Origin of the sequence: Kitasatospora sp. NPDC056181, assembly GCF_042266225.1 — a bacterium.
GTDB lineage: Bacteria > Actinomycetota > Actinomycetes > Streptomycetales > Streptomycetaceae > Kitasatospora.
This window is the reverse complement of the sequence record NZ_JBHJUK010000055.1, coordinates 1-52,426: the sequence shown is the minus strand read 5'-3', so window position 1 is coordinate 52,426 and position 52,426 is coordinate 1. Positions and strand designations below refer to the sequence as shown.

44 protein-coding genes and 1 pseudogene are annotated in these 52,426 nt (G+C 73.8%); 26 read left to right on the top strand and 19 right to left on the bottom strand.

Going from position 1 to position 52,426, the window contains the following annotated elements; genetic code table 11:
- The 5 genes and pseudogenes from ACFC1F_RS21520 to ACFC1F_RS21500 all read right to left on the bottom strand — a co-directional run.
- Nucleotides 1–138 (bottom strand): annotated as a pseudogene (locus tag ACFC1F_RS21520) (MarR family transcriptional regulator); the annotation flags it as partial.
- Between the two features lie 169 nt (nt 139–307).
- Complete coding sequence (locus tag ACFC1F_RS21515; protein WP_376160377.1) at nt 308–961, bottom strand: DUF4389 domain-containing protein; 654 nt, start codon at nt 959–961, stop codon at nt 308–310.
- Between the two features lie 248 nt (nt 962–1,209).
- Nucleotides 1,210–2,121: a universal stress protein gene (locus ACFC1F_RS21510; RefSeq protein WP_376160375.1), complete on the bottom strand. Its 912-nt coding sequence runs from the start codon at nt 2,119–2,121 to the stop codon at nt 1,210–1,212.
- A gap of 147 nt (nt 2,122–2,268) precedes the next feature.
- Complete coding sequence (locus tag ACFC1F_RS21505; protein ID WP_209410776.1) at nt 2,269–2,550, bottom strand: dsRBD fold-containing protein; 282 nt, start codon at nt 2,548–2,550, stop codon at nt 2,269–2,271.
- A 165-nt stretch (nt 2,551–2,715) separates the two neighbouring features.
- Nucleotides 2,716–4,140: an MBL fold metallo-hydrolase RNA specificity domain-containing protein gene (locus ACFC1F_RS21500; protein WP_376160373.1), complete on the bottom strand. Its 1,425-nt coding sequence runs from the start codon at nt 4,138–4,140 to the stop codon at nt 2,716–2,718.
- A gap of 197 nt (nt 4,141–4,337) precedes the next feature.
- Between ACFC1F_RS21500 and ACFC1F_RS21495 the strand changes: the two genes are divergently transcribed.
- Complete coding sequence (locus ACFC1F_RS21495; RefSeq protein ID WP_376160371.1) at nt 4,338–5,033, top strand: CBS domain-containing protein; 696 nt, start codon at nt 4,338–4,340, stop codon at nt 5,031–5,033.
- Between the two features lie 9 nt (nt 5,034–5,042).
- Nucleotides 5,043–5,645: a CBS domain-containing protein gene (locus tag ACFC1F_RS21490; RefSeq protein ID WP_376160369.1), complete on the top strand. Its 603-nt coding sequence runs from the start codon at nt 5,043–5,045 to the stop codon at nt 5,643–5,645.
- A gap of 192 nt (nt 5,646–5,837) precedes the next feature.
- Here ACFC1F_RS21490 and ACFC1F_RS21485 read toward each other — a convergent pair whose 3' ends face one another.
- Nucleotides 5,838–6,533, bottom strand: coding sequence for a hypothetical protein (locus tag ACFC1F_RS21485; protein ID WP_376160367.1), 696 nt, complete (start codon nt 6,531–6,533; stop codon nt 5,838–5,840).
- Nucleotides 6,534–6,564: 31 nt separating this feature from the next.
- Complete coding sequence (locus tag ACFC1F_RS21480; protein WP_376160366.1) at nt 6,565–7,242, bottom strand: hypothetical protein; 678 nt, start codon at nt 7,240–7,242, stop codon at nt 6,565–6,567.
- 113 nt (nt 7,243–7,355) lie between these two features.
- On the opposite strand from ACFC1F_RS21480, the gene ACFC1F_RS21475 reads away from it, so the two are divergent.
- Nucleotides 7,356–7,619, top strand: a complete 264-nt coding sequence (locus tag ACFC1F_RS21475) for a hypothetical protein (RefSeq protein ID WP_376160364.1) — start codon at nt 7,356–7,358, stop codon at nt 7,617–7,619.
- Here the strand turns inward: ACFC1F_RS21475 and ACFC1F_RS21470 are convergent.
- Genes ACFC1F_RS21470 through ACFC1F_RS21460 form a run of 3 tightly spaced genes read right to left on the bottom strand, consistent with a single transcriptional unit; the run spans nt 7,610 to nt 10,421 of the window.
- Nucleotides 7,610–8,479 carry an FAD:protein FMN transferase gene (locus ACFC1F_RS21470; RefSeq protein WP_376160362.1) on the bottom strand — a complete coding sequence of 290 codons (870 nt, stop codon included), beginning with the start codon at nt 8,477–8,479 and terminating at the stop codon, nt 7,610–7,612. The two genes, ACFC1F_RS21475 and ACFC1F_RS21470, sit on opposite strands and share 10 nt — an antisense overlap.
- 30 nt (nt 8,480–8,509) lie before the next feature.
- Nucleotides 8,510–9,046 carry an FMN-binding protein gene (locus ACFC1F_RS21465; protein ID WP_376160360.1) on the bottom strand — a complete coding sequence of 179 codons (537 nt, stop codon included), beginning with the start codon at nt 9,044–9,046 and terminating at the stop codon, nt 8,510–8,512.
- Nucleotides 9,047–9,065: 19 nt separating this feature from the next.
- Nucleotides 9,066–10,421 carry a ferric reductase-like transmembrane domain-containing protein gene (locus ACFC1F_RS21460; RefSeq protein ID WP_376160358.1) on the bottom strand — a complete coding sequence of 452 codons (1,356 nt, stop codon included), beginning with the start codon at nt 10,419–10,421 and terminating at the stop codon, nt 9,066–9,068.
- Between the two features lie 226 nt (nt 10,422–10,647).
- Here ACFC1F_RS21460 and ACFC1F_RS21455 point away from each other — a divergent pair, with 226 nt between their 5' ends.
- The 3 genes from ACFC1F_RS21455 to ACFC1F_RS21445 all read left to right on the top strand — a co-directional run bounded on the left by ACFC1F_RS21455 (nt 10,648) and on the right by ACFC1F_RS21445 (nt 14,062).
- Nucleotides 10,648–11,364 carry a response regulator transcription factor gene (locus ACFC1F_RS21455; protein ID WP_376160381.1) on the top strand — a complete coding sequence of 239 codons (717 nt, stop codon included), beginning with the start codon at nt 10,648–10,650 and terminating at the stop codon, nt 11,362–11,364.
- A 32-nt stretch (nt 11,365–11,396) separates the two neighbouring features.
- On the top strand, nt 11,397–12,827 hold the full coding sequence (locus tag ACFC1F_RS21450; protein WP_376160357.1) for a sensor histidine kinase: 1,431 nt from the start codon (nt 11,397–11,399) through the stop codon (nt 12,825–12,827).
- Nucleotides 12,828–13,438: 611 nt separating this feature from the next.
- The gene (locus ACFC1F_RS21445; RefSeq protein WP_376160355.1) at nt 13,439–14,062 is read left to right on the top strand and encodes a PhoU domain-containing protein; all 624 of its coding nucleotides are present in this window, start codon (nt 13,439–13,441) and stop codon (nt 14,060–14,062) included.
- Between the two features lie 10 nt (nt 14,063–14,072).
- Here the strand turns inward: ACFC1F_RS21445 and ACFC1F_RS21440 are convergent, their stop codons facing one another.
- Nucleotides 14,073–15,083, bottom strand: a complete 1,011-nt coding sequence (locus ACFC1F_RS21440) for a hypothetical protein (protein ID WP_376160353.1) — start codon at nt 15,081–15,083, stop codon at nt 14,073–14,075.
- Between the two features lie 122 nt (nt 15,084–15,205).
- Between ACFC1F_RS21440 and ACFC1F_RS21435 the strand changes: the two genes are divergently transcribed.
- On the top strand, nt 15,206–18,799 hold the full coding sequence (locus ACFC1F_RS21435) for a hydantoinase B/oxoprolinase family protein (protein ID WP_376160351.1): 3,594 nt from the start codon (nt 15,206–15,208) through the stop codon (nt 18,797–18,799).
- Between the two features lie 18 nt (nt 18,800–18,817).
- Here ACFC1F_RS21435 and ACFC1F_RS21430 read toward each other — a convergent pair whose 3' ends face one another.
- Both ACFC1F_RS21430 and ACFC1F_RS21425 read right to left on the bottom strand, forming a co-directional pair.
- Complete coding sequence (locus tag ACFC1F_RS21430) at nt 18,818–19,705, bottom strand: universal stress protein (RefSeq protein ID WP_376160349.1); 888 nt, start codon at nt 19,703–19,705, stop codon at nt 18,818–18,820.
- Between the two features lie 312 nt (nt 19,706–20,017).
- Nucleotides 20,018–20,260, bottom strand: coding sequence for a DUF1918 domain-containing protein (locus ACFC1F_RS21425; protein ID WP_376160347.1), 243 nt, complete (start codon nt 20,258–20,260; stop codon nt 20,018–20,020).
- A 385-nt stretch (nt 20,261–20,645) separates the two neighbouring features.
- Between ACFC1F_RS21425 and ACFC1F_RS21420 the strand changes: the two genes are divergently transcribed.
- Together ACFC1F_RS21420 and ACFC1F_RS21415 are read left to right on the top strand one after the other, a co-directional pair.
- Nucleotides 20,646–21,299: a hypothetical protein gene (locus ACFC1F_RS21420; protein WP_376160345.1), complete on the top strand. Its 654-nt coding sequence runs from the start codon at nt 20,646–20,648 to the stop codon at nt 21,297–21,299.
- The gene (locus ACFC1F_RS21415; RefSeq protein ID WP_376160343.1) at nt 21,296–22,279 is read left to right on the top strand and encodes an Acg family FMN-binding oxidoreductase; all 984 of its coding nucleotides are present in this window, start codon (nt 21,296–21,298) and stop codon (nt 22,277–22,279) included. Before ACFC1F_RS21420 ends, ACFC1F_RS21415 begins: the two co-directional genes overlap by 4 nt.
- Here the strand turns inward: ACFC1F_RS21415 and ACFC1F_RS21410 are convergent.
- A complete protein-coding gene (locus ACFC1F_RS21410; RefSeq protein ID WP_376160341.1) occupies nt 22,276–22,821 on the bottom strand; it encodes a hydrogenase maturation protease in 546 nt (181 codons plus the stop codon). The two genes, ACFC1F_RS21415 and ACFC1F_RS21410, sit on opposite strands and share 4 nt — an antisense overlap.
- 176 nt (nt 22,822–22,997) lie before the next feature.
- Here ACFC1F_RS21410 and ACFC1F_RS21405 point away from each other — a divergent pair, with 176 nt between their 5' ends.
- The 6 genes from ACFC1F_RS21405 to ACFC1F_RS21380 all read left to right on the top strand — a co-directional run bounded on the left by ACFC1F_RS21405 (nt 22,998) and on the right by ACFC1F_RS21380 (nt 29,887).
- A complete protein-coding gene (locus tag ACFC1F_RS21405; RefSeq protein WP_376160339.1) occupies nt 22,998–24,140 on the top strand; it encodes a 4Fe-4S dicluster domain-containing protein in 1,143 nt (380 codons plus the stop codon).
- Nucleotides 24,137–24,598, top strand: coding sequence for a cyclic nucleotide-binding domain-containing protein (locus tag ACFC1F_RS21400; protein WP_376160337.1), 462 nt, complete (start codon nt 24,137–24,139; stop codon nt 24,596–24,598). Before ACFC1F_RS21405 ends, ACFC1F_RS21400 begins: the two co-directional genes overlap by 4 nt.
- Nucleotides 24,595–25,398: an FAD/NAD(P)-binding protein gene (locus ACFC1F_RS21395; protein ID WP_376160335.1), complete on the top strand. Its 804-nt coding sequence runs from the start codon at nt 24,595–24,597 to the stop codon at nt 25,396–25,398. Before ACFC1F_RS21400 ends, ACFC1F_RS21395 begins: the two co-directional genes overlap by 4 nt.
- Nucleotide 25,399: 1 nt before the next feature.
- Nucleotides 25,400–26,188, top strand: coding sequence for an oxidoreductase (locus ACFC1F_RS21390; RefSeq protein WP_376160333.1), 789 nt, complete (start codon nt 25,400–25,402; stop codon nt 26,186–26,188).
- Nucleotides 26,185–27,564 carry a Ni/Fe hydrogenase subunit alpha gene (locus ACFC1F_RS21385; RefSeq protein ID WP_376160331.1) on the top strand — a complete coding sequence of 460 codons (1,380 nt, stop codon included), beginning with the start codon at nt 26,185–26,187 and terminating at the stop codon, nt 27,562–27,564. The genes ACFC1F_RS21390 and ACFC1F_RS21385 overlap by 4 nt, the downstream gene beginning before the upstream one ends.
- Before the next feature lie 262 nt (nt 27,565–27,826).
- Nucleotides 27,827–29,887, top strand: coding sequence for a cation-translocating P-type ATPase (locus ACFC1F_RS21380; protein WP_376160329.1), 2,061 nt, complete (start codon nt 27,827–27,829; stop codon nt 29,885–29,887).
- A gap of 44 nt (nt 29,888–29,931) precedes the next feature.
- Here the strand turns inward: ACFC1F_RS21380 and ACFC1F_RS21375 are convergent, their stop codons facing one another.
- The 4 genes from ACFC1F_RS21375 to ACFC1F_RS21360 form a co-directional block, all read right to left on the bottom strand.
- Complete coding sequence (locus tag ACFC1F_RS21375; protein ID WP_376160327.1) at nt 29,932–32,850, bottom strand: cation-translocating P-type ATPase; 2,919 nt, start codon at nt 32,848–32,850, stop codon at nt 29,932–29,934.
- A gap of 398 nt (nt 32,851–33,248) precedes the next feature.
- Nucleotides 33,249–33,602, bottom strand: coding sequence for a putative PEP-binding protein (locus ACFC1F_RS21370; RefSeq protein ID WP_376160325.1), 354 nt, complete (start codon nt 33,600–33,602; stop codon nt 33,249–33,251).
- Between the two features lie 88 nt (nt 33,603–33,690).
- Nucleotides 33,691–33,849 carry a DUF1918 domain-containing protein gene (locus tag ACFC1F_RS21365; RefSeq protein WP_376160379.1) on the bottom strand — a complete coding sequence of 53 codons (159 nt, stop codon included), beginning with the start codon at nt 33,847–33,849 and terminating at the stop codon, nt 33,691–33,693.
- Between the two features lie 311 nt (nt 33,850–34,160).
- Nucleotides 34,161–36,545 carry a phosphoketolase gene (locus ACFC1F_RS21360; protein ID WP_376160323.1) on the bottom strand — a complete coding sequence of 795 codons (2,385 nt, stop codon included), beginning with the start codon at nt 36,543–36,545 and terminating at the stop codon, nt 34,161–34,163.
- 348 nt (nt 36,546–36,893) lie between these two features.
- Between ACFC1F_RS21360 and ACFC1F_RS21355 the strand changes: the two genes are divergently transcribed.
- The 3 genes from ACFC1F_RS21355 (at nt 36,894) to ACFC1F_RS21345 (ending at nt 40,450) form a co-directional block, all read left to right on the top strand.
- On the top strand, nt 36,894–37,766 hold the full coding sequence (locus tag ACFC1F_RS21355) for a universal stress protein (RefSeq protein ID WP_376160321.1): 873 nt from the start codon (nt 36,894–36,896) through the stop codon (nt 37,764–37,766).
- A gap of 948 nt (nt 37,767–38,714) precedes the next feature.
- Nucleotides 38,715–39,536 (top strand): universal stress protein, encoded by an 822-nt coding sequence (locus ACFC1F_RS21350; protein WP_376160319.1) that lies wholly within the window; start codon nt 38,715–38,717, stop codon nt 39,534–39,536.
- A 239-nt stretch (nt 39,537–39,775) separates the two neighbouring features.
- The gene (locus ACFC1F_RS21345; RefSeq protein ID WP_376160317.1) at nt 39,776–40,450 is read left to right on the top strand and encodes a pyridoxamine 5'-phosphate oxidase family protein; all 675 of its coding nucleotides are present in this window, start codon (nt 39,776–39,778) and stop codon (nt 40,448–40,450) included.
- Nucleotides 40,451–40,495: 45 nt separating this feature from the next.
- Here ACFC1F_RS21345 and ACFC1F_RS21340 read toward each other — a convergent pair whose 3' ends face one another.
- Nucleotides 40,496–40,744 carry an Hsp20 family protein gene (locus ACFC1F_RS21340; RefSeq protein WP_376160315.1) on the bottom strand — a complete coding sequence of 83 codons (249 nt, stop codon included), beginning with the start codon at nt 40,742–40,744 and terminating at the stop codon, nt 40,496–40,498.
- A gap of 316 nt (nt 40,745–41,060) precedes the next feature.
- Here ACFC1F_RS21340 and ACFC1F_RS21335 point away from each other — a divergent pair, with 316 nt between their 5' ends.
- The 8 genes from ACFC1F_RS21335 (at nt 41,061) to ACFC1F_RS21300 (ending at nt 52,325) form a co-directional block, all read left to right on the top strand.
- Nucleotides 41,061–41,777 (top strand): ABC transporter ATP-binding protein, encoded by a 717-nt coding sequence (locus ACFC1F_RS21335; protein WP_376160313.1) that lies wholly within the window; start codon nt 41,061–41,063, stop codon nt 41,775–41,777.
- Between the two features lie 3 nt (nt 41,778–41,780).
- Nucleotides 41,781–44,720 (top strand): ABC transporter permease, encoded by a 2,940-nt coding sequence (locus ACFC1F_RS21330; RefSeq protein WP_376160311.1) that lies wholly within the window; start codon nt 41,781–41,783, stop codon nt 44,718–44,720.
- 234 nt (nt 44,721–44,954) lie between these two features.
- A complete protein-coding gene (locus ACFC1F_RS21325; RefSeq protein ID WP_376160309.1) occupies nt 44,955–46,094 on the top strand; it encodes an aminotransferase class V-fold PLP-dependent enzyme in 1,140 nt (379 codons plus the stop codon).
- A gap of 326 nt (nt 46,095–46,420) precedes the next feature.
- Complete coding sequence (locus tag ACFC1F_RS21320; protein ID WP_209410770.1) at nt 46,421–47,764, top strand: sugar ABC transporter substrate-binding protein; 1,344 nt, start codon at nt 46,421–46,423, stop codon at nt 47,762–47,764.
- The gene (locus ACFC1F_RS21315) at nt 47,761–48,702 is read left to right on the top strand and encodes a carbohydrate ABC transporter permease (protein ID WP_376160307.1); all 942 of its coding nucleotides are present in this window, start codon (nt 47,761–47,763) and stop codon (nt 48,700–48,702) included. Before ACFC1F_RS21320 ends, ACFC1F_RS21315 begins: the two co-directional genes overlap by 4 nt.
- Nucleotides 48,699–49,535, top strand: a complete 837-nt coding sequence (locus ACFC1F_RS21310) for a carbohydrate ABC transporter permease (RefSeq protein WP_376160304.1) — start codon at nt 48,699–48,701, stop codon at nt 49,533–49,535. The genes ACFC1F_RS21315 and ACFC1F_RS21310 overlap by 4 nt, the downstream gene beginning before the upstream one ends.
- 2 nt (nt 49,536–49,537) lie before the next feature.
- Nucleotides 49,538–51,253: a glycoside hydrolase family 36 protein gene (locus ACFC1F_RS21305; protein ID WP_376160302.1), complete on the top strand. Its 1,716-nt coding sequence runs from the start codon at nt 49,538–49,540 to the stop codon at nt 51,251–51,253.
- A 43-nt stretch (nt 51,254–51,296) separates the two neighbouring features.
- Complete coding sequence (locus tag ACFC1F_RS21300) at nt 51,297–52,325, top strand: LacI family DNA-binding transcriptional regulator (RefSeq protein ID WP_376160300.1); 1,029 nt, start codon at nt 51,297–51,299, stop codon at nt 52,323–52,325.
- The last annotated feature ends 101 nt before the right edge of the window (nt 52,326–52,426 follow it).

The window sequence follows — 52,426 nt, the reverse complement described above, 5'->3', positions numbered from 1 at the left end:
GTACAGCGAGGCGACCACCGAGTACTGCGCGTGGGTGAGGCCCAGCGGGGCCACCGCGCGATCGACCGCGACCCGCCACTTGTTGGCGAGCCGCCACACCAGGAAGCCGGGCGTTGCGCCCGTGGAACCCTTGCTCATGGCAAATAGCGTACATGGCTACTATGTCCATGGCTACTGTTTTCGGGCTCTCGCCTCCGTGTCCCGGCTGCTGCCGGGCCGGTCGTCGGGGACGATCCTCCGGGACTTCACCAGCCTGTCCGGTGGGGGCTCGTGCGGGCACCGGGCAGGCGGAGACCCGGGCCGGCGTTCACCGCACGTCGCCGCCCGGCTCGGAGCCGCCCATGTCGAGCCGGAAGGGCGGGTACTCGTCGGTCATCAGGGCCGCGTAGGCGGCGACCCTGATAGCCCAACGGTTGAGGCCGACGATCAGGTCGAACAGGTCGCGGTGATACGTGCCCGTGAACGCCAGGCCGACGGCGGAGATCAGCACCAGCAGGCCGATCAGCCCGGAACCGTACCAGCCCTCGTGCCAGCCGCCGCTGAAGACGCCGACCACCAGGTACTGCGGAATGGCGAGCAGCCACCACTTGACCAGCACCAGCCCCCGGGACAGCCGCTCGGGGTACGCGACGTCGAGCCGCGCCGGGTAGTCCGGCTCGGCACGCAGGCTGAACGGCGGGTAGCGGTCGGTGCCCAGCGCGCCGTACGCGTAGTAGGAGACCCGCCAGCTCCAGCGCAGGACGCCGAGGTTGAAGTCGAACAGGGGGCGCGGGTAGCGCTCGGTGAAGAGGATCGCGAAGAAGGCGACCACCGTCACCAGGACGAAGGCGATCCAGAGGAAGGCCAGCACCACGAGGTGGGGGATCACCAGGATCCACTTCACGAGCCACAGCCAGCGCGAGAGCGGGGTGTCCAGCGCTGCCGTCAGCCGGACCGGCCGGTAGGTGGTGGGGGTGGCCATGGCGCGGCCTCCTGACCCTTGCGGACGTGCGTGCCTTGCGGACGTGGCCTTGCGGACGTGCGTGCCTTGCGGACATGCGTGCAACACGTGCCTACCCGGGCGGCCGGTCGGCCGGGCGAACCCGTCCCGGCCGTCCTGCAGTGCGCATCCCTGCAGGGCGCGGAGAAGCTCCTTCCTCCAGCCTGCTCCGGGAACACGGGCGACGCCAACGGCGGGCGCACTCGCACCGGACCGGTGGCGCAACGGCTTCATTCGTACGGAACGACCGCGACCGGGCACTGCACGTGGTGGATGGCGGCGTGCGCCACCGGCCCGAGGTGCGCACCGATCGGCGCCCGACGGACACGGCGGCCGACCACCAGGAGGTCCGCGCCGGCGGCGGCCTCGACGACGGTGGCCGCGGCGTGGCCGCGCACGAGTTCCGCGTTCACGGTCACCTGCGGCCGGCGCGACCGCCAGGGTGACAGCGTGTCCGCGAACTCGTGCTGCTCGGCGGCCGACAACTCCGCGTCCATGCTGCCGATCGCGGCGAAGGCCATGTACTCGCTGCCGGTGGGCGGCATCCAGGCGTGGACCGCCCGGAGCGGCGCCGAGCGCAGCCGGGCGGCCTCGAAGGCGAAGGCGATGACGTCGTCGCAGGCGTGCCGGAGATCGAGGCCGAGCACGACATCGCCCTGCGCCGAGGCATCCGGCGTGGGACCGCCCGTCGCCGAGGCGTCCGTCGTGGGACCGCCCGTCGTGGGACCGCTCTCCTCTGCCCGGACCAGCACCACCGGGCAGGCTGCCCGCCGCAGTACCTCCTGGCTGACGGATCCGACGAGGTAGCCGCGGAGTGTGCCGAGCCCCCGTGAGCCGAGAACCAGCATGGCGGCGTTCCGGCCGGCCGCCTCCAGGGCCTCGGCCGGCTCCTCGGGGACGTGGGCCGAGGTGACCTGGGCGCCCGAGGCGAGCACGGCCCGGAGCTCCTCCTCCTTGGCCGCCAGCCTCTGCCGACTCCAGGCGATCGCGTCGTCGGTGCCGAGGACATCGTTCCTGCGCCACGGCCAGGCCTCGACGAGTTCGAGCGGCAGCCCGCGGAGGACCGCCTCACGGGCGGCCCAGCCGGTCGCTGCCACGCTCTCGGGCGAGCCGTCGAAGCCCACCACGATCGGTCCGTTCATGCCGACCTCCGGTGTCGGGAAGGGGACTCCCGGTGCGGTGAGCGATCGCCCCGGCAGGGCGGGCCCCGGCGCCCGTCGGCCAGCCGGCCGGTCCGGAGGCCGAGAGCGTGCACCACGATCCCCTGATGTCAGGCGGGTTCCTCGGTGTCAGGCGGAGCCGGACCGGTCGTTCGCGGTCGCGTCCGTCATCCCCGCCCGGAGCAGCATGTGCCCGAGCTCGACCAGGGCGCGCCCGGCCGCGTACTCGTCGCCGATCTCCGGTACGGGCGGGTCGTGCGGGTTGCGGTGGGCCTCGGTGCGGCTCTCCAGCGTGTTGTCGCCGGTGTCCAGCACGGCGTGGACCTTGGTGACGTCACCCTCCTCGAAGAGGTCCAGTCGCAGTTCCCAGCGCCTGGTACGGACGGGGCCTGAAGCGGCGCTCGCGTTCATGGGCGGTTCTCCTCACGGACGGAGGCGGCTTCGGCCGACCGGTTGGTCGGCCTGCCGGCCGCCTCCCGCACTTCCATGGTGGGCCGAGTGGAGTGCACCGGCACGGGGAGGCCCGCGATCGACGTCAGCGGCGGACATCCGCCTCCGTGCTCCGGCCGGCGGAGGTCAGCGGATCAGCACCCGCTCGCCGGAGCGGGGCACCACGGCCGTCCAGCCGAGCTCGCGGTCGATCCGGTCGCGCAGGGCCTCGGAGCCCTCGGGCTCGCCGTGGACGAGGTACACCGCGCTCGGCGGCGCGGCCGGGCGCAGCCAGTCGATGATCTCGGCGGCGTCGGCGTGCGCGGAGAAGGCGGGGACGTTGACGATCTTGGCGCGCACCGGCACGTACGTCCCGTACATCTTCAGTGTGCGGGCGCCGTTCACGAGGTCCCGGGCGCGGGTGCCCTCGGCGGCGTAGCCGACCACGACGACGGTGTTGCGGACGTCGGGCAGCAGGTGGCGCAGGTGGTGGACGACCCGGCCGCCGGTGGCCATGCCGGAGGCGGACACGATGACCGCAGGAGCGTGGGCGCGGTCCAGGGCGAGCGAGTCCTGGAGCGAGTGGATCAGGGTGAACGGCGCCGGGTCCAGGGCGGCGGGGCCCCGGGCCAGGACGTCCGGCCGCAGCTGGTCCGAGCCCGAGGCGAAGGCCTCGCGGTAGATCTGAAGGGTCGCGAGCGCCATCGGGCTGTCCACGTACACGGGGACGCCGGCCGGCAGCCGGCCCGTGCGGCGCAGTTCGGCGAGCTGGTGCAGCACCACCTCGGTGCGGTCGACCGCGAACGAGGGGATGACGACGGTCCCGCCGCGTGCCAGGGTCCGTTCCAGCGCCTGGGCGAACCACTCGCGGGCCGCCGTCTCCTCGTGGTGCCGGTGGCCGTACGTCGACTCCATCAGCAGCACGTCGGCGCCGGTGAAGGGTTCGGGCGGGCGCAGCAGCGGGTGGACGGGGCGGCCGAGGTCGCCGCTGGCGGCCAGGGTGCGGCCGTCCTCCAGGGTGAGGTGGGCCCAGGCGGACCCGAGGATGTGCCCGGCGCGGTGCAGCCGGAGCACGATCCCGGCGGTGATCTCGACGTCGGTGTCCAGCGGGACGGGGTCGAACATCCTCAGCGCGTTCTCGACGTCCTCGTCGTCGTAGAGCGGTTCGGCGGGCCGGTGTTTGGACCACCCGTGCGTGTTGGCGTGCTCCGCCTCCTCGCGGAGCAGGTGGGCGCTGTCGCGCAGGATCAGCTCTGCGATCCGGGCGGTGTCGGGGGTGGTGAGCACCGGCCCGCGGAAGCCGTCGCGGACGAGGCGGGGCAGGTAGCCGCAGTGGTCCAGGTGGGCGTGGGTGAGGACGACGGCCCGGACGTCGGCCGGGTCCAGCGGCAGCGGGCGCCGGTTGCGGCGGCGCAGTTCGGCCAGGCCCTGGAACAGGCCGCAGTCGACCATCAGGCGGGCGTGGTCGGTCTCGACCAGGAACTTGCTGCCGGTGACGGTGCCCACGCCGCCGAGGAAGGTCAGCAGGCCCGGCCTGGGCTGCGGCCGGGGCCCGCCGCTGTCCGTGGTCATGACGCCTCCGTCGAGGTCGGGTTCTCCCATCCTCACCCTCACCGGCCGCGTTGTCCTGGGCCGAAGCGGCCCGGTCGACCTGGTCCGGTCGGCCCTGTGCGCAGGCGTGCGACAGGCGGAGAGTGAAGGCGGGACCCTCCCTACGGGCCCGTTCGAGGAGGAGCTTCGAGGAGGAGCTTCGAGGAGGAGTGAGGACGATGCAGCACCGCAGCGTCAACGACGTGATGACCCGTGAGGTCGTCACCGCCCGGCCCGACACGCCGTTCAAGGAGATCGCGGCGCTGTTCCACCGCAACGACATCACCGCGATCCCGGTGCTCGACGACCAGGACCGCCCGCTCGGGATGGTGTCCGAGGCCGACCTGATCCGCAAGGAGGCCGTCCTGCCTGACCCGGAGGGCCGCTACCCCGGTCGCTGGCTGGACGCGAAGGACCGCGCCCGTGCCGAGGCGGAGACCGCCGGCGGGCTGATGACCAGCCCCGCCGTCACCGCCCGCCCCGGTTGGTCGGTGCCCGAAGCGGCCCGGGCCATGGACAAGCACAGGGTCAAGCGCCTGCCCGTGATCGACGAGGCCGGCCGCCTGGTCGGCATCGTCAGCCGCAGGGACCTGCTCCAGGTCTTCCTACGCCACGACGCCGCCATCCGCGAGGAGATCGCGCACGACGTGCTGGGCCAGACCCTCTGGCTGGCGCCCGGCGACGTCCGGGTGACGGTGCACGACGGCGTGGCCACCCTGGAGGGGCGGCTTCCCCGCCGCAGCCTCATCCCGATCGCCGAACAGCTCTGCCGCGCCGTCGACGGCGTGGTCGCCGTCCACGCCACGCTCGACTGGACGGAGGACGACACCGGCCCCCGGCTCGAACACCCCCGCGCCTACCACGCCGCTTCGTAGGAGACCACCGTGACCAGCACACCGAGTACCGTCGCCGACGTCATGACCCACGCGGTGGTCGCCGTCGGCCGCGACGCGGACTTCCGCGAGATCGCCGAGACCCTCCGGCGCTGGCAGGTCAGCGCGGTCCCCGTCCTGACCGGCGACGGCCGGGTGATCGGCGTGGTTTCCGAGGCCGACCTGCTCACCACCCGCGACCGGGACGGCGAGCGTGCCGACGCCCTGACCGCCGGGCGGATGATGTCCGTCCCCGCCGTCACGGTCCACCCCGGCAGCCCGTTCGGCGAGGCGGCCCGGGCGATGGCCCGTGGCCACCTCAAGCGGCTTCCGGTGGTCGACGAGGAGGACTACCTGGTCGGCATCGTCAGCCGGGGCGACCTGCTGAAGGTCTACCTCGGCGACGACCGCGAACTCGCCGACCGGGTGCGTTTCGAACTGGTCGCCACGCTCGGCCCGGCCGCCCCGGTCGACACCGACGTCCGGTGCGAGGACGGCCGGATCACCCTGTCCGGTGACCTGCCCGACGCCGTCTCCGCACCGGTCCTGGAGCGTTTGGTGCGGTCCGTGCCCGGCGTGGTCGGTGTCGAACTGCGACTCGCCGCACCGGCCTGACCGCGGAGGCAGCCGTACGGGCGGCTGGCTCTCGTGCTCGCGCAGCGCCGCCATCTTGATGTCGAAGGTCGCGCGGTGGTGTCCACGATCACGTCGGCGCGCACCGGTTCGTCGAAGGTGAGCGAGTTGTAGCGCGGCGCTGTCGACCTTCTCTGGTGTGGCATGTGTGGCAGGGGCCAGTCGGATCGATGCTCAACGGCAAGGACGATGTCTGTGTTCCCCGCTCGGGCTTGTGTGGTGCTCGCGGAGCACCTTGGCGTCGGGCCGGGCGCGCTGTTCTGCGGCCTTCCTGACGGCGTGGAGCGTGCCACGCAGGACGACGCCGACGCCGGGGGAGACGAGCGCCCAATAGCGGCCGAAGCGGTCGTCGGCCGCGGGGTCGGTGCAGGCGGTTCGGGCCTCGTAGGTGAGCAGCGACCGGTGGGTGCCGTAGGAGTGGACGACGAGAGCGGCTGCCATCTTCGCCCAGCCCGACTCGTCGAACGGCGTGAAGTCCTGCGATCCGACCCGGCGCCATTCGATCGAGGCCTGCCACGGCTTTCCGACCGCCCCGAAGACGAGCTCGCGTCCCGGATTCTCGCCGAGAGCCACCCAGGGCTGATCGCCCCAGGCTTCCCCGGGGGTATCGAAGAGGTCGGCCACCCGCAGAGTCGGCGGGGTCGGTTCGGGTCGGCCGCGGAGCCGGTCCGGAAGTCCGCGTGCCCACATGGCCGCGTTGAGGAGCGGTGAGTGGACGGTGAGCAGGTCCAGTGTTCGGGCGGCTTCGTAAGTGACGGGCGGTGCGGCGGCGATGGCCACACTTTCGAGGCGGGAGTACCCGAACTCGGGCAGCACGCCGTCCAGGAGCAACTGCGTACCAGTGGGATCGGCAGTCGAGTCGGCGTACATCGCGGCCTCCGGGGGACGGGCGGTCCTGCGGTCACGAGGCGCGGCCGAGCCGCGTGCGCAGGTTGTGGAACTGGCGGGTCTGCATGATGAAGTGCGCGGGTTCGCCGAACAGCAGGTCGAACGGCCAGGTGAACCGTCGTGGTCTGCTCAAGCCGCGCGTACGGACCACCAGACGGGTCCCGCCACCGGGTACGGGCCGGAGGTGGAAGCCCCAGACACCGTCCATGTAGGCGCGGGGCAGAGGAGTGGAGCGGGCGTCGAAGGAGTGTCCGGACGGCAGCTCCAGGTTCGACTGCAGCACCAACGTCTGCTCGGGCTCCAGGAGCGCCACGGTGAACCAGGACTGGCCGTCCGGTGCCGCGATCAGACGCTGCCCCTCCTCCAGGCTCTGCCACGCGGGCACGATCACGTCGGCGCTCGGTTCACCCATGTGGTCCAACCTGTCCCAGCTGTACCAGCCTGCGCGGTCGCCTCCCATCTGCACCAGCCAGGGCCAGACCTGTTCCGGTGGCGCGGGGAGGGTCGTGGCCATGGTCGAGGAACTGTCGGCCTCGGGGACGAGATCATCGCCGGGGTAGCCGCGCGCCGCCTCGTCGGGGGTCGCGCCCCAGGTCAGCATCCTCGGCCGCAGGATCACGCCGTGCAGGGCCAGGGCTACCACGGCGGTGGCGACGGCGGCCGGCCCGAGGGCAAGTCGGTGTCCGCTCATACTCCGAGCGTTGCTCTCCCCACTCGGTGACGCCACCGGGCAGCGGAAGGTCCGTCCCGGGCGCGGGCCGACGCGCTGGGCACCAGCACCGCCGTGGGGGCGCCCCTCCGCCGATGGACGAGGCCGGCACTGCGGACATCCTCGGCGGTGTGGAATTCCACCCTGTGTCCCTCAGATCAGCGCTGGCCAGGGGCTCCGACGACCAGCGAAAGCTCTACTCGGCAGCCGAGCTCATTGCCCGCGCCGCCGACCTTCTCAGTGAGTCGGCCGAACTCGTACACGACAACGAGCGCCGATGGCGTATCTTCGGCGCTCGGATTGCCGACCTCGGCGACTCGCCCCCGGCGTGCCCTCCGGGCCCGGCACATCAGGGCTGAACCGTACCCCCGGAGGGCGGCAGGACTTCCGTCGGCAAGTCGGTGGAGCTGCTCGGCCGGTACGCGCCGGGGCTTCCACTCCGGGGCAGCTCTGAAGTGTTGCCACCGTGCGCGGGGTTCGGGTACCAGTCGGCCGGGCCGCTCGGCGTGAGGTGGCGGGGCAGGCCGTCGGTCCAGCGCTTGGTGCCGTCGGGCAGGACGGCGAGGGCCTCGACGCCGGGCCGGCGGGAGGCCCAGGCGAGGGCGCGGTCCGGGCCCATGGCGAAGGCGGCGGTGGTCCAGGCGTCGGTGCGGGCGATTCCGGTGCCCGGGCCGGTGATCAGGGTCAGTGAGGCCAGGCCGGTCACGGGGCACCCGGTGTGCGGGTCCAGGATGTGCGGTCCGCGCTCGGCGGTGCCGGATGTGGCCACCGCGAGGCCGCTGCCGCCCAGGACGGCGGCGAGCCGGCCCTGCCGCAGCGGGTGGGCGATGCCGATCCGCCACGGGCCGCCCGCGGTCTGGACGTCGCCGCCGCCGCTGACGCAGAACTGCCGGGATCCGGCGGCGTGGAGCATCCGGGCTGCCTCCTCGACCGCCCAGCCCTTGACCCAGCCGCTGGGGTCGAGTCGGCCGCCGGGCCGGTCGGTGAAGTAGCCGTCGGTCTCCTCGGCGACTTCGCGGCAGGCCGTGTGCACCTGGCGGACCTCCGGGGCGCAGCTGTCGAGGTCGAGTTCGCCGCGGTCGAGGCGGCTGATGTCGCTGTCCGTCCGGTAGGTGGAGAAGACCGCGTCGATTCGCTGCAGCCGGTCGGTGATGTCCCGGAACACCGCCGGGGTGTCCGGGCCGGGGTCGCGGACGACGATCGAGAAGACGGTGCCCATGACCGGTTCGGTGTGGCGGAGCACGGCAGCTCAGCGCCCAGCCCGGTCGAGGGCGCTCTGCAGGGAACGAATGTAGCCCTGGCTGGTGAAGGTGGCGCCGCTGACCACGTCGATCCCGGCGCTCTGGGCGGCTATCGCCTCCTGGTTGAGCAGCGGCAGGGCAGAGCTGTTGATCTCCCGGTCCCGACGGTCCTCCGTCGGGTACTTGATGACGTCGACGGTGGTGATCCGGCTGCCGGAGAGGGTGACCTCGACCTGCACCAGCCCGTACCGGGTGTTCGCCGCGTTGCCGATGACCTTCCGTGTCCCGCCCGCGACGGTTGCCGCCGATGACGGCCCCGTCCCGCCCGGGCCGGTCGCCCCCGATGACGGCCCCCTCCCGCCGGTCGATCCTGTGGCGCCCGCGGACGGCGAGGCAGCGTCCGACGGCCCGGCGGCGGCGCCGGGCGCGTCGCTCCCGTCCGAGCTGATGACCGCCGTCGGGCCGGCGGCCTGGTGCGGCTTCAGGGACAGCAGCAGGACGATTCCGGCCGCGGTGGCGGCGGTGCTGACGACGGCTCGGCGCATGGGAGGTGCTCCTCGGGGATCAGAAGGTGAAGGACTCGCGGTGGATACGGCCGCGCCGTACCCCGGCGGCCCGCAGTGAACGCACGGCCTCCTCGGCCATGGCCTCCGGTCCGCACAGGTAGACCTCGTGGTCGGCGAGGCCGGGGAGCAGCCGGGCGAGGGCCGTCCCCAGGTCGCCGACCTGTGCCCTTGACCCGACCAGCTCGTACACCCGTCCACCGCGTCGGTGGGCGACCTCCGACAGCTCCTCCCGAAAGAGGAGGTCCTCCCGGCGCCGGGCCCGCTGCACCAGGATCACCTCGCCCGGCATCGTCTCGAACAGGGCCCGCAGCGGGGTGACTCCCACGCCCGCTCCGATCAGCAGGACGCGGCGCCGTCGCTGCACCCGTGCCGTGAAGGCCCCGTACGGGCCCTCGGCGCGGACGCGGGTGCCCGGGCGCAGCGAGGCCACCGCCGCACTGTGCCCGCCGAGGTCCTTGACGGTGAATCGCAGGAAGTCCTGGTGCGGCGGCGCGGACAGCGAATACGGGTTGGCGGCCCAGCGCAGGCCGGGCGCGTCGAACTGCAGCCGGAAGAACTGCCCGGGCTCGGCCCGCAACTCGTCCAGTCGCTGCCCTCGCAGGAAGACGGACACCACGTCGGGGCCCTCGGGGCGGACTTCGGCCACCGTGAGCCGATGGCGGCGGTCGCGCAGCCACGGTCGCATCAGCCGGTACCAGCCCAGCAGGCCCGCGGTGACGAGGTAGAGAGCGCACCAGGCGGCCCGGCCCGGGCCGCCGCCGAGGTCGGCACCGGTGGCCAGCTGGTGCCCGAAGGCCAGGGCCACCGCCAGGTAGGTCGCCAGGTGGAGGTAGTACCAGGTCTCGTAGGAGAGCCGGCGGCGCGCAGCCCGGGCGGACACCGCGCCGGTGCCCAGCATCAGGAGCGTGGCCAAGGTGGCCTTGAGCATCTCGGGGAAGTGGAACGCGATCTCCACGCCCTCGCCGAGCACTCCGCGGCCGTCCGTCAGGGCGTATCCCCAGACGATCGTGAGCACGTGCGCGGTCACCGTGGCCACCAGCCAGCGGCCGCCGAAGGCGTGCCAGCGGGCCAGGCGGTCGGCGCCGACCTCGCGTTCCAGCGGTGGCAGCCGGGCCATGAGCAGGAGCAGCACGGCTGCCGCGTACCCGGCGAGCAGGCCGGTGATCCGGCCCGCACCGGTCAGCCAGCCGGCCGCACCGGTGACCGCGGTGGTGTCCGTCCACCACAGCGCGACGACACCGAGCGCGCCCGCGGCGATCAGCCCGAGGGCGGCGGCCGGCGCAGTGGCGGCCGGACGCCGCGGTGCCGCCAGATGCATCGGGCTCACGGAGCGCGGCGGAGCGACGCTGGCCATCGGGATTCTCCTTCCTGCCGGCGGCGGTGGCCGCCGGGGTGATCACGATGGCACCGCAAGCTCTCAGTTGCCTCTGAACCCGCGCCGGCGCCCCCGCCGGTCCGAGCGGTATCGGCGCAGCTCAGAGCCTGTCCCGCCGGATCACCCGGCAGATCCGATCTCATGGCTTTCTCATCGTCGCGTGACCAGAATGAACGCCGACGACAGCGCATGCCGAGGGAGCACCATGGACGACACCGCCGACACGCGCGCCTGGCGAGTGCTCGTGGTGGACGACGAACCCGACCTGGTCGAGGTGGTCTGCGGCGCGGTCCGCTACGAGGGCTGGCAGGCCCTGGGCGAGACCACCGGCCTGGCCGCCGTCCGGACCGCGGCGTCCTGGCGGCCGCACGCCATCGTGCTCGACATGATGCTCCCGGACCTCGACGGCATGGAGGTGCTGCGCCGCGTCCACGAGGAGCAGCCGGAAGTGCGGGTGCTCTTCCTCACCGCCCGGGACGCGGTCGAAGACCGCATCGCGGGCATCGCCGCAGGCGGCGACGACTACGTGACCAAACCGTTCAGCCTGGCCGAGGTCGTTGTCCGGCTGCGCGGACTGCTCCGCCGCACCGCACCGCCCGGGGCGGCGCATCCCCCGCCCGCGCACGCGCTGGTACTCGGGGACCTCGTCCTCGACGAGCAGGCGCGCGAGGTCACCCGGAGCGGCGACACCATCGACCTGAGCCCCACCGAGTACGCGCTCCTCGCCTACCTGATGCACCACCCGCGGCAGGTACTGAGCAAGGCGCAGATCCTGGATGCCGTCTGGTCCTACGACTTCGGCGGCCAGGCGCACGTGGTCGAGCTGTACATCAGCTACCTGCGCAAGAAGGTGGACGCCGGCCGGGCACCTATGATCCACACCGTGCGCGGGGCCGGCTACCTGATCAAGGCGGCCACGTGACCGGCGGCCTGCGCGGCCGAGCGGGCCGGCTGATGCCGAGGACACTGCGCGCCCGGCTGATCGCCGGGCTGCTGGTGCTCCTGGTGGTGACCTGCACCGCCGTCGGGCTCGCCACCACTGCGGCGCTACGCCACTTCCTGGTGGACCGGCTCGACCAACAGCTCGCCGATTCCGGCGGGCGGTACGCGGCCAGCCTGGAGCACGCCGGACAGGGCGGCGACACCCGGGCCCAGGCGCCGGGCACCTTCGGTGCCCGGCTCCTGAACGGCCGGGTGACCGCGACCGGGGTGGTCGACGGCGACGCCGACGATGCGGACGATCCCAACGACGACGACCGGGTGGCGCTGTCGCCGGCCGGCCAGCGTGCTCTCGCCGCCCTCCCGGTCGGCGGGCCGGCCCGCACCGTCGACCTGGGCGGTGCAACCGGCCCCTACCGGGTGCGCGCCGTCGCCGGCCGGGACGGAGACGTCCTGGTCGGCGGACTGCCCCTGCGGCAGGTCGAGGACACGGTCGACCGGCTGGCCACCCTGGAGCTCATGGTGTTCGCCCTGGCCGCCGCCGGGGCGGGAGTCGCGGGTGCGCTCTGGGTCCGTTGGTCGCTGCGCCCGCTGGACCGGGTGGCGAGGACGGCCGAGCAGGTCAGCGCACTGCCGCTCGCCAGCGGCGCCGTCACCCTCGCCGAACGAGTTCCGGACGACGATCCGCGCACGGAGGTCGGCCGGGTCGGCACGGCCCTCAACCGGATGCTCGATCACGTGGGGGCCGCACTGGCCCGCCGGCACGCCGTGGAGGAACGCCTGCGGGCGTTCGCCGCCGACGCCAGCCACGAACTGCGCACCCCCGTGGCCGCGGTCCGCGGGCATGCCGAACTCGCGTTGCGTCATCCCGGTGAAGTGCCCGAGCCGGTGCGTCACTCATTGGAACGGATCAACGCCGAAGCGGGCCGGATGGGGATGATCGTCGAGGACCTGCTGCTGCTCGCCCGGCTGGACGCCGGCCGCCCGCTGGCTGACGAGGAGGTCGACCTGACCCGGATCGCGCTGGACGCGTTGGCGGACGCCCGAGCCGCCGGACCGGAGCACCGCTGGCGTCTGGCCCTGCCCGAGGAACCCCTTCTCGTGCGTGGGGACACCCACCGGCTGAACCAGGTGGTGGCCAATCTGCTGGCGAACGCCCACACCCACACACCACCCGGTACCGAGGTCGAACTCAGTCTGGCGCGGTTCGGGGAGCAGGTCCGGATGGCTGTCACCGACAACGGCCCCGGAATCCCGCCCGAGCTGGCCGGCCGGGTGTTCGAACGCTTCGTCCGGGGCGACCGGGCCCGCTCGCGCACGACCGGGTCGACCGGGCTCGGTCTGTCGATCGTGCAGGCGGTGGTCCAAGCACACGGTGGCGCGCTGGAGCTGGCGAGCCGCCCTGGCCGCACCGTGTTGAACGTTCGTCTCCGGGCCGCGCCCTGACCTGACCGCTCGCAGACGTGCCGAGCGCAGTGCGGCGGCTTCGATGACGAAGGTGAGAGCGTCGGCGGCGGCCGGACGTCGAGGCCGGGCCGATCAGGACGTCCTGTGCCTGGGTGTCGGCCGTGGGGGCCTCCCCGGCCGCCCAGTCGGTGGCGTCGGGACTCTCCGGCGAGCCGTCGAATCCGACGACGATGGGACAGTTCACGGTGTTGTCCGGTTCGTGGGCGGTGCCGGGGCCCGGGTCAGTCGCGGAGAGCGAGTCCGGGGCGGCGCCGAGACGGTTGGGTGGCCTCGGCCGCTCCGTCGTCCGTTCCGGCCGCCGCGGCCAGGGGCTCGGCCCCGGGCATCGCGGTCAGTGTCGAACGGCTTCACGGCCCGCGCCTGGGTGAGACCGCCCGGAGCGCCGCGCGGGAGCCGCAGCCGGTCACGGACCGCTCGGCGCTGAACGGTGCACGGGCCGCTGACCCGACGCGCCGCCCGGCCCCGGGCGGTGCAGGCTGGAACCACAGCACGCCGGAGGATGCCCGAGCGGCGGCGTCCATGTGTCCGGCAGGCGGCGCCAGTACGAGTGGTGCGAAACCGGTCGCCGGGCTCGGAACGGGAGACGGAGGATGGCCCATACCCACGCGCGCACCTGCGAGCGGCTGGCCGACCAGGCGGACCTGGTCACGGAGGCGCTGCGGCGGGTGACGGAGGCGGTGCTCGGCTCGCCGGCCGTCGAGGTCGGCCGGGAACTGGAGGCGGCCGAGCGAGCGGTGCGGCCGCTGTTCGAAGACCTGGAGGACGACCTCACGGTCGTTCTCGCGGTCGAGGGCACAAGGCCGCAGGGCCTCCGAGACGTCGTGGCCGAGATCCACATCGGCGGAGACCTGCGGCACCTGGCCGACCAGGCCCGGCAGATCGGGGAGATCGCCTCGGCGCGGCGCGTCAGGGGCCCGTTCCCCGAGGAGCTCCGCACCCCGTTGGGAGGGCTCGCCGACCTGGTGCTCGGCATGGTGACGCTGGCCGCGGCGGCGCTGCGGGAGCCGTCCGCGGCGACCGTCGCCGACCTGCATGACGGGCCCAATGCGGCCGCCCAGCGCCAACGGCTGCTGTACGAGCGGATCATCCGCGAAGGGGCGACCGACCCGACGGACGTGCTGGACGCTGTGCTGCTGGCGGCGTCCTTCGCGCGCTGTGCGCACCATGCGCTGTCGGCGGCCCGGTTCGCGGCGCTGTTCGCCGAGTCGCCGTAGCCGCCCGCGCCTACGGCAGGCCCGCCACGGCGGTCGTCGCCGTGAGGCTGCGCAGGACGCCGGCATGGCGGACGCTGCCGTCATGGGCGATGACCAGCTCGGCCAGAGCCGGTTCGGTCAGGTCGACGACCGGTCGTCCGTCGTGGACGAGGCGGGCCAGCAGTGCGGTGACGGAGCGGGAGAAGGCGGCGGAGGCGGCCGCCGGGACATGGGCGGCGAGGTCGCCGGCGCCGATCACGGTGACGCCGTCGGCGAGCACCTGCTCGACGCCGGGCTCGGCTCCGGCGACGGTGCGCCCGTAGGGTCCGCAGGCCAGGTCCACCACCACTGACCCCGGTCGGAGCCTGCGGAGGGCGTCGTCGTCGAGCAGCAGCGGCGCCGGGATGTTGCCAGAGGGCTCGACCGTGCTGATCACGATGTCGAAGGACGGCAGGACCGCCGCCGCTGCTCGCTCACCCGTTCGGCGGACCTGCACCTCCGCGCCGAGCAACCGCGCCGTCTCGACCGCCCGCCGAGCGTCAGGGCCACCCCCGAGAACCAGGACGCCGGCCGGTTCCCGGCCGAGCCGGTCGGCGGCCAGGCGGACGGCCTCGGACCCGGCGAACTCCGCCTGGCCCGCCGCCGCGTCCAAGGGGCTCGGGGGGCCGGCCGTGGCCGACAGCTGGTCCAGACTGATCAGGGTCGCCCCCTCGTCGGCCCACCGGCGGACCACGAAGGGGGCGTGCATCGGTCGCAGCAGGCCGATGAGGATCTGCCCGCGGCGCATTGGCCCGAGTGTGTCGACCGTGGGCCGCCGGACCGTGACCACGATGTCCGCCGAGGTCACCTCGGCGCTGGAGACGACGCGCGCCCCGGCTGCCCGGTACACAGCGCCGGTGAAGCCCGCGACGGCTCCTGCGCCGCCCTCGACCAGGACGCTCAGCCCGAGGGCGCCGACGTCACGCACGCCTTCCGGGACGAGCGCCACCCGTGTCTCTCCCTGATGTCGCTCGCGGAGCACGCTCAACGTCACGGCCGCCATCGCCGACCTCGCTGTCCGTCGTGGAAAGCTCTGCGCCCTCCCAGTATCAGCCTTTGCGAGGCTCCCCGATCACCCCGGATACTCGAACGGGAGCCGTTGCCCGACTCCGCGCGGAGGTGGCCGTGGCCCGTCATGGTTGGCAGTTCTGGGTTGACCGAGGGGGGACGTTCACCGATGTCGTCGGCCTGCGCCCGGACGGTCGTCTGGTCACCCACAAGCTGCTCTCGGTGGACCGCCGTCGCTACCGGGACGCCGCCGTCGCCGGTATCCGGCACCTCATGGGGCTCGCCCCGGGAGAGCCCCTCACCGATGTCGGCATCGAGGCCGTCCGGATGGGTACCACCGTTGCCACCAACGCCCTGCTGGAGCGCACCGGCGAGCGGACCGCACTGGTCGTCACCCGCGGTTTCGGTGACGTCCTGCGGATCGGCTACCAGGACCGCCCGCACATCTTCGCCCGCCGGATCGTCCTCCCCGAGCCGCTGTACGACGAGGTGATCGAGGCGGACGAGCGGATCGCCGCCGACGGCACGGTGCTGCGCCCGCCCGAGCTCGACGCGCTCGGCGCCCGGTTGCGGACGGCGTACGACCGCGGGATCCGCTCGGTCGCGGTGACGCTTCTGCACAGCCACCTCCACCCGGCGCACGAGCGCCTGATCGGTGAACTCGCCCACCGCATCGGCTTCCCGCAGGTGTCGCTGTCCAGCGAGGTCAGCCCGCTGATGCGGGTGGTGCCGCGGGGTGACACCACGGTCGTGGACGCCTACCTGACACCGGTGCTGCGCCGCTACGTCGACGAGGTGGCGGATGAACTGCGCGGGGTACGGCTGATGTTCATGCAGTCCAACGGGGGACTGGCCGAGGCCGGTCACTTCCGGGGAAAGGACGCGATCCTCTCCGGCCCGGCCGGCGGTATCGTCGGAATGGCCCGGATGTCCGAACTGGCAGGCCACGGCCGCGTGATCGGCTTCGACATGGGCGGCACCTCGACGGACGTCTCGCACTACGCGGGTGCCTACGAGCGAGTGGTCAGCACCCAGGTGGCCGGGGTGCGGTTGAGGGCGCCGATGCTGGCGATCCACACGGTCGCCGCGGGTGGTGGATCGGTGCTGCACTTCGACGGCGCCCGCTACCGGGTCGGCCCGGACTCGGCCGGCGCCGACCCCGGCCCGCTGTCCTACCGGGCCGGCGGACCGCTGACGGTGACGGACGCCAACCTCGTCCTCGGCCGGATCCAACCCGGCTGCTTTCCCACGGTCTTCGGGTCCGGTGGCGACCTGCCGCTGGACCGGGAGGCGGTTCGGGAGGCGTTTCGCGCCCTCGCCGTCGACATCTCCGCCCGGACGGGCGACGACCGGACACCCGAACAGGTCGCCGAGGGCTTCCTGCGGATCGCCGTGGACAACATCGCCAACGCCGTGAAGCGGATCTCGGTCCAGCGGGGGCACGACGTCACCCGGTACGCGCTCACCACCTTCGGCGGCGCGGGCGGCCAGCACGCCTGCGCGGTCGCCGACGCCCTGGGCATCCGCACCGTTCTGGTGCCGCCCGCGGCCGGACTGCTCTCCGCGCTCGGCATCGGCCTGGCCGACACCACCGTGATGCGCGAGCAGTCCGTCGAACTCCCTCTGGAACAGGCGTCGATGGGCAGGATCGGGGCGGTGGCCGAGGCGCTCACCGCGACCGCCCGGGCCGAGCTGCTGGCCGAGGACGTCCCGCCGGACCGCGTCCGGACGGTCCGGCGGGCCCGGCTGCGCTACGACGGCACGGACACCGCGATTCCGGTCGACCTGGCGGAGCCGGCGGTCATGGCCGCCGCCTTCGAGGCCACCCACCGTGCGTTGTACTCGTTTCTGATGGATCGTCAAGTCATTGTCGAGGCATTGTCGGTGGAGGCGACCGGTCTGACCCTTCCGCCCGACATCGGTGTTCTCGGCGCGGCTTCCGGCGGAGAGCCCGACGTGCCCGGGGAGGTCGACCTGTACACCGGCGGGACATGGCGGAGGGTCGGCCTGCACCGGCGTCAACTGCTTCCTCCGGGGCGTACGGTGACCGGTCCCGCGATCGTGGCCGAGTCCGGTGCCACCACCGTGGTCGACGACGGCTGGCGGATGACGGTCGGCGAGGCAGGCCATCTGCTGCTGGAGCGGTCCGCCGCGCCCGGGGCCGAGACCGTCGGTACCGAGGCGGACCCGGTGCTACTGGAGGTCTTCAACAACCTCTTCATGTCGATCGCCGAACAGATGGGAGCGCGGCTGGAGTCCACCGCGCAGTCGGTCAACATCAAGGAGCGGCTCGACTTCTCCTGCGCCCTGTTCGACCCGGGCGGCAACCTCGTCGCCAACGCCCCGCACATCCCGGTCCACCTCGGCTCGATGGGCACCACCGTCCAGGAGGTGATCCGGCGGCGAGGCGGCTCGATGAGGCCCGGCGACACCTATGCCGTCAACGACCCCTATCACGGCGGCACCCACCTTCCCGACGTCACCGTGGTCACCCCGGTCTTCGACGCGGCCGGAGAGCGGATCCTGTTCCACGTGGCCTCCCGCGGGCATCACGCCGAGATCGGTGGGCTCACACCCGGCTCGATGCCGGCCAACAGCCGCCGGATCGAGGAGGAGGGCGTGCTGTTCGACAACTGGCTGCTGGTCGAGGGCGGGCGGCTGCGGGAGGCGGAGACCCGGAAGCTGCTGTGCGAGGCGGCGTACCCCTCGCGCAACCCGGAGACCAACCTGGCCGACCTCCGGGCCCAGATCGCCGCCAATCGCAAGGGCGTCGAGGAGATCGGCGCGATGATCGGCCACTTCGGGCTGGACGTGGTGCAGGCGTACATGGGGCACGTGCAGGACAACGCGGAGGAGGCCGTCCGCCGGGTGATCGGACGGCTGGACGACGGCGCCCACCGGTACGAGACGGACGCCGGGGCGGTGATCGCCGTACGCGTCACCGTCGACCACCGGGACCGTTCGGCCGTCGTCGACTTCACCGGCACCGCGGACCAGCTCGACAGCAATCTCAACGCGCCCGCGTCGGTGGCCACCGCGGCGGTGCTGTACGTTTTCCGCACCCTGGTGGCCGAGGACATCCCGCTCAACGACGGCTGCCTGCGGCCGCTGCGGATCATCGTCCCGCCCGGGTCGATGCTCGCCCCACGCCACCCGGCCGCCGTGGTCGCCGGGAACGTCGAGACCTCGCAGGCGATCGTCGGTGCCCTCTACGCGGCGCTCGGCGTCCAGGCGGAGGGCTCGGGCACGATGAACAACGTCAGCTTCGGCAACCGGGATCACCAGTACTACGAAACACTCGGTTCAGGCTCAGGTGCGGGCGACGGCTTCCACGGCGCCTCCGTGGTGCAGACCCACATGACGAACTCCCGGCTCACCGACCCCGAGGTACTGGAGTGGCGACTGCCGGTCCTGCTGGAGGAGTTCTCCGTGCGGGCGGGCAGCGGCGGCCATGGACGCTGGCATGGCGGCGACGGCGCCGTCCGGCGGATCAGGTTCCGCGAGCCGATGACGATCAGCCTCCTCTCCAGCCACCGCCGTGTCCCTCCGTACGGCCTCGCGGGGGGTCGGCCGGGCGCCCTCGGCGCCAACCGCGTCGAACGCGTCGACGGCTCGGTCCACCACCTGGCCGGCTGCGACTTCGTCACCGTGGAATCGGGTGACGTCCTGGTGATCGAGACCCCCGGTGGCGGTGGCTACGGCCGGCCCTGACGTCGATCCGGCCCGGCATCAGTGCCGGCCTTGCGGGGGAGTGGGCACGATGACGACCGGGCAGTGGGCGCGGTGGAGCAGACCGTGGGGGACGGAGCCGAGCCGCATCCCGGTGAAACCACCGTCACCGCGGCGTCCCACGACTACTGCGAGAGCGTGTTCGGAGGCCTTGGCCAGCTCCTCGACGGGGTGGCCGCGGATCACCTCGTGCGTCAGCGAGACGTCGGGGTGGAGGCCGTGGCGGCCGGCCGTGGTCTCGTGGAGCAGTCGCTGCAAGGTCCGGACAGCCGTTGCCTCGTCGAGACGGCTGATCAGTTGGGACTGCCACACCCAGAGCGCCCGGAGGGCCGCACTCCGCCGTGCTGCGGCGTCGAAGGCGAAGTCGAGGGCCGCGACCGAGGAGGGGCTACCGTCGACCCCCACGACCACGTAGGGCGGGTCCTGGGTGATGTGCTCGGGCTCGCGGACGACCACGACCGGGCAGTGGGCCTGGGCACCGACCGGGACGGTCACGGAGTAGGTGCTCAGCACCTCCTCGGCCCGGCTGAGCCCGCGCGCGCCGAGGACGACGAGCGCGGCGTGGGCCGACTCCCGGCACAGCACCCGGGCGGGGACGTCCTCGGCGACGGCTGTGGTCACGGTCAGAGCGGGGTGCCGCTCGCGAGCCGCTGAGGCGGCCCGGTCCAGGGCCTCGTCACCGCGTTCGCGCAGCGCCTTGTGGTAGCGGCCCTCGTCGTAGGCGTGGAGCCCGTGGGCAGGGGTCGGGATCGCGTGCACCAGGCGCAGCGGCAGCCCTCGGCGGTCGGCCTCGTCGGCCGCCCAGGCGTCGGTCATCCGCCCCGTGGTGACGGCATCGACGCCGAGGACGATCGGCTGGCGCCCGCCGGCGGAAGTCGGGGATGTCATGGCTCCTCCATGGATGGGGCGACCGGATGGCCGCATCCGGCCCTGCTTCCACGCCAGGGGGTCCTCCGGGTTCGGCAGGACCGCCCGGTTGCGGCGCGCAGACGTTCCTCGATGCGCCGCCGCACATCGGCGGTATGCCGGAGCAGTCGCTCGGAGACGACTGCGGCCGGGTGCTGCGGGTCCTCGATCCGCCGTGCGGCGGGCGGGAGCGCGGCCAGGTCGGCCTCGAAGCCGGCCCGGGCCCGGGTGAGAGTGGGCCCCGGGGACGTCCGCTCGTCTCCTGCCGTCGCCGGTCCTGCATTCGACATGGCGTCAGTTCTCCTTGTTCGGAGCTCCATTGGGCGCCGACTCCCGGTGGCTGTCCTGATGCCGGTAATGATGGATCCGGGCATCCGGGCCGGGGAAGTACTCGGTGATCCTGTCGTTGTCCGACCAGCGCACGTCGTAAGGGGGACTGCCGTCCTCGTGGCGCAGGCCGACGATCTCGCCGTCCCGCCGTACCGCACCGGGGCGGGTGCTCTCGACGATGATCCGGTCTCCTGTTGAGGCTCTCATCTGTTCTCCCTACGCCCTGGGGCGACGACCGGCCCGGGGGCGACGGGCTCCGGGGCCTCGACCGGCCCGCGACGCGTCCCGCCCTTCCATGACATCACGCCCTGTGCGGACCGGACCGGGGCCGGGCGTCCCTGCCGGTAGGGCCGGTCGGGCTCCTTCCACGGCCCGGCCTGCCGGGGGTGTCGCGTCGGCGCCGACCGGCCGGCACGGTTCCCTGGTCGGCGAGTACGGAATCGACGGCGAGGGTCGGCCGGGAGGTACGCGGTGCCGGAAGGTCCGCCTGCGTGCGGCCGGACGGTGGGCCGGTCGGCCCTTCCGGAGGAGGGAGGACGAGCGGACGCTGGAGTTGTCCTGACCGCCGGGGCCGAGGTCGAGGAGCCATGCCGTGTCCGCCGTCCCGCACCTGCCACCGACCGCCGAGGCGCTGATCACCGACGGCACGACGGTCGAGATCCGCCCGATCGCCCCGTCGGACCGGGCGGCCGTTCTCGACCTGCACGGGAACCGGATGTCGGAGGAGAGCCGGCGGCTGCGCTTCTTCGGCGCCGGCCGGCGGGCGCCGGAGCTGGCCGCGGAGCGGCTGTGCGGTCCGGTCCGGCCCGGGCTGCTCGCGCTCCTCGACGGTACGCCTGCCCTTACCACCGCCCACCCGGACACCCCGTCGGTGTCCGGCCGCACCCGGGTGCGCGCCTGCAGGAGCCGCCCCGGCATCGCCGTCACCCCCGGCACCGACTTCGCCACCGCGGTCGCCGCCATCACCGCCTCCGGGCGCGGCATACTGCCCGTCGTCACGGCCCATGGAACGGTCGCAGGCGTCGTCGCCGCCTCCGACCTGCTCGCCGCCCACGCCGACGACCACGCCGGGCGAGCCGTCCGGGGCGAACTCCACCCGCAACCCGATCACCGCTCGCCCGAGCAGCTGCTCGCCGAGCGCCTCGCCCCGTGGGGAGAACGACGCCGACGAGTACCGCCACCGCTTGGGCGCCCTCCGCCCTGCCGGCCCCCCGGCAGCAGGCTGACGTCCAGGAGCGCATCATGACCACCCCCGCCCTTGACGCCGCCGCGCTGGAGAATCTGGTCTCCGCCGCGGTGGCCGCACCCTCGATCCACAACAGCCAGCCCTGGCACTTCCGGCTCCAGCCCGAGACCTCGGTTCTGGAGGTACGGGCCGTACGGGAGCGTGCCGTACCGGCCGCCGACCCCCAGGGGCGGGCGATGCACGTCTCCGTCGGCGCCGCAGTGCTCAACCTGCGGGTCGCCGCCCGGCACCTCGGCTGGGCACCGGACGTGCGGCTGCTGCCCGATCCCGCTGACCCGGACCTGTTCGCCACCGTCCGTCTCGACGAGACGTCCCCGGTCCGGCTCCCCGGCACGGAGGCCCTGTACGACGCGATCTGGCGCCGCCACTCCATCCGCACCCCGTTCACCGGCCGACCCGTTCCGGCGGACGTCCTGGACCAGCTGGTCACGGCGGCCCGGGCGGAGGAGACGGTCCTGCGCCTGCCGGGCCGGGAGGAGACGGCCCGGCTGCTCGAACTCACCGCCGAGGCCGAGCGCCGCAACACCACCGACCCCGCCCAGCGGACCGAGAGCCGCAACTGGATCCGCAGCGGGGACGTGCCGCCGTACGGAATCCCGGCCCACGCCCTGGGGCCGCAGGACCGGGACGGTCGGCTCCCCATGCGGGACTTCGCCGCCCTCCGCCCCGTCGAGCACCAGCAGCCCGCCACCTTCGAGCACGAGCCGGTCATCGCGGTGCTCAGCACGGACGACGACCGCCCCGAGGACTGGCTGCGCACCGGGCTCGGCCTGGAGCACGTCCTGCTGGCGGCCACCGCCCACGAGGTGCGGGCCTCGCTCCTGCACCAGGTGATGGAGTGGCCGGAGCTGCGCTGGGCCGCCCGTGAGCCGCACCAGCCGCCGGGGCACGTGCAGATGCTGATCCGCCTCGGCTACGGCCCGGAGGGAACGCCGACCCCCCGGTTGCCGGCCGCCGACGTCCTCGACCCCGAGGCCTAGAAAGGGTTCGTCCTCCCCCGTGGGCCGGCGACGCCGGACCGGGTCGCGGACGCCGATGCCCGGTGCGACGCGATGTCCGCCACGATGCGCTCGGCGAGAGGCGCCACAGCGGCCGCCACCGCAGCCGACAGCCCGGTACCGAGGCTGCCGTCGGCCCCCTCGACCGCGTAGACGACGAGCCGTGGAGGGAGCCTGTCGAGCTCTCGGGCGAGCTCGACGGCCTCGCCGAGGCCGAGCCCGTGGGAGCTCGTCGTGCCGCCCGCCGGCGTCAGCCGGTCACTCTCAAGTGCCAGGCGGTGGACCCGGCCCGGGCGTCCGGGATGTGCATGGGCGGCATCCACCACGATGGCGAGCTCGGCGCCCTCCCACAGGGTGATTAGCCGGGCGGGGTCACCGTCGCACACCCGCAGCACGGTCCCGCCCGGCAGGGGGTGCTGCTCGGCACGTTCTGCCAGCCGCGCCACGACGGCCCAGCCCACACCGTCGTCGTGGCGGTACTCGTTCCCGACGCCGATGACGGCGATCCGCGTTGCGACGTTCATGCACTTCGCCCTTCCCGTACGCCGCAGCCGTGAGTCGCACCGCGGCCAGGCGGGGGCCGTACGGGGATCGGAGGCCGCCACCTGGACCACGCCGGGACGCCCGGCCGCAGGCCCGCGCCCATACTGGCCGGGACAGCTCCTGGCCGGGGCGGTGTGATCGGTGCGCGGAGGTTGACGTGGCGGACGGCGTGGTGGTGATCGACCGGGCCGGACTGAGCGCGCTGATCGTCGTCCTCGCCGGGCGCGGACGCACGGGCGTGGGCCCTACGGTCCGCGACGGGGCGATCGTCCTGGCCGAGCTCTCGGGCGGTGACGAGCTCCCGTACGGTTGGGGGGTCGAGCTGGAGGCCGGGACGTACCGGCTGCGCGTCCGCGATGACGGCGCCGTGTTCGCCCACAGCGCCGGCCCGCAGTCCTGGAAGACGTTCCTGCACCCGCCGCGCGAGCGGCAGTGGACGGCCGACCGCCGCGCCGACGGTCAGCTGGTGATGACGGAGGAGCGGACACCGCCGCCCTCGTACGCCTTCCTCGGCGTCCGTCCGTGCGATCTGCGGGCCATCGCGATCCAGGACCGGGTGCTGACCGGCGGGATGTACACCGACCCGGCCTACCGCGGGCGCCGCGAACGGGCGTTCCTGGTGGCGGTGGAGTGCACCGAACCGGGGGCGACGTGCTTCTGCGTGTCCATGGGCACCGGGCCGGCCGTCGGGCCCGGCTATGACCTGGCGCTCACCGAGGTGCTCGACGCCGACGGCCACCGCTTTCTGCTGCGGGCCGGGAGCGAGGAGGGGGAGTCGGTCCTGGCGGAGCTGCCGAACCGCCCCGCCGACGCCGCGACCCGGACGGCCGCCTCCGAGCGGGTCGCCGGGGCGGCCGACCGGATGGGGCGCAGCATGCCGCCGGTCGACCTGCAGGTGCTGATGCGCGAGACCCTCACGGCGGAGCGCTGGGACGACGTCGCGGCACGTTGCCTGACCTGCGGCAACTGCACCATGGTCTGCCCGACCTGCTTCTGCACCACCGCCGAGGACGTCACCGACCTGACAGGCGACCACGCCGAGCGGTGGCGGCGCTGGGAGTCCTGCTTCGACCTGGACTTCTCGCACCTCCAGGCGGGCCCCGTCCGCGACACCCCGCGCAGTCGGTACCGGCAGTGGGCGACCCACAAACTCGGCACCTGGTACGACCAGTTCGGCAGCTCGGGCTGCGTCGGCTGCGGGCGCTGCATCGTGTGGTGCCCGGTCGGCATCGACATCACCGAGGAGGCCCACGCGCTGCACCGTGAACGCGGTGGCGGCCAGGACGAGGAATCGCCATGACCGTCGCCCGCCACGGATTCCTCGGTGCCCTGCCGCCCGGTCACCGCGACCGCCTGCTGGGCTTCTCCTACGAGGTCGCCTTCCCCGGCGGCACCCGCATCTTCGAGGAGGACGGCGTCGCCGACCGGTTCTGGATCATCCGTTCGGGGCTCGTCGCGCTCGACATCCACGTCCCGGGCCGACGCGAAGCCGTGGTGGAGACGCTCGGCGAGGGCGATCTGCTCGGCTGGTCCTGGCTGTTCGAACCGTACCGCTGGCACCTCGGCGCGCGGACCCGTGGCACCGTGCTGGCGTCCGAGTTCGACGCGGAGCGCGTCCGCGCCGCGTGCGAGGAGGACCCGGCGTTCGGCCTGGCGGTGACGAACCGCGTCGCCCAGGTGATCGCCCGGCGGCTGAAGGCCACCCGCACCCGCCTGCTCGACCTCTACGGTCTCCCCGGTGACGGTGGGGCGCGATGACGACCCCCCTCCCGTACCGGGTGGTCGAACGCAAGGCCGAGACGTCCGACACCGCCACGATCGTCCTGGAGCCCGTCGACGTGCCCCTCCAGCCGTTCACCCCGGGGCAGTTCGCCATGGTGTACGCCTTCGGTGCCGGGGACATCCCGCTCTCGGTCAGCGGCCTGGACGGACACCGGCTGACCCACACCGTCCGTGCGGTCGGCGCGATCTCCGGCGCGCTGCACGGCCTGCGGCCCGGTGCGACGGTCGGCGTACGCGGCCCGTTCGGCACCGGTTGGGAGCTGCCCGCCGCCACCGGGCTCGACCTCCTGGTGGTCGCCGGAGGCATCGGTCTCGCGCCGCTGCGCCCGCTGGTGCGCGCCGCGCTCACCGAGCCCGGGCGGTACGGGCGGCCGAACGTCCTGATCGGCGCGCGTACACCCGGTGACCTGCTCTACACCGAGGAAGTGCGCGGCTGGCAGACGGCCGGGAGGGCGGTGGTCACCGTCGACCGCCCCGACCCGCGGTGGCAGGGCGAGGTCGGCGTCGTCACGACCCTGCTCGACCGTTGCGCCTTCGACCCGCCGGCCGCAGCGGCGTTCATCTGCGGCCCGGAGCCGATGATCCGGGCCACCGCCCGTGACCTGGTGCACCGCGGTGTCGACCCGGACCGGATCCGAGTCTCGCTGGAACGCACCATGCACTGCGGGACGGGCCACTGCGGGCACTGCCAGCTGGGCCCGCTCCTGCTCTGCCGCGACGGGCCGGTCGTCACCTGGACCCGCGCCCAACCCCTGCTCATGGTCCGGGAGTTGTGAAATGCCGAGCACCGCCGACCGGCGCCCGACGCTCGCCGTGTGGAAGTTCGCCTCCTGCGACGGCTGCCAACTCACCCTCCTGGACTGCGAGGACGAGCTCCTCGCGATCGCCGACCGGGTGGAGATCTCGCACTTCCTGGAGGCCTCCAGCGCGAGCGCTCCGGGCCCGTACGACCTCTCGCTCGTCGAAGGCTCGATCACCACCCCGCAGGACGCCGAGCGGATCCAGCACGTCCGCGAGGTCTCGCGGCGGCTGGTGACCATCGGCGCCTGCGCCACCGCCGGCGGTGTCCAGGCGCTGCGCAACTATGCGGACGTGGCCGAGTTCCAGGCCGTCGTCTACGCGCGGCCGGACTACATCGACACGCTCGCCACCTCCACACCGATCAGCGCCCACGTTCCCGTCGACTTCGAACTGCGTGGCTGCCCCATCGACCGGCGCCAGCTCGTCGAGGTCGTCACCGCCTACCTGGCCGGCCGCAAACCGGACGTCCCCGCGCACAGCGTCTGCTTCGAGTGCAAGCAGCGCGGCACGGTCTGTGTCACGGTGGCCCACGGCACTCCCTGCCTCGGTCCGGTCACCCACGCCGGCTGCGGCCCGATCTGCCCCGCGTACCACCGAGGCTGCTACGGCTGCTTCGGCCCCTCGAACTCCACGAACCTCCCCTCCTTCGTTCCCCTGCTGCGCCGCGACGGGATGGACACCCTCGACGTCGTGCGGGTGCTGCGCACGTTCAACACCGCGTCCCCGGAGTTCGACGCGGCCTCCCGAAAGGAGATCGGACGGTGACGCACCGCGGCTCCCGGACGCTCCACGTCGGATCGCTCGCCCGTGTCGAGGGCGAGACCGCGCTGCACCTCGGCCTGGACGACGGCGAGGTCACCGAGGCCCGGCTGGAGATCTACGAACCCCCGCGGTTCTTCGAGGCGTTCCTGCGCGGACGCTCCTACACCGAGCCGCCCGACATCACCTCCCGGGTCTGCGGGATCTGCCCGGTCGCCTACCAGATGAGCGCCTGCCGGGCCGTGGAGGACGCCTGCGGCGTCACCGTCGACGGCCAGTTGGCCGCGCTGCGCCGGCTGCTCTACTGCGGGGAGTGGATCGAGAGCCAGACGCTGCACATCCACCTCCTCCACGCACCCGACTTCCTCGGCTGCGACAGCGCCGTCGACCTGGCCCGCACCCACCGCTTGGACGTCGAACGCGGCCTGCGGCTCAAGCAGGCCGGCAACGCGATCATGGAACTCCTCGGCGGCCGGGCGATCCACCCGGTCAACGTCCGCCTCGGCGGCTTCCACCGCACTCCGACCACTGCCGAACTGCGGCCGCTGGCCGAGCGGTTGCGGCGCGCCCGGGACGACGCACAACAGTCGGTGCGCTGGGTGGCGGGCTTCGACTTCCCCGACGCCGGCTGCGACCACGACCTGCTCGCCCTGGCCGAACCCGGCAGCTACGCCATCGAGTCAGGCACCCCGACCGTTATGCCCGCCCCGCAGACCGCCGGACTGCCCGCCGACTCCGACCGCGCGCTACCCACCCGCACCTTCGCGGTCCACGACTTCGGAGACCACGTCGTCGAGAGCCAGGTGCCGCACTCCACCGCGCTCCACTCGCTGCTGGACGGCCGCCGTCATCTCACCGGCTCGCTCGCCCGCTACGCGATCAGCGGCCGCTGGCTCTCCCCGCTCGCCCTCCAGGCCGCCGAGGACGCCGGACTCGGCGACCCACGCCAGGGCGTGGTCTGCCGCAACCCCTTCCGGAGCATCATCGTCCGGGCGGTCGAGGTGCTCCACGCGGTCGACGAGGCGCTGCGCATCATCGACGCGTACGAGCCCCCACCGCGTCCCCACGCCGAGGTGACACCGCGAGCCGCCATCGGTCACGGCGCCACCGAGGCACCGAGAGGGCTCCTCTACCACCGTTATGCCATCAACGGCGAAGGGACCGTCACCGACGCCGCCCTGGTCCCGCCGACCGCGCAGAACCAGGGCGCGATCGAGGCGGACCTTCGCCGCATCGTGCAGGAGCGCCTGGGAGACGGCGACGCCACCGACGCCGAACTGACCGCCCTGTGCGAACGGGCGATCCGCAACCACGACCCGTGCATCTCGTGCTCGGCCCACTTCCTCGACCTCACCGTCGAGCGCACCTCGGCCTGCGACTGAAGCGGCTGCGACGCCTGTGTTCGGACGGCGCCGCGCGCGGGCCCGTGGACGGGCCCCCACCGTCGTCGTCGGCGTCGACGGCTCGCCCAGTTCGTTGGCGGCACTGCGCCGGGCACTCGAACTCGCCCGGTTTCCTGCGCGGATCCCATGGCGAACCTTCCCTGGGGCGGGGTGAGGGGTTGCTCGGTCATCGTGGACTGCTCCTTGGGCCGGTCGGACCGGTACGGGCTCGTGGCGGCCGGTTCCGGGCGGGGGGCCGGCCTTGCCGTGGCTCAGCGCCGGCACAGTGGTGGCACGCGGGCGGGCGGTGGCGACCGTCACCGCCACCGGCACCGACAGCGCGTTGGGCCGGATCGCCGCCTCGCTCCACCCGCGTCCCCGGGCCACCCCGTTGCAACAGCGGCTCGCCGGGCTCGGACGGGTGCTTGCGCTGGTCACGGTCGCCCTCTGTCTGGTGGTCTTCGTCCTCGGGCTGGCGCGCGGCCAGGCACCCGAGGCGATGGCGGTCACCGCGATCAGTCTCGCCGTGGCGGCCGTGCCGGAGTCACTGCCCGCGGTGGTGACACTCGCGCTGGCGATCGGAGCCCGCCGGATGGCCGCCCGTCACGCCATCGTGCGCCGGCTCGCGGCCGTCGAGACGCTCGGCTCGGTCACCGTGCTCGCGACCGACAAGACCGGCACGCTCACCGAGGGCCGGATGGTGGTCGAGCGGCTGTGGGCACCCGGGTGGGAGGCCACGGTGACCGGCACCGGTTACCGCCCGCAGGGCGAGGTCCTGGTGGAGCCTCCGGAGGGGCGAGATCGGGCTCGGGCACTGCTGCGGGTGGCGGCGCTGTGCAACGACGCCTCGCTGCGGCCGCCGCAGCCCGGCGAGGACGGGCAGTGGACGGCGCTGGGAGACCCGACCGAGGCGGCCCTCCTGGTGGCGGCGACCAAGGCGGGCCACGACCCCGCCGTGCTCGCAGAGCTGTCCCCGCGGGTGGACGAGCTGCCGTTCGACAGCCTCCGCAAGCGGATGACGACGGTGCACCGGACGCCTGCCGGGCGGTTGGAGATCTGCCTGAAAGGCGCTCCCGAGGCCGTTCTCGATCCCGCCGTGGTGGACGACGACGCCGATGCGCTGGCCCGGGTGGCGGAGCACGCGGCGCGGCTCGCCGCCGACGGTTACCGGGTCCTGGCCGTGGCGTCGGGTCTGCGGGACCGCCCGGGCGGCGCGGTCGAGTCGGGGCTGCAGCTGCTCGGGCTCGCGGCGCTCAGTGACCCGCCCAAACCTGCGGCCGAGGCCACTGTCGCCGCGTGTCGGCGCGCCGGAATCACCCCGATCCTGATCACCGGTGACCACCCGGCCACCGCCCGCGCGATCGCCGAGCGGGTCGGTCTCCTCCAGCCCGGTACGGGCCCGGTCGGCGGCGAGGTTGCCACCGGCCGCGACCTCGCCGCGAGCCTGGTCCCCGACCTCACCGCCGTGCGCGTCTTCGCCCGCACGGATCCGCAGCAGAAGCTCGACATCGTCGAGGCCTGGCGCGCGGCCGGCGCCGTCACCGCGATGACCGGCGACGGCGTCAACGACGGCCCGGCACTCCAGCAGGCGGACATCGGCGTGGCGATGGGCCGACGTGGCACCGAGGTGGCCCGCCAGGCCGCTGACCTGGTGCTCGCCGACGACGAACTCGCCACGCTGGTCTCGGCCGTGGAGGAGGGGCGGCGGGTCTACGACAACATCCGCCGCTTCCTGCTGTACGCCATGTCCGGCGGAGCCGCGGAGATCCTGGTCATGCTTCTGGGCCCGCTGTTCGGTCTCGCGCTGCCGCTGCGCGCCGGCCAGATCCTGTGGATCAACCTGCTCACCCACGGCCTGACCGGCGTCGCGGTCGGCGCCGAACCGGTCTCCGCCCAGGCGATGCGGCGACCGCCCCGATCCCCTCACGAGCACGTGCTCGGCGCCGGCCTGTGGGAGGGCGTCCTCGCGCTGGGTGCGACGGTCACCGCCGTGAGCCTGGCAGTCGCCCTGTGGGCCGAGGCGGCCGGGCGGCCCTGGCAGAGCGTGTTGTTCCTCGCCCTGCTGGCGGCGCAGCTCGGCGTGGTCCTCGGGCTGCGCGAGCGGCTGTTCACCCGGGCGAACCCGTTCCTTCCGGCGGCCGTCCTGGCGTCGGCGGGGCTGGCGGTGGCCGCCCTGTACCTGCCGCTGCTCCAGGACGTCCTGCAGACCGTGCCACTGTCCTGGGCGGACATCGGGGCGGCGGGGACGGCCGGGCTGGCAGCCTTCGGGGCGGCACGGCTGGGCGCGCGCGGGCTGATCCTCCCGGCACGGCGGCAGGGCTGAGCGGGGCCCGCCTCCGGCCGGGCGACGGTGCGTGGCGGTCTGGCTCACGGTGTGCGGCGGCCGTGCTCGGCGGCGACCCGGCGGGCGTGGGCGACGATCTCATCGGCCGCTCGCTCACTGATCCCGAGGGCGTGCGTGAGCCGGTGCGCGCTCCAACCGTGGCGGGCCAGCAGGACGGCGAGCGGATGGTGCCCGGACGCCTCGGGGGCGGGACGCACCGACGCCGGCGCGACGGCGGCCGGCGCGGCGTGTCCTGCCGCGCGGTGCCGCACCAGGGCCCGGCGCAGCTCGTCCGCACCCCAGACGACGAACGGGAACGGCACCACGACGGCCAGCTGGGCCGGGGTGAGTGCCGCCGTCCCGAACACGTGGTGCAGGGGTGGCAGGTAGACGATCGCGGCGGCGAAGGCGAGGGAGAAGCCGATGCCGCCGAGCAGCCGGCGATTGCTGAGGACGCCGATGGAACGCAGCGAGGCGCGGTCGGTGCGGGCGGCGAAGGCGGTGCCGATCTGGCAGGCGACGATGCCGAGCCAGGTGACCGTGGTGGCCTGCTCGTAGGTCAGGTGCAGCGCGGTGCCGGGGCCGGTCGGGGCACCGGGGTGCCAGCCTCCCAGCGTGAGGGTGAGCAGGAACCCGGACATCACCAGGCAGGCCGAGATCAGTCCGAGGAAGCCCCAGGCCCGGGCCAGCATCGCGGGCTGGATCACCCGCTCGCCGCGCGGGCGCGGGGGGCGGTCCATCAGCCCGGGCTCGGCGCGTTCGCGGCCGAGGGCGAGGGCCGGGAGGGTGTCGGTGCCGAGGTCGACGGCGAGGATCTGCATCACCGTGAGCGGCAGCGGGACGGCACCGCCCGCGAGAGCGAACACCAGGAAGGGGACGACCTCGGGGACGGCGTGGGTGAAGATGTAGACGATGAACTTGCGGATGTTGTCGTACGTCCGCCGGCCGGCCTCGACCGCCGCGACAATCGTGGCGAAGTTGTCGTCGGTCAGCACCATGGTCGCCGACTCGCGGGCGACGTCCGTGCCGGAGCGGCCCATGGCGACGCCGATGTCGGCGCGACGCAGGGCGGGGGCGTCGTTGACGCCGTCCCCGGTCATCGCCACGGTGTGACCCTCGGCGCGCAGCGCGTCCGCGATCCTCAGCTTGGCCTCGGGCGAGGTACGGGCGAAGATCACCTCCTCGCCCCGGGCGAGCAGTGTGTCCAGCTCCGGCTCGCTCATCGCGGCCAGCTCGGTGCCGGTGACGATGCGGGAACCGCGGTGGCCGATGCCGACCTGCTCGGCGATGGCGGCCGCGGTGAGGCCGTTGTCACCGGTGACGACGTGCACGGTGATGCCGGCCCGATGAGCGAGCGCGATCGCGTCGGCGACCTCGGGCCGGGCCGGGTCGGCCATCCCGACCAGGCCGGTCAGACACAGATCCCGCTCGGCCTCCTCGCGGCCGGCGGGCGGCGGCTCGCCGGACGGCAGTCGCCGCCGGGCCACCGCCAGCACCCGCAGTCCCCGGGCGGCCAGGACGCCGACGGCGTGCACCACCTCGGTCCGGTCGTCCGGTGTCAGGGCCCGCTCCACTCCGTGGTCGAGGAGGCGGGTGGCGCGGGTGAGGACCTCCTCCGGCGCACCCTTGGTGTGCAGGACGACCGCGCCGTCCCCGGTGTCGGCGGTGGTCATGAGCTTGATGCGCGGGTCGAAGCGGAACACGGCACGGCGATCGAGGTCGCGCCGCTCGGGCGGGCAGGGCACGCCCAGGCGGTCGGCCAGAGCGAGCAGCGCGAGCTCGGTCGGGTCGCCGTGGCCCGCGTCCGGATGCGCCGTCGTGCAGGCGGCCGCCACCTCGGCGACCAGCCGGACCTGCGGCGGCACGTTCGGCGGCGCGTCGACGGCGGTCTCGCCACCCGGGGTCCAGACGGTCGTCACCAGCATCCGGTTCTCCGTCAGCGTGCCCGTCTTGTCGGTGCACACGACCGTTGTGGAACCCAGTGTCTCGACGGCGGACAGCCGTTTGACCACGGCCCCGCGCCGGGCCAGGTCCCGGACCCCGGAGGCCAGCGCCAACGTGATGGTCGGCAGCAGGCCCTCCGGGACGTTGGCGACCAGCAGGCCGATGGCGAAGCTCACCGCGGCGGCGAGCGAGAGGCCCGCCGCGAGGCCGATCGGCAGGAAGGCCAGTCCGACGCCGACGGCAACCACCGCGATCAGCCGGGCGGCCCGCTTGACCTGGTGCTCCAGCGGGCTCTCCTCGCGCCGGGTGCGCTGGCTGAGCGCGGCGATCCGGCCGAGCTCGGTGTGCATGCCGGTGGCGGTCACCACCGCCCGGGCATCGCCACCCGTGCACGCCGTGCCGGAGAACAGCAGGTCACGGGCGTCCAGCAGGGAGCCTTCGACGTCCACCAGGTCGGCCGAGCGGAACACCGGCACCGACTCGCCGGTCAGCGCCGACAGGTCGACCTCCACGCCGCCCGTGAGCAGCCGGGCGTCGGCGGAGATCCGCTCGCCCTCCTCGACCACCAGCACATCCCCCGGGACCAGCGCCTGGACGGCCACGTCCCGTTGGACGCCGTCGCGCACCACCGTCGCCCGTTCCGGCAGGAACGCCGCCAGCGCCTCCACCGCCCGCTCGGCCTGCTGCTCCTGGGCGAAGGCGAGCGCGGCGTTGAGCAGGATCACCGCCACGATCGCCACCGCCAGCGCCGGGGCCCCGCTGACGGCCGCGAGCACGGCCGCGACGGCCAGCAACAGGGCGAGCGGGTGCGTGAACTGCTGCGCGAGCTCGCGAGGCCAGCGACGCCCCCCGCGCCGGGCGAGGGTGTTGGGACCGTACACGGCCTGGCGCCGAACCGCCTCACGCTCCGGCAGACCCGCCGGTGACGTGCGCAGATCCCGGAACAGCAGCGCCATCGGCTCGCGCGGGTCAGGGGCGTCCGAGAGGTCGGCCGGCCGGAGTGCCGTGGTCGGTGCCATGCTCCCTCCCCGGTGGTCGCGGGGCGGCCCGGTGCTCACGAGCCCTGTACGAACCGTAGGCAGGAGTCCGGGACCGGTGGGAGGGCCGACCGGCCCGGGCATCGGGGCGAGCGGCCCTGGTTGCAGCCACCGGCCCGGCTCGGGGATCCACGGCCGGTAGGTCCGCCGCTTGCCGGCCTTCCACGCGTCGCGTTCGTACGGGTTCCGCCTGCTGGCGCGGGCGCGGGCTTCGACAGATCGGGCCCCTCCGGCGCCTTGCCTCCCTCCGGCTGCCCCACCTGGGGTACGCCGATGGCCGCTACGTCCAGCGTGCGCCGCTGACGCCAGCGCGGCAGACCGGCGGAACCGCGTGTCCTGGGCGCCGCACAGGGCCGGGCGGACCAGCGGACGGACGGTGGTCAACGCTCCTGCTCGGCGTCCGCCACGGCACGCTTGACGGCGGCGAAGCTGTCCGGGGTGACGGAGATGGAGTCGATCCCCGCCTGCACCAGGAAGCGGGTGAAGTCCGGGTCGTTGCTGGGGCGTTGGCCGCAGAGCCCGACGTGGCGGCCGGCCGCGTGCGCGGTGGCGATCAGGGATTCGATGCTGCGGGTGACGGCCGGGTTCCGCTCGTCGAAGAGGTGGGCGAGCAGGCCGGAGTCACGGTCGACGCCGAGGGTGAGCTGGGTGAGGTCGTTGCTGCCGATCGAGAAGCCGTCGAAGCGCTCGGCGAACTGCTCGGCGAGCAGGATGTTCGACGGGATCTCTGCCATGACGTACACCCGCAGGCCGTTCGCGCCCCGCGCCAGCCCGTTGTCCGAGTGCGGGAGCGTGGGCGGCGGGGCTGACGGCGCCGGTCCGTCAGTCGGCGAAGAGGTGCGATTTGGTGGCGCGGTCGCGGCGCCCTCGGAATCGTGCTGGAAGTGGGGATTCGGGTGTCCGGGCCGGGAAGTACTCGGTCACCCGGTCGTCCTCCGACCAGCGCACGTCGTACGGCGGACTGCCGTCCGGATGGTGCAGTCCGACGACCTCGCCGTCCCCGCGGGTTCCGCGTCCTGCAGGACCTCGGCATCGGGGCGGGCGGTCGCCGGTTCGAGAACGCGGGTGAGTAGCGCAGCCTCCTCGTCCCGGTCTCCGGCGGTTCCACCTGCTGACCGGGCCGGGAAGGCGTGCAGTGCCTCTCAGCGGCAGGCCGTAACGCCGGGCGGCATCGAAGGCGAACGCGAGCGCAGCCCCGGCGGGGCGGCGCGCGTCCAGGCCGACGGTGACGGGCAGATCCGACGGGCAGTTCCACGGTGGTGGTCTCCTTGAGGTGATCCTCCTGCTCCAGGTCAGGCGTTCACGTGCCAGTCGGCGATTTCGGGGAGGTCGGTCCCGTGTTCGCGGATCCAGTCGTGGTGGCGCACGCGCTGGTCGGCCATCCGCTGGCGGACGGCGGCGGCGCGGACGGCGAGGCCGGGGACGCGGTCGATGACGTCCATGACCAGCCGGTAGCGGTCGAGGTCGTTGCGGACGACCATGTCGAAGGGCGTGGTGGTGGTGCCGGACTCCTTGTACCCGCGGACGTGCAGGTGCGGGTGGACGGCGCGGCGGTAGGCGAGGCGGTGGATGAGCCACGGGTAGCCGTGGTAGGCGAAGATCACCGGCCGGTCGGTGGTGAACAAGGCGTCGAACTCGTGGTCGGGCATGCCGTGCGGATGTTCTTCGGCGGGCATCAGGCGGGCGAGGTCGACCACGTTGACCACCCGGACCGCGAGGTCGGGGAGGTGGCGGCGCAGGAGGTCGGCTGCGGCGACGACCTCCTGGGTGGGTACGTCGCCGGCGCAGGCGAGGACCACGTCGGGCTCGCGGGTGCCGTGGTCGGTGCCGGCCCACTCCCAGATGCCGGCACCGCGGGCGCAGTGGGCGCGGGCCTCGTCCAGGGTGAGCCAGTCGAAGCAGGGCTGCTTGCCGGCGACGACGACGTTGACGTAGTCACGACTGCGCAGGACGTGGTCGGCGACGGCGAGCAGGGTGTTGGCGTCCGGCGGGAAGTAGACGCGGACGGCTTCGGGGCTCTTGTTGAGGACGTGGTCGACGAAGCCGGGATCCTGGTGCGAGAAGCCGTTGTGGTCCTGGCGCCAGACGTGTGAGGTGAGCAGGTAGTTGAGTGAGGCGAGCGGTGCGCGCCAGGGGATCCGACGAGTGGTGCGCAGCCATTTGATGTGCTGGTTGACCATGGAGTCGACGATGTGGACGAACGCCTCGTAGCAGGAGAAGAGGCCGTGCCGGCCGGTCAGCAGGTAGCCCTCCAGCCAGCCCTGGCAGGTGTGCTCGGAGAGGATCTCCATCACCCGGCCGTCCCGGGCGAGGTGTTCGTCGACCGGCAGGGTGTCCGCCTGCCACGCCTTTCCGGTGGCGGTGTAGACGGCCTGGAGGCGGTTGGAGGCGGTCTCGTCGGGGCCGACCAGGCGGAAGTCCCGGCGCTCGGCAGTGGCAGCCATCAGATCGGCGAGCAGGTCACCGAGGATCCGGGTCGGTTCGTGCAGGGTGCTGCCGGGTTTGTCGACGGGGACGGCGTAGCGCTCCGGTGCCGGGACCGGGAGGTCACGCAGCAGTAGCCCGCCGTTGGCGTGCGGGTTGGCGCCGAGTCGGCGGGTGCCCTCGGGGATGCAGGCGAGGACCTGGTCGGTCGGCCGGCCGCGTTCGTCGAAGAGTTCCTCGGGGCGGTAGGAGCGCAGCCAGGCCTCCAGTTCCGCGAGGTGCCCGGGGTTGTCGCGGACCTGGTCGAGCGGGACCTGGTGGGCCCGCCAGGTGCCCTCCACCGGCACGCCGTCCACCTCGGCCGGCCCGGTCCAGCCCTTCGGTGTGCGCAGCACGATCAGCGGCCAGTGCGGGCGGCGGGTGCGGCCGTCGGCGCGGGCCCCGTCCTGGATCGCGGCGATTCGGTCGAGTGCGGTGTCCATGGCTGCCGCCATCGCCTGGTGGACCGTCAGCGGGTCGTTGCCGGTGACGTACAGCGGGGAGTGGCCGTAACCGCGCAACAGGGCGTCGAGCTCCGCCTCGGGCAGGCGGGCGAGTACGGTCGGGTTGGCGATCTTGTAGCCGTTGAGGTGGAGGATCGGCAGGACGGCGCCGTCGTGTACCGGGTCGAGGAACTTGTTGCCGTGCCAGGAGGCGGCCAGCGGACCGGTCTCGGCCTCGCCGTCGCCGATCACACACGCGACCAGCAGGCCGGGGTTGTCCAGTGCCGCACCGTAGGCGTGGGAGAGCGCGTAGCCGAGCTCGCCCCCCTCGTGGATGGAGCCGGGCGTCTCGGGAGCGACGTGGCTGGGCACGCCGCCGGGAAAGGAGAACTGGCGGAACAGTCGCGCCATCCCTTCCGCGTCGCGGGTCACCGTGGGGTACGTGTCGGTGTAGCTGCCCTCCAGCCAGGAGTTGGCCAGGACCGCAGGGCCGCCGTGCCCGGGCCCCCAGACGCAGATCGCGTCCAGGTCGCGGGCCTTGACCACGCGGTTGAGGTGGGTGTGCACGAGGTTGAGGCCCGGCGAGGTGCCCCAGTGGCCCAGCAGGCGCGGCTTGATGTGCTCGGGGCGCAGCGGCTCACGCAGCAGCGGGTTGGCGAGCAGGTAGATCTGGCCGGCCGCCAGGTAGTCGGCGGCCCGCCAGTGCGCGTCCAGGGCGTGAAGCTCCTGGGGGGACAGGGGGAGCGGCACCGGACGGTCGATGCTGGCCATGAGTGCGGGCCTCCTCGGAGCGGTCGGGACGTGTTCCAGTCATCGTCACGCTCCGGAAGCCGGCGCGCACAGGGCCCACCGGGGTATTCCGGCGAGGCCCGGGTGGGGACCTGTGGCCCCACCGATGGGGCCCGCGCGACCCTGCGCCCGACCCCCGCTCCCGGTGCACGCTGGCCGTGCCTGCCGACCGGCGCAGGCCCGACGACGTTCGGACAGGACATGACGGGCCGTGGGCGCGAAGCGAAGGCCTACCCGGTGGGCGGCGGCAGCGCCTCCCTCGCCGGGTCGGTCCGGCCGCGACGAGCTCGCACCCGACTCCGGACCCGCAACCCCACTCGGAGGAAACCGATGACCCCTTACGTGATGGCCGCCGTCGACGGCTCGCCGCAAAGCCTCACGGCGGCACGCTGGGCGGCCGACGAGGCCGTCCGCCGTGGTCTGCACCTTCGCCTCGTCCACGCCCGGACCTGGGAGGACGACATCGATGCGGACCCGGGGCAACCCGCGGACGTCCGTGCCCTCACGACCCGCATGCTCGTGGAGGCGCGGCAGGAGGTCAGCCGCTCCTTCCCCGGTCTGGAGATCCGGGCCGAACTGATCGGCGACGGCGTCCCGGCCGACGTACTGGCCGGAGCCGCCGCCACGGCCGAACTGCTCGTCCTCGGCTCGCGAGGACTGGGCGGCTTCGACCGGCTGCTGCTCGGCTCGGTGGGCCAGGGTGTCGCCGCGCGTTGCGACGCTCCGGTCGTCCTGGTCCGCGCGTCGGACACGGAGCGCACCGACGTACCCGAAGGCCCGAAGGTGGTCGTCGGCATCGACACCCGCGCACCCTCGGACGCCGTCATCGATTTCGCGTTCCGCGAGGCCGCTGCGCGCGGTGCCGTACTTCACGCCGTCCACGGCTGGGAGCCCCCGCCGGTCTGGGGCTACGCCGGGTGGGTGACTCCGCAGACCGAGACCGAACAGTTCCGCTCCATCGAGGCCGAGCTGCTCGGCGAGGCGCTGACGGGTTGGCGCGAGAAGTTCCCGGACACCGTCGTGGTCGAGGACAGCCGGATCGGCACCGGTGCCGGTGCCGTGGTGGACGCCTCCACGGGTGCGGCGCTCACCGTGGTCGGCCGTCGCAGGCGGCCGCACCCCGTCGGACTGCGGCTCGGCCCGGTGGCCCACGCGGTGATCCACCACGCCCAGTCGCCGGTCGCCGTCGTCCCGCACGACTGAGCCGAGGGCTGTGCGCGGATAGCCCTCCCGGTCGCCTCGGATCCTCGGATCCGAACCGACCGGGAGGGCTCAGCCGTTGCCGGGGGAGGCGCCCCGGCTGCCGTTCCCTCGGTACGGACCGGGTGACCTCGCCGCCGCCGTGCACCGTGTCGTGCGCGACCTGGACATCCGGCCAACGGATGCGCCCGGGCCATCGACATGCGGCGCGGCCGGCGACTGCCTTCGGGCATGCGCACCCGCACGCTGACCTACGGGGCCGCCTGATGACGGGCCGGAAGTCCCGGACGGTTCCGGCCACGCCTCTCAGCAGCCGGCATCCGCACGTCGGTGTGAGGACGGAGGGCCGGTCGGCCCTGGTGCTCGGGCGGTGTGTGAGTAGCGTGGGTGGTGGCCTGCAGGGTGAGCGAGGGAGCTCGGCCGGAGAGGCCTCGGACGGTGACCGTGCGGTCCGGGGCTGATCTCGACGGTCGGGCTGAGAGGCCGGAGGGTGGTCGACGAGACCCCTACGGTGGCCTCCGTTACCTGATCCGGGCAATGCCCGCGGAGGGAGCCCGCCTTGCAGGTGCCCTGGGGAAGGGAGGGCCTGCGTCCCCCCGGGCGGGCGGCGGCCGGCGGAGGGAGTTCCTCGCGTTCCCACGCCAGTGACCCAGGCCATCCCCGGGGGCCGTCCAACCATCGGTCAGCGGCTCCCGGAGAGGCATCGGCCAGCCCTGGCGGAGACGGGAGGGACCGGCTGTGATGGAGACGCGAGCCGCCACACCGGCGTTGTGACGTGCGGCGCCGACGCGCTGCTCCCGGTCGAGAAGGAGGGCACGGTGGACCGCACATCCAACAGCGTCTGCGGCGTCATGGTCCCGGAACGGCTCGCACGGGCCGTAGGCGGTGTCGGGGGTGTCAGGCGGTGACGCGTCGATCCGGCCTGGCTGCGACCGGCCCCGGGAGGACCTGATGACCGTGCCCGTGTACGCCGCCGTCGACGGTTCGGGGGAGAGCATCGCCGCCGCCCGCTGGGCGGCCGACGAGGCCGCCCGCTCCGGCGCTCCGCTGCGCCTGGTGCACGCCTGGCCCTGGCCGCTGCACGCGGCCCCGGGGTTGCCCGGGGTGAGCGAGGTCCGGGGCAGGGCTGTCACCCTGCTGGCCGAAACCGCCGCAGGACTGCGCATGAGCCATCCGGACCTGGACATCCGTACGGTCCTCGTGGACGAGCGTGCGCCGCGCGGGATCACGGCCGCCGCCGAGGGGGCCGCTCTGCTGGCCGTCGGGTCGGGCGGGTCGCACGGCCCGGCGGGTCTGCCGCTGGGCTCGGTCGGCCGGTCCGTGGCAGCCCATGCGTCGTGCCCGGTCGTGCTGGTACGTGCAGGCGCGGCGGTGGGCGCGGCGCCGGGGGAGGTGGTCGTGGGTGTCGGCGTGCACGACCTGGCCGATCCGGTGCTCGACTTCGCGCTGCGTGCGGCGCGGACACGGCACGCGCCACTCCGTGTCGTCCACGCCTGGACAGCGCCGAGGCGCTGGCCGGAGCTTCCTGACGTGGAGCGGGCGGAGTTCGCGGTCCATGAGCTGCGGGGGCTGGACCAGGCTCTGCACAGCCGGCGGACGGAGGTGGAGATGATCAAGGACATCCGTCGCTCCGACGCCGCGGACGCGCTGCAGCACGCAGCCCGGTTCGCGGACCTGCTCGTCGTCGGCCGGGCCGGGCACCGTCTCGGGCCGGTCGCCGACGCGGTGATCCATCGTGTGCCGTGCCCGGTCGCGGTCGTCCCGCATGGCTGAACCGGTGCCCTCGTGCGTCGAGGAGCGTCCGCCCGCAGAATCGACGAGGAAGCGATGCCCAGTCCCCGGAGCACGTGATGGACGCAGTTCGCCCGCGTCCGGCAGTGTGCGCCCGGACATCGCGGTGCCGGATGCGAGGAGGCCTGCTCCGTCATCGCTCACGCGGGGGACACGGCGCCCTCGAGGTCGCGGTCTCCGGACGTGGCCCGCGGACACCGTCACGTCGAGGAGGCAGCACCATGACCGACCGTCCCGACCTCGGCGCAGACCTGCCCGCAGGCCCAGCCGGCGTCGCCCGCCGGGTTGTTCGGCGGCGCGACCAACTCGGCCTGAGTGAAGAGACGTTGGCCCGCGAGGCGGCCATGGCGCCCGCCTACCTGCGGCACCTGCTGGAGGCCGGACCGGAGTTCGACCCGCCGGCGTTCGTCCGGATCGCGGCTGCGCTCCGGACGACCTGGCCGGAGCTCCTGGAAGGCCGCGAGGACGCTCCGCCCGGGCAGCCGACGCCCGGCCCGCACCCGCTGCTCGCCCACCTCAGCGCCCCCGAGTGCTGGGAGCTGATCGGTACCCACGGCATCGGCCGGATCGGCCTGCCGGTCCAACCGGCTCCGGCCGTCTACCCGGTCAACTACGCCGTGGACGGGGGAGCGGTCGTCTATCGGACAGCCCGGGGAGGCGCCGCGGCCCCGTCCGACGGCTCGAAGGTCTCCTTCCAGGTGGACCGCATCGACGATCACCGGAGCCGGGGCTGGAGCGTCCTCATCGTCGGCGAGGCCCGTCACGTCGACGACCCCGACGAGGAACGGCGGCTCTCGGCGCTGCCCGGCGCCACACCGTGGGCCGGCGGCTCGCGTCCGCTGTGGGTCCGAGTCGGGGCGGAAGAGATCACCGGCCGCCGGATCGGCACCGGGTGACGGCTGGGCAGGCCCGGGCGGGCCGCCCGGGCCTGACGAGTGGGATCAACCGCCTCGACTGATGTCGATCTTGCGGGTGGTTCTCCTGGTTTCGCCGATCGGTGCACGGACGGTCAGAACGCCCTTGTCGTAGCCGGCCGTGACGTCCTCCTCACGAACGCCCGCGGGGAGGCGGACCAGGCGCTGCGCGTCATCGAGCAGTACGGGCCGCCGCCGGCCCCGGCCGGCCCCGTCCCGCCATGCGCCGGCACGGGGTACGGCGCCACCGAGGCCCCGCGCGGGCTGCTCTACCACCGCTCCATGACGCCGAACCGCGGCCGATCGAGGTCCATGGCACCGTCCAGGGCCGCGCGGAGGGCCGACCGGCCCGGCGCACGGGGCCGGTCGGCACCCGGGAGACGCCCCCGGTCGGCCGCGGCGGGGGACCGTCAGGCCCTGTGTGTCCGGCGGTGGGGGGACGAGAGTGGGAAACGAGCCCGATCCCCGAGGAGGTGGCGGAGATGCTCCGCGTCAAGGTCGCCACCCGGCCCGGCCGGCCCGCCCGATCCGGCGGCGCCGCGCACGCACCGTCCGGCCGTCCGCTGCCCCACTGACGCAGGGAGGAGCCGACATGAACCCCCGCCGGCCGCTGCTGGCGGCCTCCGACGTCCGCAAGGTCTACCGGACCGGGACGGTCGAGGTGACCGCCCTGCGCGACCTCGACCTGACGGTGGACCACGGGGAGCTGGTCGGGGTGATGGGTCCGTCGGGGTCGGGGAAGACGACCCTGCTCAACTGCCTCTCCGGCCTGGACGACATCGACGCCGGCCGGGTCCAGGTGGACGGCCGGGACCTGTTCGCGATGTCGGACGCCGAGCGCACCGAACACCGGGCCCGGGCGATGGGATTCGTCTTCCAGGCGTTCAACCTCATCCCGGTCTTCACGGCCGCCGAGAACGTCGAACTCCCGCTGCTGCTCACCGGAACCCCGCCGCACGAGGCGCGCGCCCGGGCGGTCGGCATGCTGGAACGGGTCGGCCTCGGCGACCGGGTGACGCACCGTCCGAGCGAGCTGTCCGGAGGCGAGCAGCAGCGGGTCACCATCGCGCGGGCCCTGGTCGCCCGGCCGGCCGTCGTCTGGGCGGACGAGCCCACCGGAAACCTGGACAGCGCCATGGCCGGCCAGGTGATGGACCTGCTGACCGGGCTCAACCGCGACGAGGGCCAGACCATCGTGCTGGTCACCCACGACGAGGCGATCGGCCGCCGGCTGCCGCGCCTGGTGCGGATGCGCGACGGCCGCCTGGTCTCCGACAGCCTCCGGGCCGAACTGGAACACGTGGACTGAGCGATGTACCCGAATCTGCTTCCACTGGTGCTCGGTTCGGCCGCCGCCGCCCTGCTCGCCCTCCTCCTGCTCGCCGTGCGGCAGCCGGTGGTCCGGCGACTGGCACTGCGCCAGGTCGCCCGGCGCCGCACCGAGGCGGCCCTGGTCGTCACCGGCTCCGTGCTCGGCACCGCCATCATCGTCGGCGCGCTCGTCGTCGGCGACACCCTGAACTTCTCGGTCCGCCAGCAGGCCTACCGGACGCTCGGCCCGCTCGACGAACGGATCGTCGCCACCGACCCCGCCGTCGGACGGGACGTGACGGACCGGCTGCAACCGCTCACGGCCGATCCCGACGTCGACGGCGTCCTCACCGCCCAGGTCGCCCAGGCCGCCGCCGCGAACCCCCGTGGCGCCGGCGGAACGGTCGCCGAACCCCGCGTCCTCGCCTGGCAGACCGACCTCGACGCGGCCGGCCGCTTCGGCGCGGCGGGCGGGGACTCCGGCCTGCACGGGCCCACGCCCCTGCCGGGCCAGGTGGTGCTCAACGCGCCCCTCGCCCACTCGCTCCACGTGGGCAGCGGGCAGATGATCACCCTGTACCTCTACGGGCAGGCGGTGGACTACCGGGTCGAGCGGGTGGTTGCGCAGCAGGGCCTGGCCGGCGCCGGCCTCGGCGGTCGCCAGAACCGCGACGTGTTCCTGCCGCCGGGCGCGCTGGACGCCGCGAGCCGCGCGGCGGGCACGCAGCCGCTGTCGGTGACCATGGTCTCCAACCGCGGCGGCGTCGAGACGGGCGACCGGCTCACCGACACCGTCACGGCGAAGGTCCGCACCGCCCTCGGCCCCGACACGGGCCGCGCCGCCGTCGAGACCCCCAAGCACACGGTGCTCGTGGAGGCTCAGCGGACCGGTGACGTGCTCGGCGCCCTCTTCCTGATGATCGGCAGTTTCAGCATCATCGCCGGTGCACTGCTGCTGGTCAACGTGTTCGTGATGCTCGCCGAGGAGCGCAAGCCCCAGCTGGGCATGCTCCGGGCGGTCGGCCTCAAGCGCTCCCGCCTGGTCGGCTCCTTCACCCTGGAGGGTGCGGTCTACGCACTGGCCGCCACGGTGCCCGGGGTGGCGATCGGCGTCGGCGTGGGCTGGGGAGTCGCCCTGATCGCCGCCCAGATCTTCCGCGGCTGGTCGGTGGACGGCGGTGGCCTCTCCATCGTCTTCGCCATGACCCCGACGAGCCTGCTCAACGGGGCCGCGACCGGTCTGGTGATCGCGCTGGCCGCGATCGCCGCCACCAGCGCCCGGATCAGCCGGTTCAACATCATCGCCGCGATCCGGGAACAGCCCGCCGGTCCCGGCCGCGGGCCCCGGCGCCGGCTCCTGGTGGTCGCGACCGCGCTGGCCGTGCTGTGCGCACTGGCGGCCGTTCCCGCAGTCGCCCGCAGCCAGGCGGAACAGACCTACCTCCTGCCCGCCCTGGCCGTGCTCTGCGCCGTCCCCGCGGCCCTGCGGGTGCTGCCGCGCCGCGCCGTCACCAGCGTCGCCGCAGGACTCGTCCTGGTCTGGTCGCTGACCGCCAGCGTGCTGCGCCCGCGGGTCTTCGACACCCCCTCCATGGCCGTGTACGTGATCCTCGGCAGCCTCGCCGCCTTCTCCGCGGTGATCCTGGTCAGCGAGAACCAGCAGGCCCTGCTGCGCCCGCTGCGCCGGGTGATGGCGAGGCCCACCCAACAGGGCCTCGCGCTGCGGCTGGCCGCCGCGTACCCGCTGGCCAAACGCTTCCGCACCGGCTCGACCCTGGTGATGTACACCCTCATCGCGCTCGTCCTGGTGCTGCTCACCGAGATCTCCGGACTCGTGAACGCCAGCGTCGGCCAGGCCACCAGGGACGCGACCGCCGGCTACACCCTGAAGCTCGACTACAACCCGCAGGCGGTCGGGGGCGATCCGCTCGCCGCCCTGCGCACCGGTCCGCTCGCCGCCCAGACGGCCGCCGTCACCCCGCTGCTCGACGCGCGGGGCCAGTCGACCGACCCCGGGCACCGGACCACGCGGCCGCTGGACACGGCGGTCGTCGGCGTACCCGACGGGGCGGTCACGGGCATCGCCTTCCGGGACCGGCTGCCGGGCCTCCCCGACGACCCGGCCGTCTGGCAGGCGCTGGCCACGCACCCCCAGTACGTCGTCGTGGACAACTTCTTCGGCTCCACCGGCGGTCCCGCGGGCAAGTACTTCGCCCCCGGCGACACCCTCACGCTCACCGATCCGGGCACCGGGCGCTCCGAGCAGAAGACGATCGCCGGCGTGCTGAAGAGCGGGCTCGCCTTCTACCCCGCCAACGGCAACAGTGCCACCGTCTACCCGGTGATCGCCGGCGAGCGGAGCGTCGCGCAGCAGTTCGGCGCCGACGCGCGGACCGCCGGCGCGCTGGTCCGCACGGCCCCCGGGGTCTCCCCGGAGGCCCTCGCCGGCCGTCTCCAGGGCGAGTACCTCCCGGCCAGCCTGGTGGCCAGTCCGATCGCCTCCGACGTGCACCGCCTGTTCGCCGCCGACACCGCCTTCTTCAAGCTGATGCAGGGCTTCCTCGCCCTCGGCCTGCTGATCGGCATCACCGGTCTCGGCGTCGTCATGGTCCGGGCCGTCCGGGAGCGCCGCCGCACCATCGGCGTGCTGCGCGCCCTGGGCTGCCAGGCCCGGACGGTCGAGCGGTCCTTCCTCTGGGAGAGCGGCTTCATCGCGCTGGAGGGGGTTCTGCTGGGCAGCTTCCTGGGGGTGCTCACCACCTGGCTGATGTACCAGAAGAGTTCCGCCTTCACCGGGCTCGAAGGCGGGTTCCCGATCGAGTGGGGGCCCGTCCTCGCCCTGGCCGGCGTCACCCTGGCCGCGTCGCTGCTGGCCGCACTCGGTCCCGCCCGGCACGCGGCCCGGATCAGGCCGGCCCTCGCTGTGCGCCTCTCCGACTGACCGCGCCCCGGGCCCTCGGCCCTGGTCGGCGGAGGTTCACGTTCCGGTGGCGCCGCGCCGCCGGGCCCCCGCGCCGGGTAACGGAAGGGTCTCGGGGCGGCAGGAGGTCGCGCAGGGGTCTTGACGGGAACAGGTCGTCAAGCGTTTGCTGTCTCCCACCCCGCAGGCCTGTTTGGTTCTGCTCGGTTTTGTGGATTTGAACGTTCAAACTCGGTTCGAACTCGGAGGGATCTCATGCCGGTGCGCTCTGTCCCGGAGTACCTGCGGCAGTTCGGCGAGCCGGCCGGGTATCTGGACTTCGCACGGTTCGGCCCGGTTTCGGCCTCGGTGCACGAGGTGCTGGTCCGGTCGGCCACGCAGATCCGCGACCGGGGGTGGGACGCGCTGGAAGCCCTGGACGTGGCGGGGGAGGAGGCGGCCCGGACGGCGGCGGAGCTCCTCGGGTGCGCGCCGCACGAGATCGCGTTCGTCGGCTCGACCTCGCACGGCATGTTCGCCGCGGCCCACGCCTTCGCCGCCGCGCCGGCCGGGAGCACCGTCCTGGTCTCCCGGTCGGACTTCCCCGGTGCGGTCTACCCCTGGCTGCGGGCCGCCGGCAACGGTGGTCTGGCGGTGCGGCTGCTGGACGGCCCGGTCACGGCGGACGTGGTGCGGGCCCACCTGGACGAGCGGGTCCGTGCGGTCTCGGTCTGCGCGGTGGACAGTGCCACCGGGTTCCGGGCGCCGCTGGCCGCGATCAAGGAGGTGATCGGTCCGGGGCGGGTCCTGGTGGTGGACGCGGTCCAGGCGCTGGGCGCCGTGGAGTTCGCCGCCGACGCCGCGGACGTGCTCGCCTCCGGCGGCCAGAAGTGGCTCCGGTCCGGCTGGGGCGCCGCGCTGCTGCTGGTCCGCGACCGGGTGGCCGGGCTGCTCGGCCCCGGGCTCGGCGGCTGGTCGGGCGTGCTCGACCCGATCGACGCGCCCGACCACCCGCGCCCCGCCAGGCCGGGGGCCGTCGCGCACACGCTCACCAACCCGGACGGCCCGGCCGTCGCCGCGCTGGGCGCGGGCCTCGCCCTGGTCCGGGACGTCGGCGTGGCGCGGATCGACGCCCGGATCGGCGAGGTGCTCGGCGTCCTGCTCGACGCCGCCAGGGCGGTCGGCGCCGAGACCTCCGGCGGCCCGGGCGCAGGCGGCGGGGAGGGTGGCGGCAGCGGGATCGCCCGGCTGCGGCTGCCCGGCGCCGACCCGCAGGCCGTCCACGACGCGCTGACCCGGGAGGGCCTGTCCACCACCCGGCGCGGCGACTGGATCCGGCTGTCGCCGCACGCCAGCACCGACCCGCACGTCGCCGCCCGGCTGGCCGGGGCCCTCAAACTCGCCGCCACCGGCTGACCGGCGCGCCGACCGGCACGCCCAACGCCTTCCGGCCGGCACGCCTGCCGCCTCCCGACCGCCGTCCGACCGGGGCCGGCCGGGGAGGCCCCGAGCCTCCGCCCCCTCGCAACAACCGCACCAGCCCGCAAGCCCTTCGCGGCCACCGCACGACCAGACCACCGCGCAACCCACCGCACGACCACCGCACGACCAGACCACCGCGCAACCCACCGCACGACCACCGCACGACCAGACCACTGCGCAACCCACCGCACGACCACCGCAAGCCCCCCGCAAGCCAGGGCCCACCCCCTTGACCGGGCCACCCCTCAGAGAGGAATGCAATGTCACACCTTTCCCGTCGTGATCTGCTCCGCACCACCGGCGGCGGCCTGCTGGCCCTGGCGGCCGGCGGCGCGCTGTCCGCCTGCTCCGGCTCCGGCGGCGACGCCGCCCCGGGCGGGGACGCCGCCACCGGCACGATCACCGTCTGGTCCTGGGCCACGGCGGCCGAGGCCCTGCGAGGCGTCGTCCCGGCCTTCGAGAAGGACAACCCCGGGATCAAGGTCGACGTCCAGGACCTCGGCGAGCCCGCGATCTGGGACAAGATCACCGTCGGCATGGCAGCCGGCGGCCAGGGCCTGGGCGACGTCCTGCACATCGGCTGCGACTACCTGCCCGGCTACATGGAGAAGTTCCCCGGCGGCCTGGCCGACCTCTCCGGGCTGGGCGCGGACGCCCACAAGGACAAGTTCGCCCAGGGGCTCTGGCCCGTCGTCACCGGCAAGGACGGCCGCGTCCACGCGCTGCCCTGGGAGGTGAACCCGCTCGGCTTCTTCTACCGCAAGGACATGTTCGACAAGGCGGGCATCGATCCGACGACCTTCCAGACCTGGGACGACGTGCTCGCCATCGGCGACCGGTTCAAGGCCGCCAACCCCGGCATGGCCCTGGTCGGTCTCAACCGGCCCGCCACCCCCGGGCCCGACCTCGACTTCCTCCAGTCGCTGATGCAGCTCCAGGGCGCCTTCTACTTCGACCTCAAGGGCGACATCACCGTGAGCTCCCCGGAGGCGGTCCGGGCCCTCACGATCATCAAGCGCCTCGACGAGGCCGGACTGGTCGCCGACGCCGCCGGCGACCACGGCTGGCGCAACCTGATGAAGGCCGGCAAGCTCGCCCTCGGCCCCCTGCCCGCCTGGGCCGCGCACTACCTGGAGGCCAAGTTCCCCGACCAGAGCGGAAACTGGCGCCTCACCCGGCCGCCGGCGGTCACCCCCGGCGGGAAGCGCACCGCGATCGTCAACTCCACCTACCTGGCCGTCGCCGGCTCCAGCCCGCGCCGCGTCGCCGCCTGGAAGTTCGTCGAGTACGCGCTCACCCGGCCCGCCTCGGTCAACGCCATGTTCACCTCCGGCGGCGTCTTCCCCGCGCTGACCGCCGCCTACGCGGACCCGATGTACTCCGCGCCCGCCCCCTACTACGGCGGACAGCCCGTCCTGCGGACCTTCGCCGACCTGCTCGGCGAGGGCGCCGATGCCACCAACTACTCCGCCGACTTCGCCCGCGCCCTCAAGCTCGCCAGCGACGCCCAGACGAAGGTCTTCCTCAAGGGCGCCGACCCGGCCGCCGCCCTCCAGGACGCCGCCAAGCAGCTCGCCCAGCAGACCGGGCGCACGGTCCGGTGACCACGGCCACCCGAACCGCCGCCCCGGCCGGACCGGCGGCGCCGCGCGCCCGCCGCCGGTCCGAGCCGCGCCCCCGGTCCCGCTGGCGCCGCAGGGCGGTGCCGTACCTGCTCCTCGCGCCCGCCCTGATCACCTTCGCCGTGTTCAAGGCCTACCCGATCGTCTCCTCGCTGCTGCTGTCGCTGACCACCGGCGCCGGCGCGGCCACCCGCAACGCGGGCACCGCCAACTACCGGCGCCTGCTCCACGACCCGCTGTTCTGGACGGCCCTGCGCAACACCGCTCAGATCCTGGTCGTGCAGGTCCCGCTGATGCTCGTGCTCGCGCTGGGCCTGGCCGTCGGCATGAACTCGGCGTTCGTCCGGTGGCGCACGGCGTGGCGCCTCGGCGTCTTCATGCCGGCCGTCACCGGCCTGGTCGCCACCGGCGTGGTCTTCGCCTTCCTCCTCAACACCCGCCAGGGCGCCGTCAACCACATCCTCGAACAGATCGGCCTGCCCGGCGTGGACTGGCTCGGCAGCCCGTTCTGGTCCCGGATGGCCGTCGTCCTCGTCCTGACCTGGCACTACACCGGCTACAACGCCGTGATCTACCTGGCCGGCCTCCAGGGCATCCCCAGGGAGCTGTACGAGGCGGCCATGGTGGACGGCGCGGGCCCGCTGCGCCGCTTCGCCTCCGTCACCCTGCCCGCCCTGCGCCCGGTCCTGCTGTTCACCGTGGTGCTCTCCACCATCGGCACCCTGCAGCTGTTCGACGAGCCGTACGTGCTGACCCGCGGCGGCCCGGACAACGCCACCCTCACGGTCTCGATGTACCTGTACGACAACGGCTTCCGCTACTTCGACTTCGGCTACGCCTCCGCCATCGCCTACGCGCTCACCCTGCTGGTGTCGGTGCTCGGCGCGGCCCAGATGCGCCTGATGGGAGAACGCCCATGAGCACCGCGAGGTCCGCACGGCTGCGCGGCCTGCCCCTGACCCTCGTCCTGGCGGGCGTCGCCGGCCTCTCCGTCGGCCCCTTCTACTGGCTGGTGGTGGCCGCGACCCACGGCGACTCCGAGATCTTCGACTGGCCCCCGAACCTGCTGCCCGGAAGCCATCTGGGCGACAACCTCTCCCATCTCCAGGACAGGATCGGCCTCGGGCGGGTCGTCCTCAACTCGCTGGCCATCGCCGGCCTGCAGACCGTCGGCGCGCTGATCGTGGCCCTGCTCGCCGGCTACGCCTTCGCCAAGTTCCGGTTCCGCGGCCGCACCGTCCTGTTCGCCCTGCTGCTCTCCACCTTGGTGGTGCCCGAACAGGTGATGCTGGTACCGCTGTTCAAGATGATGATGTCGATCGGCCTGCTCGACAGCTACCAGGCCGTGGTGCTGCCCGGCCTCTGCGTGCCGTTCGCGATCTTCCTGATGCGCCAGTCCCTCAGCAGCATGCCGGACGAACTCCTGGACGCCGCCCGGGTCGACGGTGCCGGCGAGCTGCGGGTGCTGTGGAGCGTGGTCGTCCCCGTCATGCGCCCCGCCCTGGCCGCACTGGCGATCTTCCTCTTCCTCGGCTCCTGGAACCAGTTCGTCTGGCCGCTGATCGCCCTGCGCAGCCCCGAGATGCACACCCTGCCGGTGGCGCTCGCCACCCTCCACGCCAGCGAGGCGACCACCGACTACGGTGCCATCCTCGCCGGAACCGCCGTTTCCACCCTGCCGATGATGGTCCTCTTCCTGGTCCTCCAGCGGCAGTTCATCTCCGGCCTGCTGGCCGGCGCGACGAAAGGCTGACCATGGACGAAGTCTGGGAACCGCACGCCCCCGCCGCCGGCGCCCTCCGGCCGCTGTCCGCCGACGGACTGGACCTGCGGGCCGGCGGCACCGCCACGGTCCGGCCGGTCGCCGAGGGCGTCCTCGAGGTGACCGCCGAGAGCGACGGCGAGACCCGGGTCGAGTGGCGCGTCCCGTGCGCCGACGCCACCGCCTTCTGGACCCCCGAGCCCCGCGGCACCGGCTGGCTGCCCGCCGCCTGGAGCGCCCCGCGGGGGATCTCCCTGGCCAAGGGCGCGCCGGTCGCCGCCCTGGTCGGCACCGGTGACGTCGCCCTCTGCGCCTTCGCCGCCGACCGCACGGACGTCCTGGCCGGCGCCGGAGTCGTCGAGGAGAACGGCGAGTTCCGGTTCTGGGCCCAGGCCACCGGACGCCTCACCGTCCGGATCGACACCTCCCGCCGCCACTTCGCCGGCTGTCTGGCCGACCTCGCCGGCTGGTGGGGGGAGGGGCGGACGGCCCACGTCCCCGAGGCCGCCCGTCGTCCCGCCTACTCCACCTGGTACACGCTCCAGCAGAACGTCACCCCGCAGGCCGTGGAGACCCAGGCCGCCCTCGGCAAGGCCCTCGGCCTCGACACGATCATCGTCGACGACGGCTGGATGACCCGGGACCGCGCCCGCGGCTACGCCCACTGCGGCGACTGGGAACCGCTCTCGCTGCCCGACACCGCCGCCCACGTCGGCCGCGTCCACGACCTCGGGGTCCGCTACCTGCTCTGGTACGCCCTGCCGTTCATCGGCAAGGAGAGCGCCGCCTGGGACCGGCTCGGGCGTTACGCGCTCGCCGACGCCGCACACATGGGCGCCGTCGTCGCCGACCCCCGCTACCCGGCCGTCCGCGAGCACCTCACCGACCGCCTCGCCAGGGCCGTCGAGGAGTGGGGGATGGACGGACTGAAGATCGACTTCATCGACTGGTTCGCCGTCCCGGACCCGCCGGCCCCCGGGCCCGAGGCGGACTGCGCCACCGTGGACGAGGGCGTCGAACTGCTGCTCGCCGCCGTCCACCGCCGGATCACCGCCGCACAGCCGGAGGCGATGACCGAGCACCGCCAGCCCTACACCAGCCCCGGCCTCTGGCCGTGGACCACCATGATCCGCGCCACCGACTGCCCGCTCAGCCCGCAGGAGAACCGGCAGCGCACCCTCGACCTGCGACTCGTCGCCGGGCCGGTCGCGGTCCACTCCGACATGCTCATGTGGCACCCGGCCGAGCCGCCCGAGCAGATCGCCTGCCACCTGATCAACGTCCTCTTCGCCGTCCCGCAGATCTCCGTCGACCTGGCGGCCCAGAGCCAGGAGCAGCGCGAGGCCCTCGCGTTCTGGCTCGGCGTCGTCCGCGAGCACCTGGCCACCCTGCAGCTCGGCGAACTCCGCCCGGCCAGGCCCGACCTCGGCTACCCGATGGTCACCGCGACCGGCGACGGGACGGTGGCGGTCGCCCGCTACGCCCCGCTGCCCGTGCGGGCCGGCGACGGGCCGTGGCACACCCTGCTCGTCGCCAACGCCGACGACGACCCCGAGGTGCGCCTGCCGGGCCTGCGGGGCAGGGCCGAAGTCACCGTCCAGGACGCCCGCGGGCGTATCGTCCGTAGCGACACCGCCGACCTGGCCGGCGACGACGTCGTCACCGTCCCCCGCGGGGGGCTGCTGACCCTGCGCCGGACGCGGGGATAGCGGCCGCCCCGTCCACCGTCCCGACCCACCGACCGGAGCACCGATGACCCAGGGAGCACGCCCGCCGCGCCGGGCCACCACCATCGCGGAGGTCGCGCGCGCGGCGGGCGTGTCCCGGCAGACCGTCTCCAACACCCTCAACGCCCCGCACCGCGTCCACCCGGACACCCTGGCCCGGGTCACCGCGGCCATCGAGGAGCTCGGCTACCGGCCCGACCAGTCGGCCCGCTCGCTGCGCACCGGCGAGCGGCGGACCATCGGCTACCTCGCCCCGGTGGACGACCCCTTCGACCCGAACCCGCTGATGGCGGGCTTCCTGGAGGCCCTGGTGGACGCGGCGGGCGCCGAGGGGCACCGCGTCCTGCTGGTCCGCCCGACGGCGGGTGACGAGGCGGCCCGGGCGGCCATCGACGAACTGGTGGCGGCCCGTCAGGTGGACGGGCTGGTCTTCGCGGACGTGCTGCACGAGGACGCCCGGGTCGCACGGGCGGCGCGGGCCGGCGTCCCGTTCGCCGCCTTCGGCCGCACCGCGCCCGGCCTGCCGCAGCACTGGGTGGACATCGACAACGGCGCGGCGATGGCCGACGTGGTCCGGCACCTGGCGGCGCGCGGCCACCGCAGGGTCGGCTTCGTCGCGTCCGACTCGGAGCCGCCCTGGATGGCGGCGCGGCGCGAGGGCTTCCACGCCGAGGCCCGCCGGCTGGGCCTGGAGGTGGTGCAGGCGCCGCCGGGCGCACCCGGTGCGCCGCGGGTGGCCGCGCTCCGCGAACTGCTGCGCGGCCCGCAGCGGCCGACGGCGGTGGCGGCCGAGAGCGACCTGCCGGCCCTGGACGTCTACGAGGCGGTCCGTGCCGAGGGGCTGGCCGTCGGGCGCGACGTCGCGGTGACCGGCTTCCACGACACCCCGCTCTGCCGGCACCTGCACCCCGCGCTGACGTCGGTGCGGCTGCCGCTGCGCGCCATAGCGGCCATCCTGGTGCGGCTGCTGCTGGCCCAGGTCCGGGGGGAGTCCGTGCCCGCCGCCGGGCAGGTGCTGGCCGCCGAGCTGGTCGTCCGGGCGAGCTCGCAGTAGCCCGGCGCAGGCTTCCGCCGGCAGGCCGTCGGCCACCGTTCGCACCCCGGGCCCGCGTGTCGACCACGCGGGCCCTTCCGGTGGGCTTCCATGTTGAGTAT

Bases quoted from the DNA above. Each gene is read 5' to 3' on its own strand.
- ACFC1F_RS21515 (WP_376160377.1), bottom strand. From the start codon at position 961: ATGGCCACCCCCACCACCTACCGGCCGGTCCGGCTGACGGCAGCGCTG.
- ACFC1F_RS21510 (WP_376160375.1), bottom strand. From the start codon at position 2,121: ATGAACGGACCGATCGTGGTGGGCTTCGACGGCTCGCCCGAGAGCGTG.
- ACFC1F_RS21505 (WP_209410776.1), bottom strand. From the start codon at position 2,550: ATGAACGCGAGCGCCGCTTCAGGCCCCGTCCGTACCAGGCGCTGGGAA.
- ACFC1F_RS21500 (WP_376160373.1), bottom strand. From the start codon at position 4,140: ATGACCACGGACAGCGGCGGGCCCCGGCCGCAGCCCAGGCCGGGCCTG.
- ACFC1F_RS21495 (WP_376160371.1), top strand. From the start codon at position 4,338: ATGCAGCACCGCAGCGTCAACGACGTGATGACCCGTGAGGTCGTCACC.
- ACFC1F_RS21485 (WP_376160367.1), bottom strand. From the start codon at position 6,533: ATGTACGCCGACTCGACTGCCGATCCCACTGGTACGCAGTTGCTCCTG.
- ACFC1F_RS21480 (WP_376160366.1), bottom strand. From the start codon at position 7,242: ATGAGCGGACACCGACTTGCCCTCGGGCCGGCCGCCGTCGCCACCGCC.
- ACFC1F_RS21475 (WP_376160364.1), top strand. From the start codon at position 7,356: ATGGACGAGGCCGGCACTGCGGACATCCTCGGCGGTGTGGAATTCCAC.
- ACFC1F_RS21470 (WP_376160362.1), bottom strand. From the start codon at position 8,479: ATGGGCACCGTCTTCTCGATCGTCGTCCGCGACCCCGGCCCGGACACC.
- ACFC1F_RS21465 (WP_376160360.1), bottom strand. From the start codon at position 9,046: ATGCGCCGAGCCGTCGTCAGCACCGCCGCCACCGCGGCCGGAATCGTC.
- ACFC1F_RS21460 (WP_376160358.1), bottom strand. From the start codon at position 10,421: ATGGCCAGCGTCGCTCCGCCGCGCTCCGTGAGCCCGATGCATCTGGCG.
- ACFC1F_RS21455 (WP_376160381.1), top strand. From the start codon at position 10,648: ATGGACGACACCGCCGACACGCGCGCCTGGCGAGTGCTCGTGGTGGAC.
- ACFC1F_RS21450 (WP_376160357.1), top strand. From the start codon at position 11,397: ATGCCGAGGACACTGCGCGCCCGGCTGATCGCCGGGCTGCTGGTGCTC.
- ACFC1F_RS21445 (WP_376160355.1), top strand. From the start codon at position 13,439: ATGGCCCATACCCACGCGCGCACCTGCGAGCGGCTGGCCGACCAGGCG.
- ACFC1F_RS21440 (WP_376160353.1), bottom strand. From the start codon at position 15,083: ATGGCGGCCGTGACGTTGAGCGTGCTCCGCGAGCGACATCAGGGAGAG.
- ACFC1F_RS21430 (WP_376160349.1), bottom strand. From the start codon at position 19,705: ATGACATCCCCGACTTCCGCCGGCGGGCGCCAGCCGATCGTCCTCGGC.
- ACFC1F_RS21425 (WP_376160347.1), bottom strand. From the start codon at position 20,260: ATGAGAGCCTCAACAGGAGACCGGATCATCGTCGAGAGCACCCGCCCC.
- ACFC1F_RS21415 (WP_376160343.1), top strand. From the start codon at position 21,296: ATGACCACCCCCGCCCTTGACGCCGCCGCGCTGGAGAATCTGGTCTCC.
- ACFC1F_RS21410 (WP_376160341.1), bottom strand. From the start codon at position 22,821: ATGAACGTCGCAACGCGGATCGCCGTCATCGGCGTCGGGAACGAGTAC.
- ACFC1F_RS21400 (WP_376160337.1), top strand. From the start codon at position 24,137: ATGACCGTCGCCCGCCACGGATTCCTCGGTGCCCTGCCGCCCGGTCAC.
- ACFC1F_RS21395 (WP_376160335.1), top strand. From the start codon at position 24,595: ATGACGACCCCCCTCCCGTACCGGGTGGTCGAACGCAAGGCCGAGACG.
- ACFC1F_RS21390 (WP_376160333.1), top strand. From the start codon at position 25,400: ATGCCGAGCACCGCCGACCGGCGCCCGACGCTCGCCGTGTGGAAGTTC.
- ACFC1F_RS21375 (WP_376160327.1), bottom strand. From the start codon at position 32,850: ATGGCACCGACCACGGCACTCCGGCCGGCCGACCTCTCGGACGCCCCT.
- ACFC1F_RS21370 (WP_376160325.1), bottom strand. From the start codon at position 33,602: ATGGCAGAGATCCCGTCGAACATCCTGCTCGCCGAGCAGTTCGCCGAG.
- ACFC1F_RS21360 (WP_376160323.1), bottom strand. From the start codon at position 36,545: ATGGCCAGCATCGACCGTCCGGTGCCGCTCCCCCTGTCCCCCCAGGAG.
- ACFC1F_RS21355 (WP_376160321.1), top strand. From the start codon at position 36,894: ATGACCCCTTACGTGATGGCCGCCGTCGACGGCTCGCCGCAAAGCCTC.
- ACFC1F_RS21350 (WP_376160319.1), top strand. From the start codon at position 38,715: ATGACCGTGCCCGTGTACGCCGCCGTCGACGGTTCGGGGGAGAGCATC.
- ACFC1F_RS21345 (WP_376160317.1), top strand. From the start codon at position 39,776: ATGACCGACCGTCCCGACCTCGGCGCAGACCTGCCCGCAGGCCCAGCC.
- ACFC1F_RS21335 (WP_376160313.1), top strand. From the start codon at position 41,061: ATGAACCCCCGCCGGCCGCTGCTGGCGGCCTCCGACGTCCGCAAGGTC.
- ACFC1F_RS21330 (WP_376160311.1), top strand. From the start codon at position 41,781: ATGTACCCGAATCTGCTTCCACTGGTGCTCGGTTCGGCCGCCGCCGCC.
- ACFC1F_RS21325 (WP_376160309.1), top strand. From the start codon at position 44,955: ATGCCGGTGCGCTCTGTCCCGGAGTACCTGCGGCAGTTCGGCGAGCCG.
- ACFC1F_RS21320 (WP_209410770.1), top strand. From the start codon at position 46,421: ATGTCACACCTTTCCCGTCGTGATCTGCTCCGCACCACCGGCGGCGGC.
- ACFC1F_RS21310 (WP_376160304.1), top strand. From the start codon at position 48,699: ATGAGCACCGCGAGGTCCGCACGGCTGCGCGGCCTGCCCCTGACCCTC.
- ACFC1F_RS21305 (WP_376160302.1), top strand. From the start codon at position 49,538: ATGGACGAAGTCTGGGAACCGCACGCCCCCGCCGCCGGCGCCCTCCGG.
- ACFC1F_RS21300 (WP_376160300.1), top strand. From the start codon at position 51,297: ATGACCCAGGGAGCACGCCCGCCGCGCCGGGCCACCACCATCGCGGAG.